The following is a 54,398-nucleotide window of genomic DNA, read 5'->3' as shown; positions in this document are numbered from 1 at the left end:
CGACCCAAAGCCAGTGTACTCATCCCATAGCCAAGACGTTGTCCTGTGAACCTTGGTCAACAACTGGGGAAATCACCAGCCTTGGCGTACGGATCCTGTGTGGTCTGCCTGAGAAGATTCAGCTTGGTGTTGGTGCTGAATTGAGTCTGAGGGCCAAGGACGGTGAACTTGTTGCGAAGCCAGCGCTGGCCCCTCGCCTTGGTTTGGATGATCTTTTGGCGGGAGTGACAGACAGCAACCTTCATTCTTTTGTTGACACAGGATCTGCTGTTGGCATGGGGATCTTCTAGTGTCACCTGCTGATGTCCCTGATCGAGAGGTCCTTGCATTGCTGACATTCACACCACTGACTGGTGGTGAGCAGGCTGGACGTCGTTCGGCCTTGGTACTCTCACCAAGATCTTGAAACGGAAGGGTCGGCTTTTCGCGGACAGGTGATGGCCAGCGTTCGCTGTGTGCCTGATCCATCCTCATGAACCTTGGTTGTCGGCAGTGCCATGTCCGTGTTGATGGGTGGTGGCTGAGTGTCTCAGTCAACTTGCTGGGTGACAGCGGATTCCATGGTCCTCAGTTGTTAACGAGAGCGGATAATCAGATCATCACGCTCCCTTCCCATAAATGACGCCGCTCCAGACTCACTTCCCGTCGGATTCCGTGATGTCGATGCGACCGCTCCCGAAAGGATCATTCGCTGTCTCGACTGTCTTCAGTCGATGGCAGCAGGGCGGGCGTCCAAGGCGCGCGCACTTGATCTTCTGGGGCTCGAACCGGGAGCTTCCGCCCTCGAGGTGGCCAGCGGGCTCGGCGACGATGTGGTGCGGATGAAGGCGCGAGGCGTGCGGGCCGTGGGCGTCGACCGCAGCCGGACGCTCATCGCTGAGGCGCAGTCGCGGCACACCGGGAGCGGCTGCGAGTTCAACCTGATTGACACGGGACACCAGCACGACTGGCTCCGGACGTTTCAGAACCCGTGGATCGGCCTCGAGCTGTCGGGCCTCCTGGCCGACGCAGGGCTGGTCGACATTCGCCAGGACGCCGTGTGGCTGCCCACCCACGGGTTCGCCGAGTCGGATCTCCTGTTCGAAATCGATGCCAATTCCAGGCATCTCTCCGCCGAACTCCCTCAGGCCCTATCCTGGCTCGAGGCCTACCGCCGGGCCGGGGCGAGGCCTATGCGGGCGTTCTGATGCCGATCTGCTGGGGCCGCAAGCACTGACCGGATCCCCGTGGAATACAGCAGCTACGGCAGAAAGCCCACCATCGTGGAGAGCAGGTTGGTGACGGCATCACCCTGCAGAGGAGACGATCCTCCGGCCTGCCCCGGTGTTGGGATGTCGTTCGGCATGGCGGGGGGCGCTGGCCGCCACAGGTCTGGCAGGCTGGTGGGACGCGGATGCTTCTCCCATGGCTTCTGGTCTTGGCGTGTCGAAGCTGGTGCCCCTGGCGATCGTGCTGTGCCTGCCGCTCGCTGCCGCTGGCCAGCCTGAGCCCCAGACCCAGGGGCAGCCTCTGACGGCGCTGCTGGAGCATGGCAAGGTACGCCTGCTCTACGTGTATGACGGCATCCGGCATGTGGAGGTGCCCCTGGCCGATGGCCGGGCGGTGATCGGCCTGAGCTGCGAACGCAACAGCTGGACGCTGTTCAAGGTGGAGCGCGCCGGTCAGGAGGTGTACAGCTTCGGTTCCGACCCGGCCTGGGGTTACCTGCCCGCCGGGCCGATCAGCAGCAGCCGCTTCTGCCGCGATCCTGTGCGCACTGCGGAATGAGCCACTGGCATGACTCTTTCATCCAGGACAGATTGTCGCCATGAGCAGTGATCTTTCGCTTCGCGCGCTTGAACGCAAGGACCTGCGCTTTGTTCATCGCCTGAACAATAATCGACAAATCATGTCCTACTGGTTCGAAGAGCCCTATGAATCTTTTGATGAACTTGAAGAGCTCTACAGCAGGCATATTCACGACAACGCTGAGCGTCGATTCATCGCTGAAGACAGCCAGCAGCAGCCTGTCGGACTGGTTGAGCTCATCGAGATCGATTACATCCACCGCCGGGCTGAATTCCAGATCATCATTGACCCTGTTCATCAAGGGAAGGGCTTTGCCAGGGATCTCATCGGCAGAGCGCTGGACTATGCTTTCAGCATCATGAATCTTCATAAGATCTATCTTGTGGTTGCCATCGAGAATCAAAGAGCGATTCATCTCTATGAAAGCTGTGGCTTTGCCGAAGAAGGTTATTTCGTCAAGGAGTTCTTCAGTGGTGGCCGCTACCAGGATGTGAGGAGAATGTATATCCTACAGGAGAGTTATTTTGAGAGGCTTCGGCAACGCAGTCTGATGCAGCCACAGGGAGAATGTCCGCGGCATTCACTCGAACCTATTCCTTGAGCCGTTTCAGGTTTCTGCTCTCCGGCGGCCATGCCACGGGTTGCGTCGCCATCCCATGGGTGCTTCCCCATGGCTGAACTCCTGCCCCGCCCCCCGGCCTAACATCCTGCGAAGGCTCCCCGCCAGCGGCGATCATGCCTACTCAACCCATGTATTCCCCTTATCCCTCGGAGGCGGCCAATACGATATACAACCTGCTGTTCTGCGACGACGCATCAGCCTTTCTGGCACGTTCAGGGGAGGAACCAGCACCGTGGCAGGCAGAACTGGCGCAGGATCCGCCAGATCTCCGGGCGCTTCGCATCCTGGCGGCGGATGAACGCCAGGAGGGGAGGGTCCGGTACCTGGCTTATCAGGCATTGCGCCATCTCGGTGAGTCAGTTCCTCCCCGGCAACTGCTCGGCGTGATCATTGAAGTCCCTCTCGCTGGAGGCCTGGATGCGCTTGCCGCTTATTCCAATGGAGGCGTTCGCTACGTCAATCAGAGCGGCAGGATCGCCGTGGTCGACGCCGTTCCATCGATGACGCACCTGGTTCAGGACCTCTTCGCGATGTCCCAGCCTGTCGTCGACGCCATCGGTCCCTGGAAGGAGGCAAGGCTGGCGCCACCGAAACGCGACAACATCCGCCTTACTTTCCTTGTCTCCGATGGTCTGTATTTTGGCGAAGCTCCGATGACCGTCATGCAGCGAGAGCCGATGGCCGCACCCATCATTCAGCGGGCGACAGAACTCCTGCAGGCCGTTGTCGCCATAGGGGCGAGCTGACGCCTGACTCCGGGCCGGCCTCTCACTCCACCCGGCTCACTCCACCCGGAACGTCACACCCATCACGGCGGTGATGTCCTTCTCGATCGTGCTGGTGTCGTAGGAGCCATAGCTGCTCATCTCGGTGGAGTTGGGCACGGTGATCTGGAACGAGCCGGTGTCGGCCTGGGTTATCACGCCGATGCGGGAGCCGGCCTGACGCGCGATCTCGCGGGCGCGATGCCGGGCATCACGGGTGGCTTTGGCGAGCATGTCCACCCGCTTTTCGGGGAGCTTGGTGTAGGTGTAGGCAGGATCGTTGATGGTGAGCGGCACTCCCTGGCCCACGAGCTCACCGATCTGCCGGGCCACCGCGGCCACCTTCTCCACCTCGGGGCTGCTGATGCGGATCTGCTGGCGGGTGGTGAAGGTGGTGAATTGCAGCTCACCGGTGCGGGAGTCGCGCACGTCTGCCTTTTCGGACTTGATCGGGTTGAGGCTGATGGCATCGGCGGCGATGCCCTGCTGCCGCAGGAAGGCGAGGGTGCGCTGCACCTCCGGCTGCAGCTCCTGATAGGAGGCCTGCAGGGTCGGCGCGCTCCGGGCCACCTCCACGGTCCAGTCCACGAAATCGCTGGTGATGCGCTCGGTGCTGGAACCGGTCACGGTGATGGTGTCGTTGCCGCGGCGGATACCCTTCACGAGCACACTGCTGGCCACCACCAGACCCGTGGCCAGCACCGCCATGGCGAACACCAGCGGTGGCGTGCGGCGCAGGGTGTTGACAAGCGGGGAGAGTCGACCCATGGCCCTGGGGTTGGCTGAGCTTGTTGTGCAGTCTGAAGCCCCGAAGGATCGCGTCTTCGCGTTTCTTGCAGCCGCCTGCGTTCAGCAGGCAGTTCGTTGACGAGCACGTCACTCTTGTGGACAAGGAGCTGGCGCATTTGATGGCGCTCATGGAGTTGACGTGAAGTGTCCTTTCCACTCACTCCAGCCGAGCCTCTTCTCGACGCGGCTGAGTTCAGGCGTCAGATGATGGGAGCATGGGTTTTCTCTCAATCCAACTTCCTTGACATACGCAGCCATGTCAAAAGTCATCCAAGCTGGTTTCGCGTATTGCCTCATCGTTCTGGGCGCCGGGTTCCTGCTCGGCCTGCTCAGGGTCCCCCTCGTTGTCCCGCGCATCGGTGAACGATGGGCGGAACTTGCGGAGATGCCGATCATGGCTGTGGTCATCTACTTGGCAGCCGGGCACATTCTTCGCCGCTTTCCTGCAATCTGCTCACCGATCCGCTCGCTGATCACTGGCGGCCTGGCCCTGGTCCTTGTCATTGCGGCGGAGTTGACCCTCGCCATGATGCTTCAGGAACGGTCCATCGCGCAGTACATCAGCAGCCGAGATCAAGTCTCAGGCTCGGTCTACATGGTCATGCTGTTCGTCTTCGCCGCCATGCCAAGGCTTCGCCTTTCCAGGCATCAGGCCTTCGCCAGCCAGGAGCATGTGGCCTGATCCTTTCTGCCGATGAACCATCGTGAACCTCCCCGGTCCCAGTTGGCCATGGCCGTGGGCATCGCCGCTGTTGTCGCACCAGCGCTGCACTTGACCACGGACGTCTTGGAGTGGTTCCACGGCGGCTTCTCGACAGCCCAGCTCTGGCTCAACTACGTCGCCTTCCTGCCGATGCCCTGGTTGCTTCTCGGTCTCTACGCCGTGTATGAACCGCGGCAAAACCTGCTGGGCCTCATCGGTGCAGGTCTCTATGGAGTTGCTTTCACTTACTTTGCCCACACAACTCTGTATGCCCTCGCTGAGGGAATTCCCACCTACGAGGCCTTGTGGTCTCGTTTGGGCACCCTGTACACGGTCCACGGTGCCGTCATGGTGATCGGAGGCTTCCTGTTCGTCTGGTCGGCACTGCTTGCGGGCTGGCGGCCCCGGTGGCCCCTGCTGCTCTTTGCATCGGGTCTCTCCCTGAATCTGCTTCTGGCGCTCATTCCCTCGCCAGACATCCTTCAGACGATCGGTAGTGCGCTCCGAAACAGTGGGCTTATGGCCATGGGTTATGCAGTCTTGTTCCAGCGGCGGCCAGGCACTGCCTGACCCTTCCATCCAGACGACGTGACCCGGCTGGTCCGGTGCCGTAACCATCGTCTCAGGGCTCCCACCGGACCCCCGGTAACCTGCTTCTTCGCCCGGGCATCGCCCATGGCTGCATTCAGGCCCCTCCCCGCCCTGGCCCTGGCGGGCGGCCTTGTTCTGGCCCTGATCACGGCGCGGCACATCTGGAACTCACCCGCCTGGCGGCTGGAGCGGCTGCAGCAGAAGGTGGCCCCGAAGGGCGGCCGCGTGTTCCAGACCACCCTCAGCGGCGAGGAGCTGGCGTTTCTGCTGCAGGATTGCAAGCTCTACAAGCTTGAGGTCACCCGCCGCAGTCTCCGCCGGGAGCTTGTGCTCAAGCCCGACTTCTATCCCTTTGCTTTCTGCTTCGAGCAGAGCATCGAGCGCAAGGGAGACAGGCTGGAGGTGTTCCTGCTGATGCAGGCCCTGGGTGCCGGCGGCGGCAACCAGGGTGGAGGAACGTACCGCAGCACCGATGGCCGCAAGTGGCAGTGACATGACATCCCTCTTGCTCGACATTGTCGTGATCTTCACGATGTCGGCCGTGGCGGTGGTGGTCTGTCACCGCTTCAGCATTCCCAGCTCGATCGGTCTGCTGCTGGCGGGTGTGCTCGCCGGGCCGGATCTGTTCAAGCTGGTGCAGAACGTGCACGAGATCGAACTACTGGCCGAGATCGGCGTGGTGCTGCTGCTGTTCGTGATCGGGCTGGAGATTTCCCTGGCGGATGTGGCGCGTCTGCGACGTCACTTTCTGATCGGTGGATCCTTGCAGTTCTTTGGAACAGCAGCCCTGGTGGGGGCGATCTGCACCGGGCTAGGGCTCTCCCAGGGACAGGGGATGTATGTGGGCTTCGTGGTGGCGCTCTCCAGCACCGCCATCGTGCTGCGCATGCTGCAGGAGCGCGCCGAACTGGAAACACCGCATGGGCGCACCACCCTGGCGATCCTGATCTATCAGGATGTGGGCGTTGTTCCCGTGATGCTGATGGCCCCCCTGCTCGCGGGGGTGGGAGCGGCATCGGGAGTAGGGGCGATCGCGGCCCTGCTGGGGAGGATTGCCCTGGTGGCCATCGTGGCCTGGCTGGCCTGGCGCTGGATCGTGCCCTGGCTGCTCGAGCGCATCACCCGCACCCGCAGTTCGGAAGCCTTTCTGCTCGGTGTGTTCAGTCTCTGCGTGGGCATCGCGATGATGACTCAGTCGCTGGGATTGTCGCTGGCACTGGGTGCCTTTCTGGCGGGTTTCATTCTCTCGGAGTCGGAGTATTCCCATCAGGCGGTGGCGGTGATGCTGCCCTTCCGTGATGTGTTGATGAGCCTGTTCTTCGTGTCGATCGGCATGCTGCTCGACATCCAGTTCATGCTCGCCCACCCGCTCGATCTGCTGCTCCTCACCCTGGGGGTGGTGCTAATCAAACCCCTGGTGGCCGCCGCCTCGGCCCTGGTGGTTGGCCTGCCCCTGGGCGGCTCGGTGCTCACCGGCCTGGCGCTCGCCCAGGTGGGTGAATTCTCCCTGGTGGCCACCAAGGCGGGCGTGAGCACCGGCTTGCTCGGGCCCGACATCTTTCAGACCGTGCTCGATGTGGCCGTGCTCAGCATGATGCTCACCCCAGCGCTGGTGGCCGGTGGTCCCAGGCTGGCCGCCTGGGTGGCCAGCACCCCTCTGCGGCGGCTCGAGCGCCGTCGCCTGGTGCCAGTCAGCTCAGGCAGGACCGATGGCCTCAGCGGCCACATCCTGATCGTCGGCTTCGGCGTCACCGGCGCCAACCTGGCCCGCACGGCCCGGCGCTGCGACATCCCCTATGCCGTACTGGATGTGAATGCCGCGATCGTGCGCGACGCCCTCAGCGCTGGCGAGCCGATTCACTACGGCGATGCCAGCCAGGAGCCGATCCTGCGTCTGGTGCATGCCGATCAGGCCCGCGCCATCGTGGTGGTGATCGATGATCCAGCCGGTGCCCGGCGCATCGTGGAACTGGCGCGCCGCTTTGCTCCCGATGCCTTCATCCTCGTGCGCAGCCGCTACCTGCGCGAGGTGGAAACCCTGCTGGCCCTGGGAGCCGATGAGGTGATCGCCGATGAACTGGAGGTGTCGATCGAGGTGTTCTCCCGCGTGCTGGCGCGGATGCTCGTGCCCCGCGACGACATCAAGCGTCTGATCGGTGAAGTGCGCGGCGACTGGCGCCAGATGGCCCGCAGCCTCTCGCCGGAGTCCACGGCCGTGAGCGACCTGCGTGTGGCGGTTCCCCACCTCACCACCCATTCCCTGCGTCTGGGCGAGAAGTCACTGCTGGTGGGCCACACCATTGCCAGCTGCGGCCTTCGGGCGGACCACAACGTCACGATCCTGGCGATCACCCGCGCAGGGGACCCCATCACGCATCCCCACGGCCACACCCTCCTGCTGGCGGGCGACATCCTCTTCGTGATCGGTCCCGAGGCGTGGGATCCAGCCAGCGTGCTCTGAAGACGCGACACACGCGATCAACGCATGGAATGGAGCCCGATCGGATTGCCCTCCGTGTCGAGCACCACGGAGATAAAGCCGAATTCGCCGATCGCCATTTTCGGGCGGCAGACCTGGCCGCCGGCCGGCACCACGCGGCTTTCTTCCACGGCGCAGTCCTCGCAGCTGAAGTACACCATCGTTCCGCCCTTGCCGGGCTCGCAGCCGGCCATGCGCATCAGCGCACCGCCGGCGCCCACCTGCTTGTCGTCCATCGGGAAGCACCAGTAGTCCATCTCCGGGTTCGACATGTCCTGGAACTCCACCTTGAACACGGCTCCGTAGAAGGCCTTGGCACGTTCGATGTCGTGCACGTTCAGCTCGAACCAGGTGACGGGATTGATCGGCATCGCTCGTCTGGCCAGGGGCAGGATCAGCCTAAGCGGCGTTTTGAGACCCTTTGGTCCCAGGTGCTGTCCGCCCTCCAGCTGGGCCGGGCTCACCAGGGCGCTGGCGGACTGTTTGTCAGCATGAACCGGCTTCTGGTGGCACGCGGCATCCGATGAACATCGACGGCAAGGCCTGGCGCACGATCTGGCTGGAGCAGGGTGGCCGCTCGGTGGGGGTGATCGATCAGACCCAGCTGCCCCACCGCTTCAGCACGCGCTCGCTCGCCACGCTCGATCAGGCCGCCGAAGCGATTTCCACCATGGTGGTCCGCGGCGCCCCCCTGATCGGTGTCACCGGCGCCTATGGGCTGATGCTGGCCCTGCAGGCTGATCCAGGTGATGCCTCGCTCGCTGCCGCCTTTGAGCAGCTCAACGCCACCCGCCCCACCGCCATCAACCTGCGCTGGGCGCTGGAGCGGGTGCGCGATCGGGTGGCGCCGCTGCCCCCGGCCGAGCGGGCCGCAGCCGCTGCGCTGGAGGCAGCCGCCATCGCCGACGCCGACGTGGCCATGTGCGAGGCGATCGGGGATCACGGTCTGGCGCTCTTCCAGCAGCTGGCGGCGGTGCGGCCTCCCGAGCGGCAGCAGGAGCCTTTCAGAGTGCTCACCCACTGCAACGCCGGCTGGTTGGCCACCGTCGACTGGGGCACCGCCCTGGCACCGATCTACAAGGCCCACAGGGCCGGCCTGGCCATCCATGTGTGGGTGGATGAAACGCGCCCCCGCAACCAGGGAGCCAACCTCACGGCCTTCGAACTCGGCCGCGAGGGGGTTCCCCACACCGTGATCGTTGACAACGCCGGCGGCCACCTGATGCAGCACGGACTCGTGGATGCGGTGATCGTGGGCACCGACCGCACCACCCGCACGGGGGATGTCTGCAACAAGATCGGCACCTACCTCAAGGCCCTCGCTGCCTTCGATAACGGCGTGCCCTTCTACGTGGCCCTGCCCGCCTCCACCATCGACTGGACCCTCGCCGATGGCGTGGCCGAGATCCCGATCGAGGCCCGCTCCTCCGAGGAGGTGACCCACATCCAGGGGCTGTCCTCAGTTGGATCGTCCGCAGGTGAGCTCGTCACGGTCCAGCTCCCGCCTCAGGGCAGCGAGGGCTTCAACCCCGCCTTCGATGTCACCCCGGCGCGGCTGGTCTCGGCCCTGATCACCGAGCGTGGCGTGGCACCAGCCAGCGAAGCCGGCCTGCTGGGCCTCTACGGGCAGGCTCCGGAGTGCTCAGAGCCATCGCTTGCGGCGGAAGTAGATCACTAGGCTCACGCCAATCAGGGACATCAAGGCCAGAGCGCCCTGGTAGCCCAGGCGCCAGCGCAGTTCCGGCATGTGCTCGAAATTCATGCCATAAACCCCGGCGATGAAAGTGAGCGGGATGAAGATCGAGGAAATGATCGTGAGGGTCTTCATCACCTCATTCATGCGGTTGCTCAGGCTTGAGAGATAGGTGTCGTGCATGCCGCCGAGGATGTCGCGGTAGGTCTCCACCATGTCGATCACCTGGATGGTGTGGTCGTAGAGATCGCGCCAGTACACCTTGGTGCTGGCAGTGAGCACAGGCGACTCACCCTTTTCGATCGCGCTGATCACTTCGCGGCAGGGCCAGGCCGCCTTGCGCAGGGTCAGCACGTCGCGCTTGAGGTAGTGAATGTCCTGGATGTCGTCCGGGCTTGGATCTTCGAGGATCTTGTCGTCGATTTCCTCGATGCGATCACCGATCTGCTCGATCGCCTGGAAGTAGTGGTCCACCACCGCGTCCATCAGCGCGTAGGCGAGGTAGTCGGCCTTCATGTGCCGGATGCGCCCCATCCCTGTTCGCAGCCGCTGACGCAGGGAATTGAAGACATCCCCCTCATCCTCCAGGAAGGAGAGCACCACGTTATCGCCCAGGATCAGGCTCACATGTTCGATGCTGATTGCCGAGTTGCTGCGATCGAACTCCATCATCTTCATCACAATCAGGAGGTAGTGCCCGAACTCCTCCACCTTGGGGCGCTGGGTCGTGTTCACAAGGTCTTCCAGCGTCATCGGGTGCAGGCCGAAGTGTTGGCCGAGACTTTCGATCAAGGCCACATCGTGGATGCCGTTGACGTTGATCCAGGTCACGCTGTTGTCAGCGAGGGCCAGCTGGAAGCACTGGTCCACCTCCACGTCCTGGGCTTCACTCACCTGCTCGACGTTGTAATCGATGATGTCGACCCGCGAGCGCGCGCACTTGCGCTCGCCCACGAACACCATGGTTCCCGGCGACAGCCCGGCCTTGGTGCTGCTGCCAACCGTGCGTGCCTCGCGGCGCCGCCTGGACCTGCTGGATCGCCCCATCGCCGCGGTTGCTGCTGCAGGCCTCAATCAATCTGATGCTGGCATGGTTGAGCCGCTGCGCCCTTCCCTAGCCTCCTGGCCATTCGCCGCCACTCCGCCTGATGCCGAGTCAGAACCGCTGGTCGCAGGCTGAGGCCGAGGCCGCCGTGGCCCGCTACAGCGCCGAGGGCGTCAGCGCAGACCTGGCCCTGCGCACCTACAGCGCCCGCCTGCTTGGCGCCGACCCAGATCTGGTGCTGCATGGTGGTGGCAACACCTCGGTGAAAACCACGGTCACCGGACTGCTGGGGGAGACCATCCCGGTGCTGTGTGTCAAGGGCAGCGGCTGGGACCTGGCCACCATCGAGCCCCCGGGCCACCCGGCCGTGCGCCTGGAGCCCCTGCAGGGCCTGCGGGTTCTCGAGCGCCTCAGCGACGAGGACATGGTGGCCGCCCAGCGCCGCAACCTGATCGATCCCGCCGCCCCCAACCCTTCGGTGGAGGCCCTCCTCCACGCGTTCCTGCCCCACAAGTTCGTCGATCACACCCACTCGATCGCCCTGCTGGCCCTGGCCGATCAGCCTGATGCCGCAGCCCTCTGCCGAGAGGTCTACGGCGATCGCGTTGCCCTCGTTCCCTATGTGATGCCCGGCTTCGCCCTGGCCCTGGCGGCGGCTGAGGCTTACGAGGCGGCCGAGCAGCGGGCCAGGGCCGCCGGGGTGGAGCTGGAGGGCATGGTGCTGCTGCAGCATGGGCTCTTCTCCTTCGGCGCCACGGCGGAGCAGAGCTACGGGCGGATGCTGGCCCTGGTGGGGGAGGCCGAGGCGCGCCTGGCCCGGGTGAGCGCCCAGGCCCAGCCGATAGCCATGCCGAAGCCCCCCATTCCCGCGGCGGCTGTGCTGCCGGTGCTGCGCGGCTTGCTCAGCCGGGCCGCCGAGGCCAATGCTGCTCCCCTTCGCTGGTTGCTTGATCTCCGCGCTTCAGAACCCGCCCTGGCGGTGGTCAACGATCAGCGCCTGCATGGGTGGGCCAGCCGCGGCGTGGCCACCCCCGACCATGTGATCCGCACCAAGGCCCAGCCCCTGGTGCTGCCGGCCGCCTGCGACGATCTGGCCGGCTGGACGGCGGCCGCGGCCTCGGCGCTCGACGCATTCATCGCTGACTACAAGTCGTATGTGGCCCGCCAGAACCAGCGGGTCGGCGGCGGCCGCACGCCGCTGGATCCGCTGCCGCGGGTGCTGGCGCTGCCGGGTCTGGGCCTGGTGGGCCTGGGCCGCTCCGCCCAGGAGGCCGCCGTCACCGCCGACATCGCCGAAGCCTGGGCCCGCACCCTGCTGGCGGCGGAGGCGCTCGGCCGCTTCCAGCCCGTCGGCGAGGACGACACCTTCGACATGGAGTACTGGAGCCTGGAGCAGGCCAAGCTCGGCAAGGCCAGGGAGCTTCCTCTGGCCCGCCGGGTGGTGCTGGTGACCGGGGGCGCCGGCGCCATCGGCGGGGCCACCGCCCGCGCCTTCGCCCAGCGCGGCGCCGATGTGGCGGTGCTGGATCGCCAGGGGGAGCAGGCGCAGGCGGTGGCCGCCGCCTGCGGGCGCCGCGCCCTTGGTCTGGCCTGTGATCTCACCGATCCCCAGGCGGTGCGTCAGGCACTGGCGGCGGTCGCGGCCCACTTCGGTGGCCTCGACATCGTGGTCAGCAATGCCGGTGCCGCCTGGAGTGGTGCCATCGCCGAGCTCAGCGACGCCGACCTGCGCGCCAGCTTCGAGCTCAACCTCTTCGCCCACCAGAGCGTCGCCCAGGCGGCGATGGCCATCTTCCGGGCCCAGGGTATGGGTGGTCAGCTGCTCTTCAATGTCAGCAAGCAGGCGCTCAACCCCGGTCCCGGCTTCGGCGCCTACGGCATCGCCAAGGCGGCCCTGCTGGCCCTGATGCGCCAGTACGCCCTTGAGGGTGGCAGCGAAGGGGTGCGTGCCAATGCCATCAATGCCGATCGCATCCGCTCCGGCCTGCTGGATGAGGTCATGATCCAGCAGCGATCCGCTGCCCGGGGCGTCAGCGAGGAGGCCTACATGGCCGGAAACCTGCTGGGCGAAGAGGTGCGGGCCAGCGATGTGGCCGAGGCCTTCGTGGCCCTGGCCCTGCTGGAGCGGACCACAGGCGCGGTGCTCACCGTCGATGGGGGCAACGTGGCGGCGATGGTGCGCTGAGATGATGCGGTCAAAGCCTCAGCTGACGCTTCGGGAGCTGGCAATCAGGCCCAGGCCCAGGCCAACCCAGATCAGCACCAGGACAAGGCAGAGTCCGGTCCAGGCCGGCAGCCCCCAGCTGCTCACCGCCAGCGGCGCCACCACGGTGATCAACCCGCCGGCCACGAACGGTTGCAGCAGGAGTTGCTTGATCGAAAACGGTTGCAAGGCCTCGCTCTGATCGAGTGGATCAGCCATGCGCAGCAGCAGCAAGCCGCTGGCCGCCACGCCGGTGGCCTGGCCGAATTCGAGGATCCCCCGCTCGAACCAGGCCGAGGGCAGGATCCGCGGACCCAGCAGCAGCACGACCCCCAGATTCCAGGCCAGGCCTGCCACGGCCAGGGCCGTCAGCGACTTCCAGTCGTGGGCCAGCAGGGACAGATCCAGGCAGGCAGTGGCCGCCGCGATCAGCAGATCAGCCGACACCGTTGCCAGGCGGTTCTGCACCTGGGTCGAGACCCAGTGGTCCTTGCCGAATTGCTCCAGCAGCCAGCGCACCAGCAGCGATCCCACCAGGGCCAGGGGGAACACCGGAAACACATCGACCACCAGCGCCAGTCCACCGCCCACGTGGTCGGCCACCAGGCGCAAGCCGGCCAGAGCCACCACGCCGATCGCCACGGCGATCCCCGTCAGGGCCAGGTTCAGGGCCAGGGCCGGAAATCTAAGCTCCGGCGGTGGTGGCAGCGGCAACATGGCCTGGGCTGGAGCGGCCTCCCCCTGATCGGAGCTTGCACCGGGTTCTGCTTCGGGGGGGGGCGTCACTCCTGAGGCGATCGTTGAGCCCCCCATCAACCAGCCCCGGCTGCGGGCCAGCAGCACCACCAGCCCCCCCACCACCGTGGAGATGAGCAATCCCACTGTGGCCATGGCCAGACCCAGGGCCTCGCCGCCTTCGAAACCCAGGCTGGCGTAACTGGCGCCCATCGCGGCAGCCGAGCCGTGCCCCCCCTCGTAGGCCACTTCGATCAGGCAGGCCATGAGGGGATGGACTCCCAGCCATGGCTGCAGCACCAGCAGCACCACCAGTCCTCCCACCATGTACTGGCCGAAGGCAAGAGTGAGGGCCAGCAGCACCTGGGCTGACAGCGGCCGCCAGAGCCCCGCCAGCCTGGGTAGGGGTTTGGCCAGCAACAGCGTGGCGAACACCAGGGTGAGCAGCACCATCGGCAGCTGCTCCCAGATTCCGATCACTGGTTGGCTGAGCAGGGGCACCAGCCCAGCCGGTGCCACCAGCAGGCCCAGCACTCCGGCCAGGAGCGCTTCGGGGATGCCCCAGTGGCGCAGCCCCAGCACGTGGCCCAGGCTGCGGCCCACCACCAGCACCAGGCCCAGCGCCACCAGCGCCACGGCGGGAGTCTCGACAGCCTCCACCAGGATCCTGATGCTTGCGGGTAGATAGGGCATCAGAGGGCGAGGTGTTTCCGGAAGAAGGCTTCCGTGGACTCCAACACCTCAATCTGCACGGCGCCGCTGCGGAATCCATGCCCTTCAGCGGCAAATCGATGCAGCTCCACCGGAATCCTGTTGGCGGCGAGCGCCGCGACGATCCGCTCGGTCTGCTCCGGGGGCACAACCTGGTCCTGGAGTCCCTGAAAGAAGATCACCGGGCAGCGGATCCGATCGGCATGGCGCAGGGGCGAGCGAGCCTCATAGGTGGACCGCTCCGCCGGCCACGGTCCCACCAGACCATCCAGGTAGCGGGCCTCGAAGCGGTGGCTGCTGCTGGCCAGGCCGGCGAGGTCGGCCACTGCGTAGCGGCAGGCACCCACACGGAACCCATCGCTGAAGCAGAGGGCGGCCAGCACTGTGAATCCGCCGGCGCTCCCCCCCTCGATCGCGATCCGCTCTGAGCTGGCACGGCCCGCCGCCACCAGGGCGCGGGCCGCCGCCGCGCAGTCGGCCACATCCACCACGCCCCAGAGCCCATCGAGCCGTTCGCGATAGGCCCGCCCGAAACCCGTGGAGCCGCCGTAGTTCACATCCACCACGCCCCAGCCCCGGCTGGTCCAGTACTGGATCGCGGGGTTGAGGCCGGTGTGGGCCATGCCCGTGGGTCCGCTGTGACCCTTCACCAGCAGTGGCGCGTCGGCGTGGTCCCCCCCCTGGGGCGGGTGATACCAGGCATGGGTGGGGCGGCCGCCGTAGCCCTCGAACCAGAGCGCCTCCGCCGGGCTGCCGCTAACCGCTGCCTGGCCCCGCGCGGCGGGCACAGCCGTCAGCTCGGCGGCCGGCTGGTGCCGCCAGCGGTTGCTTTTCAGATCAAGGCTGAGCAGGCCAGCCTCGGTGCTGCCGTTGGCGGCCACCGCCACCAGCTGGCCGTTATCGGCCCAGAGCGCCTCGAGATCATCGAAGGGACAGGGGATCGGCTCCCAGCGCGCCAGGGGCCCATCCTTCGAGCCACCTGGGCCTGGGTCGTTGAGCAGCACGCGGCCCAGCTGCCAGCGGCCCTGCACGCAGGCGGCAGCCACCAGCTGCTGGCCATCACAGACGGTGGTGCGCATCCCGTACACCCACTGCGGCATGGCGAACTCCGCCTCCATCGGCAACAGCCGCTGCCATGGACCCGAGCCAGCGGCCTCCAGCCGCTCGAGGTTCCACCAGCCATGCCGGTCGTTTGCCACCACCAGATCCCCGTTCGGCAGCCACAGGGGCTGGAAGACCGAACAGGCCTCCGGCTGCCCAGATGCGCCTGAGCCGGCGACCAGGCGAGCAGGGCCCAGTCCTCCCCCGGGCTCCACGTCCGCCAGCCACAACTGGCTGCGGTCCCAGGGCATGTGCGGCTGCTGCCACTCCACCCAGGCCAGCTGGGCGCCATCGGGGCTGAGCGCGGCATAGCCGCAGAAGTCGAGGGCCTGGCGCAGCAGCTGCGGTTCACCCCCCTCCAGCGGCACGGCCACCAGCTGATCGAGCCCACCGGCCTCCATCACTCCGATCCAGCGCCTCCGCCGTCCATCGATCAGCCCATCGGCGAAGGCCCGCTGCCCCGGCTCGGTGAGCCGCCTGGGCTCCCTTCCCGGCTGGCCGCTCTCCAGCCGCCAGAGGCAGCGATCGTGATCGTTTACCACCACCACCAGCTCTCCAGTGCCAGCTCCGGCGGTCCCTCGGTCCACGGCCACCACCCCGCCGCCGTACTCATGGACGCGGCTGCGCAGGTTCCACTCGCCGGGGGTGAGCTCGATGGCCGCCGCTTCCGGCGAGGGCCTCAGCATCAAGGTGGTTCGCCCCTGCTCGGCGGGGCGTTGCTCCAGCCAGAACAGCCGGTCTCGGTGCAGCTGGGGCTCCTTGATCCGGGGTGTGCGACCCACCACAGCCATTGCCGGCAGGGGGCGACCCGGGTTGGCGTCTGAACCCTGGCTTGAACCGTGCCCCACCAGCGGCTCCTACAATCACCCCATAGTTTCAGGTGACGCTTTGGCCAGCAGCTTCGCCAAGATGGCCCGTCAGGCGGAGCAGACCAGCCGCACGGTCCAGGTTCCCAAGCAGGTGCTGGATGCACCACCGCTGACGATCCACAAGCTCGGTGATCAGGTGTTGCGCCAGCCCGCAAAGCGCATCAGCAAGGTGGATGAAGCGGTGCGTGAACTGGCCCGCGACATGCTGCGCAGCATGTACAGCGCCCACGGCATCGGCCTGGCCGCTCCCCAGGTGGGCGTTCACAAGCAACTTCTGGTGATCGACCTCGATCCGGAGAATGCGGCCACGCCGCCGATGGTGCTGGTGAACCCGGAAATCAACTCCACCAGCGCTGCGCTCAATACCTACGAGGAGGGCTGTCTGAGCATCCCCGGCGTGTACCTCTCTGTGGTGCGCCCGAGCGAGGCGGAGGTGAGTTATCGCGATGAGCAGGGCCGTCCTCGTCGCATCAAGGCCGATGGCCTGCTTGCCCGCTGCATCCTGCACGAGATGGACCACCTCAAAGGTGTGCTTTTCGTCGATCTGGTCAGCGATGAGCTCAGCCTCAACGAGGAGCTCAAGGATCACGGGTTCCGCCGTGATGATGTCCACTCCCAGCGCTGATCCCCCATGCCGATGCAACCCCTCGCCGGGGTCTTTCTCGGACTGGCCTGCCTGCTTGGCATCGCCGCCACCGGTTCCGTCTTCGAGCTCTCCTACGGCGACCCCGACCTGGGTGTCCTCACCACCAGGCTGATCCTGGCGGCCTGTCTGCCGGGCACGGTGATCAGCCTGCTGGTCGCAATTCGTCTCAACAAGGCCAGCTGACCCCCCCTGGCGTCGCTGGATCTCACTTCTACGATCGGGCTCACCTTGTCTCGTCCACCGATGCGCGTCGCGCCATTGCCGCTCCTCCTGCGATCGCTCAGCTCGCTGGTGCCGTCCCTGCCGGTGTTGCTGGGCCTCGCGGCTGTTGGACCCGTTGCGGCCCAGGGGGCTCTCTTCAGTGCCCGTGATCTGGATCAGTCGAAGTTCGTGCTGGTGGCGGCACCGATCGGTGATGGTGTGCGCGCCCAGCTGAACATCTACGAGCAGGTGAGCGATCGCCGCCCCTGTTTTTCCACCAGCGGCTCGTCCCCGGCCCGGGTGGAGCCCCTGCTGGGCAGCTTTGATTTCACCGGAATCTGCTCCCGCTACATGGATGCCAACGGCTACTCCCTGCGGGTGGGCGGCAGCGATCTGGCCACCGTGTACAGGCTGAGCGTGGTGCGGCAGGGCAGCGACAACATCCTGCTGGCGGCACCGGGCCGCAACCAGGCGGGTCCCGAGGTGGTGGTGGCCCGCACCCAGGGTCACAGCGATGGGTTTCTGCAGTTCGTTCCCGAACCGGGCTGGAAGCTCATGCGCCGCCACTACGGCAACCGCGCCCTCGGCCACGTCTACATCTACCGGGACACCTGGCCCGGCCAGGAGACCTCCTTACCCGAGGCTCAGGCCCCAGCCTTCACCACTCCCTCCAGTCAGGCTCCCGCAACCATTCCGCCTGTCGTTGGTGCTTCAGCAACCAATCCTCCTGCTCCCGTCGCGCCTGGGGCCCCTGTTACCCCGGTTGCCCCTTCACCGATGCCCATCCCCAGCATCAAGGCCCAGCCGTGATTGGGACCCGCTGAGCCGATTGCTACATTGACGTTCAACTTGCCCCACTGCGTGGTTCATGACCCAGGTCACCGTCGGCGAAAACGAAGGCATCGAATCGGCCCTGCGCCGCTTCAAGCGGCAGGTGTCCAAAGCCGGCATCTTCGCCGATCTAAAGCGCCTGCGTCACCATGAGACACCCACCGAGAAGTACAAGCGCAAGGCCCAGCAGCGCCGTCGTCGTCGCTGATCACCTTCCAACTGTGCTCGGCAAGAGCTGATCAGCCCCGGAAGCTGATCAGCTCCGAACCTTCCTCTGACCGTGTGCTCTCATTTGCACTCGGCTTCAGCCCCTCCAGCCGTTTTCAACGACGAGTCGTTGCCGATCTGGTCGAACGATCGGTACGACAGCGCTTCCCCTAGGTGCTGAGCGCTCACTGCCTGGGTGTCCTCCAGATCCGCCAAGGTGAGGGCCACCCGCAGCAGGCGTTCTCCAGCCCGTGCACTCAGACCCCGACGGGTGATCGCCTGTTGCCAGAGCTGCAGGGACCCTTCACTGAGCTGCACCACGCTCCTGAGGCACCTGCCAGTCAATTGGCCATTGGCCCTGCCGTCAGGATTGCGACGGAGCATCCTTTGTCGTGCTTTCAGTACCCGCGCTGCCACCTCGGCCGAGTTCTCGGGCCGCTTCCCCCTCCCGGCCGCCCGCTCTGCTCCCAAGCCGTAGCTGCTTGCCAGGGCGCCGGGCTCCAGCCTGCCCATCACCACCTGCAGATCGAGGCGATCGAGCAGAGGGCCTGAGAGCCGTGACCAGTAGCGCCGCTGCTGAGCCTCGCCGCAGACACAGGTCCGCTCAGGATCGCCGAACCAGCCGCAGGGACAGGGGTTGGTGGCTGCCACCAGGGTTGCGCGGCAGGGGAAGCGGCTCTGCTGCCTTGAGCGGCTGATCCACACCTCTCCCTCCTCCAGGGGTTGGCGCAGCTGCTCAAGCACCTCGCGGCGAAACTCCGCCAGTTCATCGAGGAAGAGCACGCCGTGGTGGGCCAGCGACAGCTCCCCCGGTCTTGGCGTGGCGCCGCCGCCCACCAGGGCAGTGGCCGTGCAGCTGTGGTGGGGCGCGCGGAAGGGCCTTGAGCCCATCAGGGCGCCACCCTCAGGCAGCAGCCCTGCCACCGAATAGAGCTGGGTGAGCTCCAGAGCCTCCTGGCGTGGCAGGGGCGGCAGCAGACCCGCCAGGCGTCGAGCCAGCATCGTTTTGCCGCTGCCCGGTGGACCCACCAGCAACAGGTGGTGGCCACCGGCCGCGGCGATCTCCAGGGCCCGCCGGCCGTGGGCCTGACCGATCACCTCGGCGAGGTCGGGTAGGCCTGCCCCCGGCTGGGCCAGGGCGGGCACCGGGACCGGAATGCCCCGTGGATCCGCCAGCCAGCCCATCAGCTGCGCCAGATCATTCGCCGGCCACACCGCCAGCTCCGTCACCAGCGCCGCCTCGCCGCCATTGGCCTGGGGCACGACCAGGGCCCGAGCTCCGCCACGCCTGGCGGCCAGGGCCAGGGCCATCACCCCTCGCACGGGCCGCAGGCTGCCGTCGAGGCCCAGCTCTCCGGCGCTCCAGATCCCCTTCATTCGCTCGGGCGGAAGCTGGCCCGAAGCCAGCAGCAGCCCCAGGGCGATCGGCAGATCGAAAGCCGGCCCCTCCTTGCGCAGATCCGCCGGGGCCAGGCTCACGATCACCCGGGTGAGGGGCACGCGAAAGCCGCTGTTGCGCAGGGCGGCTCGCACCCGCTCGCGGGCGTCGCGCACAGTCGCTTCCGCCAGACCAACGATCTGGAGCCCGGGGAGACCTGGGGCGATGTCCACCTCCACCGCAACCTCTCGGCCTTCCAGTCCCTGGAGGGCGGCGCTGCTGCAGCGTGCCAACATCGGCATTGGGGCATCGGATACCCAGTGAGTGCCCTGCCTGTCTCATCCCCATTCGTTGCCGGGTTCCGGCGGAGTCGCCATGGCCGAGAGCGAGACGATCTTTGCGCGCATCCTGCGCGGTGAAATCCCCTGTGATCAGGTTCATGCCGATGAGCTGTGCCTGGCCTTCCGCGACATCCAGCCCCAGGCACCGGTGCATGTGCTCGTGATTCCGCGCGAGCCCCTGGTGAACCTCGCCGACGCCGAGCCTCGCCATCAGGCTCTGCTGGGCCATCTGTTGCTGGTGGCGGCTCAGGTGGCGAAGCAGGAGGGTCTTGTCGGCTGGCGCATGGTCATCAACAACGGAGCTGAGGCCGGACAGACGGTCTTTCACCTGCATGTGCACGTGATCGGTGGCCGGCCCCTGCTCTGGCCCCCCGGCTGACGCCCGCCAGCGGCGACAATGAGCGGACTCGTAAATATTCATGCGACCCCTCAAGGCCCTTCGCGAGCAGTTGGCCAAGCTGCAGCGCCTGGCCCAGCCCTACTTCCTGCCTCTTGACGAAGGCGGCGGTGGCAGCGGCCAGTTCCTGCTTCTGGTGGTGGCCCTGCTGGCGGTGGTGGTGGGTTTCACCCTGCTGCTGCTCACCGGTGTGGTCGCCGCGGCCGGCGCCTGGATACCCGAACTGCGCAACCGCTTCCTGCCTGGGGTGCCCGAGCAGGTGGCCGCGGTCTGGAGCGGGCCGATCGGCATCGCGGTGATGGTTCTGTTTGCCGCTGGGATTGCCGCCTTCATCAGCCTGCGGGCCAAGCTGCGCCAGGGGCGCTGGCTGCCCTGGTTGCTGCTCGGTGTGATCGCCTTGCTGATCCTGGTGATCAACGGCATCAACGTGGGCATCAGCTTCATCGCCAGGAACATCGAAAACGCCTTGGTGGGCTACAAGGAGGAGGAGTTCTGGAAGATCGTCGCGATCTACGCCTTCTGCCTGGTGCTGGCCCTGCCGATACGCGCCATCCAGAGCTATCTGATTCCCAAGCTGGGTTTGCTGTGGCGGGAGTGGCTCAGCGGCCGCATGCTGGGCCGCTACCTCACCAACCGGGCCTACTACGTTCTCAACCCCAACGATGAAAGCGTTGAGGAGATCGATAATCCAGACCAGCGGATCTCCCAGGACGCGGCCAGCTTCACCGCCACCAGCCTGAGCGTGACGGTGGAGATCATTTCCGCCTTGCTCACCTTCTTCAGCTTCATCATCGTTCTCTGGAGCATCAACCAGACTCTGGCACTGTGGCTGCTGGGCTATTCGGTGGGTGGCACGGCCCTGATCGTATTCGCCAGCCGCAAGCTGGTGAACCTGAACTATCAGCAGCTGAAACTGGAGGCGGATTTCCGCTACGGTCTGGTTCACATCCGTGACAATGCCGAATCGATCGCCTTCTACCAGGGCGAGCGCCAGGAGCAGAAGGAGGGCGAACGCCGCCTTGACGGGGTTATTGTCAACTACAACAGGCTGATCATCTGGGAGGCGCTGATCAGCGTCATCCAGCGCTCCTACGACTACTTCTCCCGCTTTCTTCCCTGGTTGGTGATTGCGCCCATCTACTTCGCCAAGGAGGTCGACTTCGGTGTCTTCGGCCAGGCCAGCATCGCCTTCTCACAGGTGCTGTTCTCGGTCAGCTACATCGTCAACAACATCGATCGGCTGGCCGCCTTCTCCGCCTCCATCAGCCGCCTCGAAGGCTTCCAGGGCAAGGTGGAGGCGATCAGTGCCGAGATGGCCGAGTTCGTGGCCGCCGAGCAGGCCTCCGCTGGTGGTGCCATTGGCGCCGGGGCCGGTGCAGTGCGGCCCGAGTCGATCCTTGTGAGCCATGTGGATCTGGTGCCGCCCCGCACCAACCGTCTGCTGGTGAGAGATCTCAGCTTGGAGGTGACTGCCAACCAGCGGCTGCTGGTGGTAGGGCCTTCGGGCTGCGGCAAGACCTCCTTCCTCCGGTTGGTGAGTGGGCTCTGGCCTCCGGCCGCGGGCCATGTGCAGCGCCCTCCGGTGGGCGAGCTGATGTTCATTCCCCAGAAGCCCTACATGCTGCTGGGCAGCCTCAGGGAGCAGCTCTGCTACCCCCAGCCCGCCGATCGCTTCAGCGACGAACAGCTGCGCCATGTGCTTGAGGAGGTGCGCCTGCCCGAACTGGTGGGGCGCTACCCCGATCTGGATATCAAGCAGGACTGGCCCCGTTTGCTTTCTCTCGGCGAGCAGCAGCGCCTCGCCTTTGCCCGGCTGCTGCTCAACTCCCCCCGCTTCGTGGTCCTCGACGAAGCCACCAGCGCCCTTGACGTGGCCACCGAGAAGGCCCTCTACGAGCTGCTTGTGGAGCGGGAGATCGCTTTCGTAAGTGTGGGTCACAGGCCCACTCTGGTGGCCTTTCACGACACCGTTCTCGAGCTCGACGGCCAGGGCGGCTGGCGGCTGCTGCCAACCGACGGCTATGACTTTGGCCGCAACCGTGAGACCTGAATGTCTTCCCCAGTCCCTGCCAGTGAACCTGAGGCCATCCCCACCACCAGTGCCACCACGCCTGACGTCCCGGCGTTCGGCTGGAGTGGATACGCGGAGCGGGTGAACGGGCGCTTCGCGATGCTCGGCTTTGCTGCCGTGCTGCTGATTGAGGCCCTCAGCGGCGACACCTTCCTGCACTGGGCGGGCCTGGTGCCCTGATCTTCAGGGCAGCTCAATCAGGTCCACCTGCCAGAGGCCGCCGCGGCTGACCTGAACGGCCAGCACGCGGCCATCAGCGCTGAGCTGCACCTGTCTGGGCACCCCTGGCGGCTCCAGCGGCAGCGGCTGGAGACTTTCCCTGCTGCGTCGATAGAGTGCCAGTTCGGTGCGGCCGTCGCGCTGGCGGATCAGGGCCATGCGCTCCCCTGCGGCATCGACACTTACGTTCAGGGGCTGGGCATCTGGGCGGTTCAGGCCCGGCAGGGATATTGGCCGGTTCTGATCCAGGTTGACCAGCTCAATCCGCTCGCGCCCGTCGCGGCCTTTGATGAGGGCCAGCCAGCGACCGCTCAGGGAAGGATCGCGGTTGCCGCCATTCTGCTCCAGCTTTTGGTTGATGGCGGGCAGGGGCCGCATGGGATTGAACGCACAGGCTCCGAGCAGGCCGAGTGCCATGAGGGACAGGCCCAGCTGCGCCAGCCTTACCTGGGCGATATCAGATGTCACGGTCATGGCGCCCCAGGGGTGTCACGGCGCCGCCAAAGCTGGAGTGCGCAGCACCTCCCCAGCCGGCGGGTCGATCTCAAGGACCCCGCCCAGATCGAACAGCTCCACTTGCCAGCGGCCAGCGGCCACCAGTTGAAGGGCCAGGCGCTGGCCGTCGGGCGCCAGGCTCAGCTTCACCGGCTCCAGTCCGCCCGGCAGGGGCAAAGGCACAAGCCGATTGGTCAGGCGGTCTTCAATCACCGCCAGGCGCCGGTCACCCCGCTGCACGATCAGGGCCAGATAGCGGCCCCTCCAGCTGAGGGAAGGGGAGCTGTGCGGCTGCCAGCGACTGAGGTGGCGCAGAGGCAGCACCCGCCCACTGATGCGCTCCTGCAGCAGCACTGTCGATCGGCCTTGGCGTTCGATCACGCTGGCCAGGAGGCGACCGTCACCGCTCAGGGCTGGATCCTGACGGCTGAGGTTCGATTGCCAGCCAGGCGATGGAGCCGGACGGGAACGGCCGGACCAGGGCAGTGAGCAAGAACCCAGAAAAGTTGCCAGGGCTGCTGACACGATCGCCGCCAGGAAGGCGGTCCTGGGCAGTGTGATCAGCTGTCGAATCGGGAGCTGTTGTCCCGAGGGCGGCTGCTGGAGGGGGCGGGCCGCAGGGGGGTGTAGTCGGCGTCGCTCACGGGGGTGGCGGGGCTGGATGCAGGGCCGGCGCCAGTTGCGGAGCTTGAGATCGGGCTGTTGTTGGCTGCGGTGCTGGGGCGGCTGCGGATCGGTGTGCCCTGGGGAACACCAGGGGGGGTGCCGAGGGACGGTTCCGTGGCACCCGCAGGACCAGGTCGGCGGCTGGAGCGGGGCATGGACTCGGAGCTGGGCATCGGACGGCTGCCGCGGCGGGGCTCTAATCCGCTGTCGCGCTCGCGCCGGCGGGAGCCGAAGGCCGCTCCCGAGGCTGCGGCACTGGACGCCGCAACGCTCCGACTGCCGTAGGACTCCGGTTCACGGCGGGGGCTGGGCTCGGCTGCATCCCAGTTGCTGTCGGTTGGGGGGCGACGGCTGGCGGCCCGCTCGGGAATGGCAGGCCTGGCCGCCTCACGACGGGGCCGGTAGAAACTGGCATCGTCTTCCGCTTCTTCGTTGAGGGGGGAGCGGATTCGTCGACGCAGGGGCTGGGGTTCCTCAAAGCGGTCTGCGTCGTCATCCCAGCCGGCGCGGCCGCCCATCCTGGGCTTGGCAGGCAAGGGTTCGTCGTCGTCGAAATAGGAGGAGCGCCTGGCCTGCTCAGTGGTGACGCCCCGCAGACGAACGCTTTCGTAAGCGAAAAAGACCGTGGTACCTGCCAGCAGGAACTGGCCGAACTGAAGGATCGGATCGAGCCGCCAGCCCTGGAAGAAGAGAATCCCGCCGCACAACAGACCGATGGCGGCGAAGAAGACGTCGTAGTCACGGGCAAGGGCTGGCTTGAAGCTCCTCATGAAATAGAGGAACGCACCACCGACGGCCAATACGATGCCGACGATGCTGGCCCAGTTCAGGCTGGCATTGACCACGTCTGAAACCTCAGGCGAACGACTTGTTCCGTCCGCCAGGGGTGAACGGTTGATCCCAGTTTAGGGACCTTGACCCGCGATACCAGCCTCAGCTCAGAGCTTGCGATCAACCTGGTCGTTCTGGCTGATCAGAACCAAGGCGATGCTGATCGGAATCACCACGATCATCGCTCCGTAGACGAGGCTGCTCAGGAAGTTGGAGAGGGAGGGGGTCATGGCGCCATGAGATCCGGTTGGGATCTTAGGCAGCAGCGCTCACTTCCTACGATGGACCGGCCCCTGCTTACCGCTTTGTGACGGCCGTTTCCGTGCTGGCCTCTGGCCTGCCGCTGCTGCATGCCGTGTTGGCCCTGGCCCTGGCGGCCTGGACCCTGCTGTTCCTGTTCCGCATCGTGCTCACCTGGTATCCGCAGGTTGACCTGAATCGGGGAGCGATGCAGTTGATCGGCTGGCCGACGGAGGGGCTGCTGCGCTTCAGCCGGCGGTTGATCCCCGCCATCGGCGGTGTCGACGTGACCCCGGTGATCTGGGTGGGGTTGATCAGCCTGCTGCGGGAACTGGTTGTGGGTCAGCAGGGACTGCTCACCCAGGTGCTGCGCCACAGCCAGTCCCTGGCCTGAGCCTGGCGTTTCGTGACCGAATCGAGCTCGTGGATCAGCTGGGCGGCAGCATCTCCTGCTCCACGAACTTCGTGTGCACATCGCCGCGCTGGAACTCGGGCCGATCCAGCAGGGCCAGATGGAACTCGATCGTGGTGGGGATGCCCGTGATCGCACATTCACTCAGGGCCCGGCGCATGCGCTTGATGGCCGCCTCTCGATCGACCCCCCAGACAATCAGCTTGCCGATCAGCGAGTCGTAGAAGGGGGGGATTTCGTAGCCCGTGTACACGTGGCTATCGACCCGCACGCCTGGCCCCCCCGGTGGCAACCAGCCGGTGATGCGCCCCGGGGCCGGCCTGAAATTCTGTTGGGGATCCTCGGCATTGATGCGGCATTCGATCGCATGGCCCCGCAGCTGCACGTCCTCCTGGCGCATGCTCAGGGGCTCACCTCCGGCGATGCGCAGCTGCTCGGCAATCAGATCGAAACCGGTGACCATCTCGGTGACGGGATGCTCCACCTGGATGCGGGTGTTCATCTCCATGAAATAGAAGCTGCCGCTGCGATCGACCAGAAACTCAACGGTGCCGGCGCCTTCGTAGGTGATGCTCCGGGCCGCAGCCACAGCTGCCTCGCCCATGCGCCGACGCAGTTCCGGATCCAGGGCTGGGCTTGGGGCTTCCTCAAGCAGCTTCTGGTGGCGCCGCTGGATCGAGCAGTCGCGCTCGCCCAGGTGAACCACGTTGCCGTGGCGATCGGCCAGGATCTGCACCTCGACATGGCGGGGCCGCTCGATGAACTTCTCCATGTAGAGCCCCGGGTTGCCGAAGGCCGCTTCCGCTTCACCCTGAGCAGCCTTGAACAGGCCCTCGAGCTGCTCGGGCTCCTGCACCAGGCGCATGCCACGGCCGCCGCCGCCGGCCGTGGCCTTGATCATCACGGGGAAACCCATGCGTGCCGCCAGAACGGAGGCCTCCTGGCTGTCCTCCAGCAGACCTTCGCTACCGGGGATGGTGGGAACCCCCACCCGCTGCATGGTGGTCTTGGCGGTGGATTTGTCCCCCATGGCCCGGATCGCCTCTGGGGAGGGACCGACGAAGGTGAGGCCATGGGCCGCGCAGATCTCCGCGAAGCGGTCGTTCTCGGCCAGGAAGCCGTAACCGGGGTGGATCGCATCGGCGCCCCGGGAGATCGCCGCGGCAATGATGTTGGGGATATTGAGATAGCTCTTGCTGCTGGGAGCTTCCCCCACGCAGACCGCTTCATCGGCCAGCTGCACGTGCAGGGCGTTGCGGTCGACGGTGCTGTAGACCGCCACCGTGTTGATGCCCATTTCGCGGCAGCTCCGCAAAATGCGGAGAGAGATTTCGCCACGGTTGGCGATCAGCAGCTTGCCGATGGGCATCCGTGGTTGGTCCAGGCCGCTGCGGACTGTATCAGCGCTGACCCTTGCCGCCTCAGTGGGGCGGAGTCCGGAACGGGTGATGGGTATATTGACGAGCCGGAGGGAGTGCAGACTCCTGACGGCCACGCGGATGTGGTGGAATTGGTAGACACGCACGTTTGAGGGGCGTGTGGCTTCGGCCTTGCGAGTTCAAGTCTCGCCATCCGCATTTTTCTTTTCCACAATTTGAGAGAGCCGCCCCCGAGCCTCCCGCCCACCACAGCGATCGTGCTGGTGTGCAACGGACCGGGCGAGCTCACAACCTGGGTTCGGCCCCTGGCCCAGCGCCTGCACAGGCAGCTGGCGCTTCAGCCCGTTGTTCCTGGAGCGGCCTGCTCCCTGGAGCTGGTGCTCGTGCCCTGTCCCAACGCCACCGGATCCGAGGCTCGGGTGGCGCGCGACCTTGGTTTCTTCTCCCGCATCGTGCCCGCCCGCCGGTTCTGGGGACTGCTGCTCAGCCCCCGCCGCCATGGGCCCTGGCCGGCCCATGGGGTGGTGGTGTTCCTGGGGGGTGATCAGTTCTGGACCGTGCTGCTTTCGGCTCGCCTGGGTTACCGCCACCTCACCTACGCCGAATGGGTGGCCCGGTGGCCGCGCTGGAACGACCGCATCGCCGCGATGGGTCCCCAGGCCGCTGCCCGGTTGCCTCCCCGCTGGCGTCAGCGCTGCACCGTGGTGGGTGATCTGATGGCTGATCTCTCCGAGGAGGCGCGGGCGGTGGCCCCCCTGCCCGAAGGGGAATGGGTGGCCCTGCTGCCCGGCTCGAAACGGGCCAAGTTGCAGGTGGGTGTTCCCTTCCTGCTCGACACAGCCGATCGCCTTGCCCGCCTGCGGCCGGGGTGTCGGTTCCTGCTGCCGGTGGCGCCCACCACCAGCGTGACCGATCTGCTGGCCTACGGAGACACTGGTAACCCGATTCAGCGTTATTACGGCGGCCAGCCGCCGCGGCTGCTGGTGCCGGAGCCGGATTCCGGCCAACGCTGGCTGATCAGCGGTGCCGGCACGCCCATCCTGCTGTTCGAGCAGCACCCGGCCCACGCCGCCCTCAGCCAGTGCGCTCTGGCGCTCACCACCGTTGGTGCGAACACCGCCGAGCTGGGGGCCCTCGGGGTGCCGATGATCGTTCTGGTGCCCACCCAGCATCTGCAGGTGATGCAGGCCTGGGACGGCTGGCTCGGTCTGGTGGCGCGCCTGCCCCTGTTGCGCTGGTTGCTGGGCCTGGCGCTGACGGCCTGGCGCATGCGCCAGCGGGGCTTTCTGGCCTGGCCGAACATCTCGGCTGGCCGTGCCGTGGTGCCTGAGCGGGTCGGGGCGATCACGCCGGCGGAGATCGCCGCCGAGGCCAACGAGTGGCTGGCCCATCCCGAGCGGCTGCGGGGTCAGCGCGACGATCTGCGCAGTCTGCGGGGTCAGCCCGGGGCTGTGGCGGCCCTGGCGGCGATGGTGCAGGAGCTTCTGCCCGCTGCCTAAATTGACATCAACGGAACCTTGCGCACCATGAACAGCCCTGACACGGTCGCCGCCTCGCCATCCCCCTCAGATCCCGACTGGCGCGAGCGCCTCACTCCGGAGCAGTACCAGGTGGCACGCTGCGGAGGGACCGAGCGGGCCTTCACCGGCGCCTACTGGAACACCAAGCAGGAGGGCCGCTACGACTGCATCTGCTGCGGGTCTCCCCTGTTCGGCTCCAATGCAAAGTTTGATTCCGGCACTGGCTGGCCCAGCTTCTGGGACGGGCTCGATCCCGCGGCGATCACCACGATCGAGGACCGCAGCCACGGCATGGTGCGAACGGAAATTCGCTGTGCCAAGTGTGAGGCTCACCTGGGTCACCTCTTCCACGACGGTCCCGGTCCCACGGGCCTGCGCTACTGCGTCAACTCGGCTTCTCTGAACTTCAAGCCGGCCCTGTAAGGATTGACCGGCCGATCCTGGACTCACCAGGGATCGCTGAACCGCTCCTCATTCGTGCGCGGCCGGGCTGCTGGGGGATCCAGCACCTCCGCTTCCGGGTCCTGCCTTTCCCGGTAGGGCTCGGGCTCCACATCAAGGGGCTGGCGTTCGTCTTCCCTGGGACGCAATGACGCCTGGCGGGGCTGCTGGGGCAAGGGGCTGCGGCGGCGCGGCTCGTCGTCGTACTCGTCCTCGTCGAGGTAGCGACGCTGGCGCAGGGGTTCCTGCCGGCGGCGTTCCAGCTCCACATATTCCAGTTCCTCCTGTTCCTCCACCTGCACGGCGCGGCTGGAGGCGGGCTGGATTCGGCGTTGCTCCTGCACGCTGGGCTGTCCGGAGGCCAGCTGGTTCTCCACCGGCACCATGGTCTGGCGGAAGCGATCCCGCTCCTCCTGCTCCCAGCTGGGGCCACCGATGCCCAGTTTCTCGAGCAGGCCGCTGCCCAGTTGCTTGAGTTTCTCTTCGGCGCCCTCGTAGACAATGATCCGATCAGGGCCGCTGCTGACGATCTCCTCGACGTTCAGTTCCCAGGTGCTCAGTACCCCTTCGCCGAGCAGGGGAACACCGAGGGCTCCCAGCACCAGGGTGGTGAGCTCGCCGGTCTCGATGTCGAAGCTGAAGCCGAGCACCCGGCCCAGTTGTTCGCCCGATTCGCTGATGACCTGGCAGTTGATCACCTTGCTGTAGCGGTCGGGGTTGAACCCCTCGGCCAGGGAATCGGCGGAGTCCACCAGCACCACATCGCCCACCTGGCGTATCCGGTCCAGTGGCATCCAGCGGGGCAGGCCCGGCAGGAAGCGGGTGAGGGGGTTGTCGCGCAGGCCGAGTGCCACGACCTCACGCCGGTCGATGTCGACCACCACTTCGCCCACCACCCCCAGCCGGCGGCCGGTGTCGCGGGTGATCACCTGAGTCCCCATCAGCTCGGAGCGCAGCCAGAGCCTGTCGCTGGGGGCGCCGCCGGAAGGGTCGGCGGACGGAGGGAAAGAAGAGGTCAAAGGCCAGTTCCCGGGCGGGTGTCGGCAAGGTGGGTGCTCAGGTCATTGTGGCCCACGGCACCCGTTCAGGCGGCGGTGGGCATCCCGACCACCTGGGTGTGGGCGCCGCGGGCCTGGGTCACCCCCACCGTGCGGGTGGCCGCGGCGATCATCGGCCGGCGGTGGCTGACCACCAGGAACTGGGCCTGGTCGGCCTGGCTGGCGATCAGGGCGGCCAGCCTCTCCACATTGACCCCATCGAGAAAGCTGTCGACTTCATCGAGGGCATAGAAGGGAGAGGGGCGGAAGCGCTGCAGGGCAAACAGGAAGCTCAAGGCTGTGAGCGATTTTTCCCCGCCCGACATCGAAGCCAGGCGGCGCACGGTCTTGCCCTTGGGGTGGGCCACCAGGGTGAGACCGCCCTCAAGGGGCTGGGCCTCGTTCTCCAGCTGCAGGTGTCCCTCGCCTTCGGAGAGCCCGGCGAAGATTGTGCGGAAATGGCCATCCACGGCGTGGAAGGCCTCCAGGAAAGCCTCCTGGCGCAGGGTGGCAACGGTTTCGATGCGCAGCAGCAGCTCCTCCCGTTCGCTGGAGAGCACCTCCAGCCGACCGGCCAGGTCGGCCAGGCGCTGCTCCAGCTGCTCCAGTTCCTCCAGGGCCAGCATGTTCACCGGCTCGAGGGCTTCCATGCGCTGCTGCAGCCGCTGCAACTCCTGCTTCAGCGCCTCCAGGCCTGCTGAGCGCAGCTCCTCGGAGATCTCGGGGAGAGGATCGGGCAGGGCCCGTTCCATTGCCTCCAGCCGCAGGGCCAGCGCCCGCTCCTGCTCGCTGAGCGACAGGCGCTCCTCCCCCAGCCGCTGCAGCTCCCACTGCCGCTGCTGGACGGCCTGCCGCTGCTGGCCCAGCTGGGATTCGGCGGCATCGCGAGCCCGGCGCCGTTCGCCGAAGCGTTCCTGCAACTGCTGCTGTTGCACCTCCAGTTCCGCCCGCCGCTTCTGGCCCTGGCATTCCTGCTCGCGGCGCAGGCGGTGTTCCTCGGCCAGGTTGACCACGGCCTGCTGCAGCCGCGCTTCCTCCAGCTTGAGAGCTTCGAGTTGATCCCCGAGACGGGTGAGGCTCAAGCTGCGTTCCCGCTGGGCCAGCAGGAGTCCGTCCCGCTGCTCGCGGGCGGCGGCCAGCCGTTGATCGGCCGTCTCCAGGTCGTGCTGCAGGCCCTGCCAGCGGGCACTGTCTCCCGACTCCTGGGCCTGGGCTTCGGCCACTTCCAGTCCGGCCAGCTCCAGCAGCAAGGGGGCCAGCTCGCGCTCCAGCTGCTGGCTGCGCTGACGGCCGCTCTCCAGGCTGGTCTGGTGATGGCTGCACCGTTGCTGGAGCTGCTCAAGCCGTTGCAGCTGGGGCCCCAGGGCGCGCTCTGCCGCCGCCCGCTCCGCCGCCAGAGCGGCCCGGCGCTGCTGGCCCTCCTGCAGCGCCGGGCGCAGCTGCTCCAGCTGGCGGGCCAGGTCGGCCTCGCGGCGACGGCAGGCCACCAGGCTCTCCCCCAGTTCCAGCAGGCGCTGCCTGTGGGGCTCCGCCTCGTCCTGCTCCCCCGCTCGCCCGAAGCTGAGCTGGCCGGAGCGTTGCTGAAGGCTGCCGCCGGTCATGGCCCCGCTGCGCTCAAGCAGTTCCCCCTCCAGGGTCACGGCCCGGCAGCGGCCGAGCTCGCGGCGGGCGCTGGCCAGGTCTTCGAATACCAGGGTGTCGCCGAAGACGTGGCGGAAGACCTCCGTGTAGACGGGCTCGAAGCGGAGCAGATCGACTGCGCGCCCCAACAGTCCGCCACCGCCGGAGCGCCCACCGCCTCCGCCCCGCTCCAGGGCGGCGCTGCCGCTGCCGCCACTGCTGCTGCCACTGCCGCCGCCGCGGATCTTGTTGAGTGGCAGAAAGGTGAGTCGACCGGCCCGGCGGCTTTTGAGCAGCTCGATCGCCTCTGAAGCGATGCGGTCGTCGTCGACCACCACCTGGGCCAGGCGGCCGCCGGCGGCCACCTCCAGGGCCAGCCGGAAGCGCTCCTCCACCTCGGCGAGCTGGGCCACTGGACCATGCAGCCCGCTGAGGCCGGCCTCCAGCAGCAGGCGCAGGGCGCCGGTGCCACGGGTTTCCTGGAGAGTGTCGCGGCGGCTTTCGATCCGGGCAATCTCCCGCTCCAACTGGGTCTGCTCCTGCTCCAGTCGGGTGCGGGTGCGTTGCTGCAGCGCGAGGGCTTCGGCCAGGTCCTGGGCCTGGCGCTGTTGCTGGTCCACCAGGTCCTGGACGGCTTCGGCTTCGCTCAACAGCTCCTGCAGGCGCCGCTGCTGGTCGTGGTCGGCGCTGTCGCCGCTGGCCAGCTCCGCCTCCAGTTCCATCAGGCGTTCCTCGGCCTGGCGCAGCCTCTCGGTGAGCTGCTGCTGTTCCGCCAGCAGGGGAGCCACCGCCTGCTGCAGCTCCTGCCGCCGCTGGCTGCGGCGCTTCTGCTCCTCCAGCCAGGTGCCGGAGCGGCCCGCCACCTCCCCCAGCCGCCGGCGGGAGAGCTCCACGGCACCTTCGGCGCTCAGGCAGGCCTGAGCAGCTGAATCCAGGGCGGCGGCGTGCTGCTCATCGGCGCTGAGCTCCAGCCGCTGACGCTGCAGTTCCTGGCGCTGGCGCTGCAGGTCCTGGCGCTGGCCCTGCAGCGCCTCAGCCTGCTGCTGCTGTCGCTCCGCCTGGCGCTGCAGCTCGCGGGCGCTGGTCTCCAGGCCGGCGAGCTCCGCCTGCACCACCAGCAGGCTGTCTTCTCCGAGAGCCTTGACTTCGGCCTGGAGCAGGGCGAGCTCACTGCTGGCCTGCTCCATGGCTGCCTGGGCAGTGGCCATGGCCGTGCGGTCGCTCTGCTCCTGGGCCTCGAGGGCCTGCTGACGCCGGCGCAGGGCCTCCAGCTGGGCGCCAGCCTGCTCATGGGCGAGCACCTGCTCCTGCAGGCGGCCGAGCTGCTGGCGCAGGCGCAGCTCCTGGTAGGTGCGGGCCTTGGCGCAGTCGCGCTCCAGCCGCTGGCGGCTCCCCAGCAGCTCCTGCTCGACGATCCGGCAGCGTTCCTGGCGCTCCTGCACCTCATCGAGCTTGGCGCGGGTCTGCTCGATGCGGGAATCGAACAGGGCAACCCCGGCCAGTTCATCGATCAGGCCGCGGCGGTCGCGGGCACTCATCGACACGATCCGGGTCACATCCCCCTGCATCACCACGTTGCTGCCCTCGGGATCCACCCGCAGCCGGCGCAGCTGGGTCTGCAGCTGCTGCAGGTTGCAGGGGACCCCGTCGGAGCTGAAGCTGCTGCTGTAGGTCCCGCCGGGGGCAAGCCGCAGCCGCCGGCTCACTGTCCATTCCTTCTGCCCAGTCTGGATCCAGGGCCCCTCCGCCGGGGCCTCCAGCCCCGCTTCAGCTGGGTCGGGCTGCCAGTCGCTGAGGTCGAAGCGCACACTCACCACCGTTTCGGCAGCTTTGCCCTGGCGGACCGTGGCGCTGTTGATCAGGTCGGGAAGTCGTTCGGCGCGCATGCCGCGGCTGCTGGCCAGGCCCAGGCAGAACAGAACGGCATCAAGGATGTTGCTCTTGCCAGAGCCGTTCGGACCGGTGATCACCGTGAAGGCTGGCTCCAGCCGGATCGCCATCGCTCCACCGAACGATTTGAACTGGGCGAGTTCGACCTGATTGATGTAAACCAACAGGCCCGCGTGCAGTGCTGAGCAGCTGAAACCTAGCGGAGCTGCTGACGATCTCAAGCCCCTACCTATCGTTGGAGCAAGAGTCCCCTACGGATCGTCACGTCATGGAACCTGAAACCCCCACCATCAATCGGGATCGCTTCCGGGAGCGCTTCGACGCCCTGCTGCCCACCATCCAGCGTGAATGGCCACAGGTGGCCCGCGAAACTCTGGAGGCCACCCGCGGCAGCCTTGATGAGGTGGTGTCGGTGATCGCCGAGCAGACCGGCCGGACCGCCCACGGTGTGCAGGAGCAACTGCTCGACCTGGTCCATGTGGCCGGTGACCGCACCCGCGACCTGGTGGATCGCATCGGCCCGCTTGAGGAGCAGCTTGAGAATCTTCTGGACGAACTCAACGCCAGCCTCAGGCCCCGGATCGAGAAGCCCGTGCGCGAGCGCCCCCTGCTGGCGGTCGGTGTCGCGGCGGCGGTGGGCCTGATCGTCGGGCTGCTGCTGGCTCCGGGCCGGCGTTCCTCATGAGTTCGGCCGACGACGAGCGCCGGGGGCGGCGCTCCGCCGGCGCCGGTGTGGGCCGAGTGGCAGCGGGTCGCGTCACGGCCCTGGTGACGTCTGTGATGGACCTGCATGTGCGCATCGCCCTGCAGGAGGTGGACCAGGAGAAGCGACGGCTGATCAGCGGAGGCGTTCTGCTGGCGGCCGGCGGCACGCTGATGCTGCTGGCCTCGGTTGCCGGCCATGTCGCCCTGGTGTTGTGGCTGCACCAGAGCTTTGGCTGGGGGTGGCTGCAGGCGGTGCTGCTGCTGTTGGTGGGGGATCTCGTGCTGGCGGGTGTGCTGCTGCGTATCGGCGGGCAGCTGATCAAGGGCCCCTACCTGCCCCAGACCACCGCCGGTCTCAGCAAGACCACCCGGGCCCTGCTGGGCCGCTGAGAGTGTCGAGGTCCACGAAGCGATACCCCTGCTGCTTCAACTCCGGCACCACCTGGCGCAGCGTGGCGAGGGTCTGCCTGCTGAGCTCGGGCGTGTCGTGCAGCACCAGGATCCCGCCGGGGTGGGCGTTGGCGAGGATGAACCAGCGCAGAAACCAGGCCGGCGGTTGAAAGGTGTCCCAGGGAAAGATCGATCCCAGCACCAGGCGGTAGTGCAGCGCCGCCGCCCAGGCCAGCAGTGGTGGATGGAACCAGCCACCGCCAGGACGCAGCCAGTGCAGTGCGGGCATCAGCGGCGCGGCGCAGCGGCGGATGCGGCGCTCGGTGCCGTCGCACTGGCGCAGGAACTCTCGCCTCGGCAAAAGGGCCGAGCGCGAATCCACCCAGAGATGGTTCCCCAGCTGGTGTCCCTCGGCCACCGCCCGCCGCGCGAACTGGGGATTTCGGCGCAGGTTGGATCCGATCAGAAAGAAGGTGGCCGGCACCCCCAGCTCCCCCAGCAGATCCAGCAGGGCGTCGGAGCCCACGCCGCTCGGTCCGTCATCGATCGTGAGCGCCAGCAGTCGCTGCCGGGTTTGAACGCGGAACAGCACGCCCGGGCTCAACGGTGCGATCACGTGGCGGATCACCAGCGTTGGCCACAGCACGATCAACGCGGCCAGCCCCAGCAGGGAGAGGATCGCTGCCCCGGTGACGATCAGGGAGCTCAACGCAGTTCGTACTTCAGCCAGCGGCAGTCGATGCCGCCGTTGCTAACCGGGACCCTGCGGCTGGCCTTCATGCGCAACGCGCCAGTGAGTTCGGGGTTCCCGCTCAGCAGCCAGAGGGTCCAGCCGGAACAGCGTTCCTTGGCCATTCGCCCCAGATCGGAGTAAAGCGCCTCCAACTCCACCCCATCGCCGAGCCGCTCGCCGTAGGGGGGATTGCACACCAGCAGCCCCGGGGCACCGCTGGGCGGCTCGAAGCTGCGGAAATCGCCCAGGCGCAGGTCCAGCCAGGGCCCCACGCCGGCTGCATCAGCATTGGTCCGGGCCTGCTCCAGCACAGCTGCTTCCGCCTCCATGCCCACGATCGGGGCCAGCGGGTGACCATCGGCCAGCCCGTCGCGGGCCAGGGCTGTGGCGGCTTCCACCTCCTGCTGCCAGAGAATCGGATTGAAATCCGGCCAACGCTGCAGAGCGAAACTCCTGGCCCGTCCCGGCCGGTTCGCCCCGCCGCCCTCCAGGCCTGCAGAGCGGCCCAGGGCCATGCAGGCCGCCTCGATCAGCAGGGTGCCTGAGCCGCAGAGGGGGTCGGCGAGGGGCACACGGCCATCCCAGCCAGTGAGGGCGATCAGCCCAGCGGCCAGGTTTTCCTTGAGCGGGGCCAGACCCATGGCGGCCCTGTAGCCGCGGCGGTGCAGGCTGGCGCCACCTCCATCGAGGCTGAGCACCGCTTCTGCCGCCCCCCCCCAGGGACCGCCGCCTCCTCTGGAGGTGCCCCCTCTGGGGGTGCCAAGGTGCAGGTGGAGCACAAGGTCGGGGTCGTCCAGGTCGATGGATGATCGCTGCCCCCAGTGCTGCCTCTGCAGATCCACCAGGGCGTTCTTGACCTGCAGGGCGCTGAAGTGGCTGTGGCTGAGCCCTGGTGCGCTGCCGCTGGCTTCCACCTTGAAGCTGCGCTCCGGGGGCAGCCATTGATCCCAGTCGGCCGCCCGCTGCACGCCGGCGTGGAGATCCTCGCGGCCTCGGCAGGGAAAGCGGGCCAGCTCGCGCAGGAACCGGAAAGGCAGCCGTGCCTGCAGATGCAGGCGGTAGAAGCTGGCCAGGTCCGTACGGCAGGCCACGGCACGCCGCAGCGGCTGCACCGCTTCAGCGCCGAGGGCCGCCAGCTCGATGGCGCTCGCCTCCTCCAGACCAGGCGGCACCACGGCGACCACATCGAAAGGCAGATCGGGGCGTGGGGTCTCCATCGCTCCATGGTGGCCTTCGGCCTCGGTTCGGGGATTCCCACCTGCCCGGCGGTGGGCGCTCAGCAGCCGCAGGTGCCACAATGCATTTGTCCGTCTTCGGGCGGACTAGGTGGCTCACACCGGTTCTTCGGACAGCGGTTCGATTCCGCTCAGCTCCACTTCACGGGGCTGCAATGGTTTCGACGGGGTATGAGGAGGGTGACTGAAGCCTGCTCGGTAAGAGCAAATCCGTAACAGCGAACAACATCGTTGCTTTCTCCCGTCAGCCCGCCCCTGTGGCCGCCTGACTCCTTAGGGAGATGGGGTAAGTCAGCCTTATCACCCAATTGACTCACGGGGGCTGGAAGGCCCCCATTTTATTGGCGATGGCCAGGGTCAGTGGGGCAGAAGTTCGATGGCCACCGGCAGCTCGAAGTTGACGACCTCCGCATAGCGGCACAGAAGGCCCAGGCAGAGCTCATGCTTTCTTCCGCTCTCCAATCGTGAAATGGCCGCGCGGGTAGTTCCCATGCGATGGGACGGTTGTTCTTGCCAGAGGCAGAGGTGGTGTCGGGCACTCATCAGCTGGTCGAACAAGACGAACGGGTGAATAAACCATGCCTTGAGTTCCGCCGGCCACTGTTGAACACGATCGATTCGCTGGAGCGCTTTGCCGCCGAGATGGTGCAGCTCTCGGCGGAAAACCTGCGCAAGGAGAAGAGGGCAAGATTCAGTTGATCAGGGTCGCTTGCCCTCGCCCCCAGCGATCAGAACTTCCGCAATTCCCGGCGGGGATCGCGCTGGGTGCCCTTCTGCCCGTGAAATACCTGCACCGCCAGCCCCACTCCCAGGAGCAGTAGGGCCAGTATTGGCCAGGGATTGCAGCGGCGTGAAGCCATCGAGCCAGGTGCGGGAGATCATGCTGCCGGAGCGCGGCCCGCCACCCCTCAACCCTCGGGGTTCTGGGGGTTGATGATCCGGGCCAGCGTCCGCTCCAGGGGCGCCAGGCTGATGTTCTCGCAGGAGGAGAAATCGCCATGGCCGAAGGGATTGTCCAGATCCCAGATCATCAGCAGGATGAACACCATCAGAAAGGCGATCGCACCGAAATAGAAGAAGATCTCCGCCCAGCCCTCCATGTGGGTCAGCACCAGGCCGGCGCACAACACGGTGGTGCTGGTGGCTGATAACCAGTACACCGTGGGGACGAAGGGAATCGAACGGATCGTCTCCATGCGCAGCAGCTGGCTCCGAAGCGAAGCCAGCTGCTGAAGCAACCGTGTCATGAAGGGTGACTCACAGTTGTCGCGGAGCTGAGCCAGGTCGGCATTGAGCCGATCAATCAGCTCGAACAGCTCGTTGGAGCAGGTGGTGCCATGGAACCAGCTCAGGAAGCCTGGCCCGAGCTGAGCCAGGGTCGCCAGGGCCGCTGACGGGTCGGCTTCTGGCCGTGCCCAGCGCAGCGCCTCTAACTCCGCAACCAGGCTCAACAGGGTCTGGGCGAGCTGGGCGGGACACTTCTCACTTTCCTTGTAGTCGGTGAGCACGCCGTTGAACAGGAAGCCGATCAGAAAGACATTGGAGGTGATCAATCCGGCGAACAGGGGTGTGGCCGCGAGCACCTCCCAGCCCTGGGCCATGGCCAGCACCTTGAGTGCTACCAGGGGCACCAGAACCAGGACCAGCTTCAGCAGCATGCCCAAGCGGCGCATCACCATCGCGATCGGCCCCCTTGATCCTTCATGGTGTCGCGCACTGGTCTACTCAAGGGAGTACCGGCCCACATCAGATGGGCATTGGCCCACCAATCTCAGAACATCTGCCAGGGCCAGCTTGGACGGGGTGAGCGGAAGGGTTGCCCGGATGGTCGCAGGTGCTCCTTGGCTTTTGATCAGAATCACAGGAAGGTGTTGGCGGAGGAATGGGTGAAAGCTCTCAGGACATCAGCGAAGACACTTGATGGCATGGGCCCAGTCATGACGCAGGAATTAAGGGCGGCAACTGAGCCTGCATGGCCGATCATCGAATGTCTCAACTTTGACGAGGTCTTCGGCATTTGCAGGAGTACTGAGAGTTTGGTTGTTTGCTGCCCTGCTGCAATTTTCAATGGGAGTTGTTGCAGCCATCAACACCGGGCCGGCACGCACGGTTCGCAGGCGCAACCAGAAACTGCCAGCCGATGCGTTCGCGATGAACAGGTTTCATTCATCGCGAACATTTTTCTTTATTTCACCAAAATGCAGCATTTTGTTGGCGGGGCGCTCCAGCGGCCTAGGCTGAGCTTGACTCCGCTCACAGTGTTCCACTGAGGCCAGGGTCATCATGCCCTCAAGGAGTCAATCGAGAATAATGTCAAGAAGATTTTTGAGAGTGTTCAACCAGTCTGGCCGTGGCCTCCGTGCTGGAGCCTGTGCAGGTTTACTTGCTATTGCTGCAGGGGCGGTTGGCCTCCCCGGGGCGAGCGCGGCAGAGCCTGAAGCCCTGGCGTTGCTCAAGGGGATGACCACCTACATGGCGGCTCAGCAGGCCATGTCATTCCGTTACGACGCCGATCTTGATGTCGTTACCACGGAACAGCAACGACTCACGTTGGCCAGCTCTGGAACGGTGTCGCTGACTCGCCCCGGTCGCATCCGTTCCACCCGTTCCACCGGTTTCGCCGACATCGAAACGGTCTTCGATGGCTCGACTTTCACCCTGCTGGGCAAAAGGGCCAACGTCTACATGCAGGTTCCGTTCAAAGGCACGATCGAAACCCTGGTGGATGAGCTCAAGGACAAGTACCGCAGGCCTCTCCCCGCCGCTGATTTGCTGCTGCCGAAGGCCTACGCCGAACTCACCGAGGGCGTCACGGATGTCAAGGATCTAGGCAGCGGCGTGGTTGGTGGTGTGGAGTGTGATCACCTTGCGTTCCGCAAAAAGGATGTAGATTTCCAGATCTGGATTGCCCAGGGACAGCGCCCCTATCCCTGCCGCTACATGATCACCTCTACGGCGGTGCCTGGCTCACCTCAGTACAGGGTTCAGATCAGCAACTTTCAGACGGGATCGGCGGCTATCGGCCAAAACTTCACTTTTGTGCCACCCCAGGGGGCCAGGGCCATCAGCAAGGATGAGTTGAAGACGATCAAGTCCATGGGCGAACTGCCCAGTCACTTCGTTCAAGGAGGAACTCCATGACGACCACCCGCAAGACTGCTGCTCTGCTTGCTGCCCTGGCCCTGGCTGGCTCAGGCCCGCTGCTGACCCTCCCAGGTCAACTCCTGAATGCCCTGGTGCCGTCGGCGCAGGCCCGCGTAGGCCGTCCGCTCACGCCCGTCAGCGTGGCCGGAGTGGGCCGCCGCACCGTGCGTCGCTGTGCCGTTGGCGTCTACGACTGCTGAAACCATCGGCCCGCCATGAGCTGCCCTGAGCTGCCCCACCTTCCTGATTGGTCTGCCCTGCCGGCAGACCTCAGGGAGCAGGTGGAGCAGTGCAATCCTGAAACCCAGTGGTTCTGGAAGGGGCTGGAGGACAGCGATGGTTTTGAGCGGTTATTGATCACCATCCGCCATGCTCTCACTGAATCAGGCTGAGCCGCAGCCGCTCACCAGCTGGAAGAGCCTCCACTTTGACGACATACTTGGCGGCAGGGCAGCGACATCGCTTCCGCACACAACGGTCTGATCAGGCTTCAGGCCGCCATCCCCCCAACCCCATGACCAGCGCGGCCACGCAAGAAAAGCTGCAGAGGCTTCAATCCGTCGGTATTTTCTCGGCCACACCGGCTGAGGTTTTGCTCCAGCTGGCTGAAGCGCTGGAGGAAGTGCATCTCGCAGCCGGTGAGCAGCTTTTTGCCAAGGGGGATCTCGGCACCTCCATGTATGTGATTGTGGCCGGCAAAGTTCGCATCCACATCGGTGACCAGACCGTGGTGGAACTCGACGATGGTGAAATCGTGGGAGAGCTGGCTGCCCTCGATCCGGAACCTCGTTCGGCTTCCGTGAGCGCGATCGATCCCACCACGCTCTATCGCATCGAGCAGACCACCTTGCAGGCCCTGATGGCCGATCACCCCGAGATTGTTCAGGCCGTGATCAAGGAGCTGGCCCAGCGGCTGCGCGACACCACCGCTCCTTACGGCTACAGCTGATCGTTTCAGCGGCTGCTGGAGCTGCCCCCGGCCTTGGTCTTGAAGCCACTCCAGATAGCCAGTTCCTCGATGGTCAACGTGCCTTCACGGCGCTCGCCACCAAGATCCCAGGTGGGAAAAGCGCGGATCTTTGCCGCCTGGCAGCGTTCACGCCCAGCCTGATCCTTGTCGCACTCCACGTAGGGCAAGCGCCGACCCGCTTCAGTGCCGAACTTATTCTTTTGGTTAAAGCAGGCGGGACACCACCAGGCGCCATAGAAGATCGCTCCTCGGGTGCGCAGGTGCTCCACCAGCGCGTTCTGCTCAGTCGTGGAGGGGCTCACGGCTTCTCCCAGGCTGCCGCTGCTGCTGCCCGATGGACTGCCACCACGGGCGAGGGCCAGGTTGCGGCTGCTGCCGACTGCGCCCACCAACGCCAGACTCAGGCTTATCAGCACCAAGGGGAGCAGCCGAATGGGCTGGCGGGATCCCGGGGTGGCATCAGGCATGGAGAAATACCAGTCTCAGGTGCCCCGAGATTAGGGCTGCGTTCGGGCTTCCGCCCTTTCAGGGGACACCTGTTCGAGCCTTTGGCTGGGACACTGGAACTCATGCGACGACGCGCGCACCGATGGGCTTGCCTCGATGAATGCCAACGGCTACCGCGACTACTTCAAGGTGCTGGGCGTCGAGCGCAGTGCTGATGCCGATGCCGTCAAGCGCTCGTTTCGCAAGCTGGCCCGCCAGTACCACCCGGATGTGAACCCCGGTGATGCCACGGCCGAGGCCAAGTTCAAGGAGATCAGTGAGGCCTATGAGGTGCTCTCCGACCCTGACAAGCGTCGGCGTTACGAGCAGTTCGGCCAGTACTGGAGCCAGGCCGGTGCAGCTGCCGGCGCCGCCCCGGGCTTCGATGTGGATTTCGGCCGCTACGGCAACTTCGACGAATTCATAAACGACCTGCTCGGCCGCTTCGGCGGGGCCCAGGGAAATACCGGTTTCGGGGCAGGCCCCGGTGGTTTCGGGTTCTCGGGCGGTTTCCCCGGAGGCTTCGCCAGCGGTTTCGGCGGGCCAGCGACAGGTAGAAGCGGCGTCCTCAATCTGGATGCGGAAGCCACCATCAGCCTCAGCTTCGCTGAAGCCTTCCGTGGCTGCGAGCGCACCTTGGCCGTCAACGAAGAGCGGGTGCAGGTACGTGTTCCGGCCGGGGTGCGGAGCGGCAGCCGCCTGCGGCTCAAGGGCAAGGGCAACCTGCAGCCCGGCACCGGCCGCCGCGGCGATCTCTACCTCAATCTTCAGCTCCAGGACCACCCGATCTGGCGCCTGGATGGCGATCAGCTGCGCGCCGATCTGCCTCTCAGCCTCGATGAGCTGGCTCTTGGTGGTGAGGTGAGGGTGGCCACCCCCGATGGGGAAGCCACCGTGCAGGTACCCCCCGGTGTGGCCCTGGGCCGCAGCCTGCGCCTCAAAGGCAAGGGCTGGCCAATCAAGGATGGGCGGGGTGATCTCCTGCTCAGCCTCACCCTCAAGCTGCCGGAGCGCTTCAGCGACACAGAGCTGCAGCTGCTGGAGAAGCTGCGTGAGGCCCGCAGCCTTGATCCTCGCCGTGAGTGGATGCGGGCGGCTCAGCTTTGATCGCTATCCATGAATCACAGGATTGAATAGAAAGGAATCATCTGACTGTGGTGATTACCTGCGCCCTATTGGTTGCCGCTGCAAATGGCTTTCGGCAGCAGAATTGTTGTCGAATTTGATGTCCGAAATGGCGCGGAAGCCTGGGCTTTACGATGTTTTCAGGTGATTCGACTGCATGGAGCTGACCTACCGTCCACGGCGCCTCCGCCGCACACCCGCTTTGCGGGCCATGGTGCGCGAGTTCCAGCTCAGCCCCGCCGATTTCATCTACCCCCTGTTCGTGCATGAGGGGGCCAGCAACGAGCCGATCGCGGCCATGCCCGGTGCCCAGCGTTGGAGCCTGGACGGGCTGGTGGAGGAGGTGGGCCGTGCCTGGGATCTAGGCATCCGCTGCGTGGTGCTCTTTCCCAAGGTCGCCGACGGCCTGAAGACCGAGGACGGCGCTGAATGCTTCAACGAGGGTGGTCTGATCCCCCGGGCGATCCGGCGGCTCAAGCAGGACCAACCCGGCATGGCGATCATGACCGACGTTGCCCTTGACCCTTACTCCTGCGACGGCCATGACGGCATCGTCAGCTCTGAAGGCGTGGTGCTCAACGACGACACCGTCGCGATCCTCTGCCGTCAGGCGGTTGCACAGGCCAGGGCAGGAGCTGATCTGATCGGCCCCAGCGACATGATGGATGGCCGTGTCGGCGCCATCCGCGAAGCCCTTGATGAGGAGGGTTTCGAGCACGTGGGGATCATCAGTTACACCGCCAAGTACGCCTCCGCGTATTACGGCCCCTTCCGTGAGGCCCTGGATTCCGCCCCGCGCACCGACTCCAGCAAGCCCATTCCAAAGGACAAGAGCACTTACCAGATGGATCCGGCCAATGGTCGGGAGTCGCTTACCGAAGCCCTGCTTGACGAACAGGAGGGGGCCGACATTCTGATGGTGAAGCCCGGCCTGGCCTACCTCGACATCATCCACCGCCTGCGCGGTGAAACCGAACTGCCGATCGCCGCCTACAACGTCAGTGGTGAATATTCCATGGTCAAGGCGGCCGCCGAGCGGGGCTGGATCGACGAGCGGGCTGTGGTGCTGGAAACCCTCCTCTGCTTCAAACGGGCTGGGGCAGATCTGATCCTCACGTATCACGCCTGCGAGGCAGCCCGCTGGTTGCGGGAAGGCTGAGCACGGCAGCGGGCAGAGACGACGGACCAGCCCCGTCGGGCCCACCGGCCGATCAGAATGGCGCCAGCGACAGGGATGGGCCATGGCTGTACAGCGACTGGGCCATGTGGCCGTGCAGGTGCAGGACATGGCCCGGGCCAAGGCCTTTTACGAGGCGCTCGGTCTGCGTGTCACCTGGGATGCCGACGACTGGGCCTATCTCCAGTCGCCCGAATCCGGCGATGGCATCGCCCTGCTCGCCCCCAGCTACCGCCAGGCTGGACCACACTTCGCGTTCCACTTCGAGGACCGCGCCGGGGTGGATCAGGTCCATGCCCAGCTGGAGGCCTCAGGGCACCGGGTCGGGCCCATTCATGACCATCGCGACGGCACCGCCTCCTTTTATCTGCAGGATTCCGAGGGCAACTGGCTGGAGATGCTTTACGAGCCACCCGCCGGTATCGCCTCCAACACCGGCCAACCGGTGATGCCACTCCAGGCGCGAAGGCAGGCCGCGCCAGGGCAGGAGCCGGTTTGAGCCCCTCCGCCACGGCGGCGATTGCCGCCGAAACCCTGGAGCTGCTCGAGTGGGAGCGTCTGGGGCAGCACCTGGCCAGCTTCGCGAGCACCAGCGCCGGCGCTGCCCACTGCCGGGCTCTGCTCCTCGCTGATGATCGCGCCGAGAGTCTGCGCCTGCTCAAGGAAACCAGCGAGCTGCTGGAACTCGATGGCCTGATCGAGGGCGGGCTCAGCTTCCAGGGTGCCGCCGATCTCAGCGGCACCCTGCGCCACTGCGCCAAGGGAGGCACGGCCGGAGGCGAAGACCTGCTGGCGGTGGCCTCCACCCAAGCGGTGGCCCGACGCCTGCGCCGACAGATCGAGGCTCCCGAGCTTCGCCCCGTCTGCGGCCGGCTGATGCGCGATCTGCGCACACTGCCGGAGTTGGAGCAGCGCCTGCGCTTCTGCCTGGAGGAGGGCGGCCGGGTGGCGGACCGCGCCAGCCCCGAGCTGGCCGGCGTGCGCCAGCAGCTGGCTGGCCTGCGTCAGCAGCGTCGGGATCGCCTCCAGGAGTTGATGCGCCGCCAGGGGGGGCTGCTGCAGGACAGCGTTATCTCCGAGCGCAATGGCCGCCCGGTACTGGCAGTGAAGGTGACAGCCGCCTCCCAGTTGCCGGGGCTGGTGCATGACAGTTCCGCCTCGGGCAGCACGGTGTTCATCGAGCCGAAGGCTGTGATCACTCTCGGCAACCAGATCCGGGAGCTGGAAGGACGGGAGCGCCAGGAGGAATGGCGGGTGCTCTCCAGCCTCAGTGCCCTGGTGGCCGAAGAGGTGCCAGCCCTTGAGGAGCTGCACCGGGTGCTGGTGGCCCTCGACGTCGCCCTTGCCAGAGCCCGCTACGGCCGATGGCTGGGTGCCGTGCGCCCGGAACTCTCCGCCGACCCTCAGGCGCCGGTTCTGCTGCGTGATCTGCGCCACCCGCTGCTGCTCTGGCAGGAGCACCGCGGCGGGGAGGCCAGGGTGGTGCCCGTCACGGTGTCCGTGAGCGCGGAGTTGCGGGTGGTGGCGATCACCGGCCCCAACACCGGCGGCAAGACCGTGACCCTCAAGAGTGTGGGCCTTGCTGCCCTGATGGCGCGGGCCGGGCTGTTCCTGCCCTGCTCCGGCACTCCTCAACTGCCCTGGTGCTCCCTGGTGCTGGCCGACATCGGTGACGAGCAGTCGTTGCAGCAGAACCTCTCCACCTTCAGCGGCCACGTCCGTCGCATCGCCCGCATCCTCGAAGCTCTGGATGCCCCCCCGTCGTCGCCTGGAGCCACTCTGGTGCTTCTGGATGAGGTGGGGGCCGGCACCGATCCCACCGAAGGCACAGCCCTGGCTATCGCCCTGCTGCGCCACCTGGCGGAGCGGGCCCGACTCACCATCGCCACCACCCACTTCGGTGAACTCAAGGCGCTCAAGTACGCCGACAGTCGCTTCGAGAACGCCTCAGTGGCCTTTGACAGCGACACCCTCTCCCCCACGTATCACCTGCAATGGGGCATCCCCGGCCGTAGCAACGCCCTGGCGATTGCCAAGCGGCTGGGGCTGGATTCGGAGGTGATCGCCGAGGCCAACAGCCTGCTCGCACCCAGGGGCGAGGGGGAGTTGAACCAGGTGATCCGTGGCCTCGAAGATCAGCGCCGCCGCCAGCAGGAGGCGGCAGAGGAGGCTGCGGCCCTGCTGGCGCGCACCGAACTGCTGCATGAGGAGTTGCTGCAGCGCTGGCAGCAGCAGCAGGAGCAGTCTGTGGAACTGCAGGAGCAGCGGCGTCAGGCACTGGAGCACTCGATCCGCGACGGGCAGCAGGAGGTACGCCGGATCATCCGGCGCCTGCGCCAGGGCGGTGGCGATGGCGAGCGAGCACGCCAGGCGGGCATGCGGCTCAAGCAGCTCCAGCTGGAGCACACCCCCCAGCCCCAGCGCCGGGCCACCAGCGGCTGGCGGCCGGTGGTGGGGGAGCGCATTCGCCTGCTTTCCCTGGGCAAGGCGGCCCAGGTGCTGGCGATCAGCGCCGATGGCCGCGAACTGAGCGTGCGCTGCGGCGTGCTGCGGCTGCAGGTGGATCTCTCCGGCATCGAGAGCCTGCAGGGGGAGAAGCCCGCACCGCCAGAGCCGGCTCAGCCTGTGATCGAGGTGCGCGCCAGCGGGCGCCACCTGGGCGGCTCAGGCCCCCAGGTGCGCGGCGAACGCAACACCGTCGATGTGCGCGGGATGCGGGTGCATGAGGCGGAAGCCGCTGTGGAGGAGCAACTGCGCAACGCCAATGGCCCGCTCTGGGTGATCCATGGCATCGGTACAGGCAAGCTCAAACGCGGACTGCGCCAGTGGCTGGCCACCGTGCCCTGGGTGGAGCGGGTCAGTGATGCCGAGCGTGGCGATGGCGGCCAGGGCTGCAGCGTGATCTGGCCGAAATGAGGCGTCGCCTCAACCCAATTCCGGCAACACCACCTCCATCTCGTCCTGGTGTCCCTTAGCGCCGCCCTTTACAAGTGTGGGCTCGGGCCTGGGCAGGGCCTCGCCGTTGGCCTCAAAGAAGCGCCATCCCTGCGGATCGATCTCCAGGTGGATCCTCTGACCTGCCTTCAGGCGCTGGTCCGGGTCCGTGCGCACCTGAATCAGATGGCTGCCATCGATCAGGCGGCAGCTGATCAGCAGTTCGTTACCAAGGGCCTCGAGATGGGTGACTTCCGCCGCCAGGTTGCGGTTGGTGGCGGGCGCCAGCTTGAAGTGCTCCGCCCGCAGCCCGGCCGTGAGACTGCCGCCCCCTCCGCTAGCGGCACGGGCTTCAAGGGCCAGGGCCATCTCCCCTTCCACCAGAAACCGACGACCGGCGAGCTGTACCTGATCGGCTCCGACCTGCTCCACAGGCAGCAGGTTCATGGGCGGGCTGCCGATGAACTGGGCCACGAACAGGTTGGCGGGATGCTGGTAGAGCTCCATCGGCGTTCCCAGTTGCTGGAGCCGTCCCTGGTTCAGTACGGCGATGCGGTGGCCCATGGTCATCGCCTCCACCTGGTCATGGGTGACGTAGAGGGTGGTGATGCCCAGTTCACGCTGCAGCGCCACGATCTGGGCCCTGGTTCCGGTGCGCAGCTTGGCGTCGAGGTTGCTGAGCGGTTCATCCATCAGGAACACCTTCGGCTGGCGGGCGATGGCCCGGCCCAGGGCCACCCGCTGCTTCTGGCCGCCGGAGAGCTCCTTGGGCAGACGCTCAAGCAGCGGGGTGAGCTCCAGTTGTTCGGCCACGGCCTTGATCCGCTCCTCAATCCGCCGCTCCCGCTCGGAAGGGACCCGAAGCCCGGCGGGCAGGCGCCGCGTGAACTTGTGAAGTCCGTCCTGCAGCTGCTGGACGGTGTTTCTGGGTCGGCTGCGCCGCAGCCCGAAGCCGATGTTGTCGGCCACGCTCAGGTGGGGGTAGAGGGCGTAGCTCTGAAACACCATCGCCACATCGCGCTGGGCCGGCCGTAAGCCGCTCACGGCGCGCTCTCCCACCCGGATCTCACCGCTGCTGGGAGTTTCCAGGCCCGCCAGGATGCGCAGCAGGGTGCTCTTGCCACAGCCCGAGGGACCCACCAGCACCAGGAATTCGCCGTCGTTCACGGTCAGATCCAGCTGCCGCAGCACCTCCACCGGCGCACTCCCCCGGCGGGGAGGGAAGGTCTTGCTGACCTTCTGGAAGCGCACCTCAGCCAAGATCAGCCCTCCGACCGGCCGATCCTAGGGTTGGTGATCCATCTGGCCCAGTTCCTGCGGTCTTCCCTTGCAGTTCATTGATCAAGCCCGCATCGCGGTCCAGGGCGGCCGTGGCGGAGATGGCATCGTCGCCTTCCGACGTGAAAAGTATGTGCCCGCCGGTGGCCCATCCGGCGGTGACGGGGGCAATGGCGGCACCGTGTGGCTCGAGGCCGATCCGAACCTGCAGACCCTGCTGGACTTCAAATACAAACGGTTGTTCGAAGCCCCGGAAGGTCGCCGCGGAGGACCAAACAGACGAAGTGGTGCCAGCGGCGACGACCTGGTGATCCGGGTTCCCTGCGGCACCGAGGTGCGTCTGCAGGAGAGCGAGCAGTTGCTCGGTGACCTCACCGAACCCGGCGACCGGCTGCGGGTGGCGGCCGGGGGCCGCGGCGGCCTGGGCAATGCCCACTACCTCAGCAACCGCAACCGGGCGCCGGAGAAATGCACCGAAGGCAAGGACGGAGAGGAGCGCCAGCTCCAACTGGAGCTCAAGCTGCTGGCGGAAGTGGGCATCATCGGCCTGCCCAATGCCGGTAAGAGCACCTTGATCAGTGTGCTCTCAGCCGCCAAGCCCAAGATCGCTGACTACCCCTTCACCACCCTGGTGCCCAACCTGGGGGTTGTGCGCCGCCCGAGTGGCGATGGCACCGTCTTCGCCGACATCCCCGGCCTGATCGCCGGCGCTGCCCAGGGAGCCGGTCTGGGCCACGACTTCCTGCGCCACATCGAGCGCACCCGCCTGCTGGTGCATCTGGTGGATGCCTCCAGCACCGATGTCACCAGCGACCTGGCGGTGGTGGAGCAGGAACTGGTGGCTTACGGCCATGGCCTCGATCAGCGCCCCAGGATCCTGGCCCTCAACAAATGTGAGCTGCTGCTGCCCGATCAGCTTGAGGCAGCCCGCGCCGCCCTGGCTGCTCTCTGGGGAGGCGAGGTGCTGCTGATCTCGGCAGCCACCAACTGGGGCCTTGATGGACTGCTTGCTGAGGTCTGGAAAGAGCTGGGTATCCAGTGAACGCCAGAAGAGCACGGGGTTCCATCAAAAAACCCCCGTTCAGGGGGTTGATGGCCGCATGGCGACAGGTCTGGCGACCTGGTGGAAAAGAAGTCTGATCAGTCGTCGTAGACCCGGCATTCGGGAGCTTCGGGGTTGAGGTCGCAATAGACCTCAAGGGAATTGGGATCGTGATCGTCTTCGGGGTGATGCGATTTGTATTCCTCGAGCGACTTGAGCTCGTCTTCAAGGTGGCGAACTTTCGCCACGTTGCCGACGGCCTTCGCCGTTTCGATTTCGATCTGATCCTTGCGGATGTGCTCGTCGATGGAAGTCATAGGAAGGCCGGCCTTCGGCTACCGGGGCTTATCGAGTCCACCATACGGGGCGCCTCCCGGGCTCTGGGGGCAATGTGATCCAGAGCTGATCAAGCGCCCAGCTCACTGAGCTCCAGCCAGCGCTCCTCACCGCGCTCGATGCGCTCCAGCAACGCGGCCAGGTCGTGGGTGAGGCTCTCGAGACGGGAGTAGTCGCCGCCTGCTCCGCCTGACAGCTCCTGCTCCAGCTGCGTCCGCTGCTCTTCCCACTCCGGCAGCGACCGTTCCAGCTCTTCCAGTTCCCGGCTTTGCTTGAAGCTGCGCCGCCTGGGCGCTGGGGTCACCGACCCTTTGAGCGCCACTGCCGAGGATCTTGATGGAGCAGCCGCCATCGGCTTGCCCGCTCCGGCCCCTGCTGCCGTCCGCTCCAGGTAGGCGCTGTAGTTGCCCTCATGACGCCTGAGCTCACCGGCTTCGAAGCAGAACAACCGGTCCACGGTGCGATCGAGGAAGTAGCGGTCGTGGGAGACCACCACCACACAGCCGCGGAAATCCTCCAGGAAGTCTTCGAGCACCGTGAGGGTGTGCACGTCGAGGTCGTTGGTGGGCTCATCGAGCAGCAACACATTGGGGGCGCTGATCAGCAGCCGGCAGAGGTATAGCCGCCGCCGTTCGCCGCCGGAGAGGCGCCCGATCGGGCTGTGCTGCTGTGCGGGAGGGAACAGGAACCGCTCCAGTAGCTGGGAGGCGCTGACGGCCACCCCGCCCACCTCGATGCGGCTGGCCTCCTCCTGCACGTAGTCGATCAGTTTGCGCTCCAGCCCCCGGCCGCTGGAAAGTCCCTCGGCCTGCTGATCGAAGTAGGCCAGCCGCACCGTGCTGCCCAGCTCCAGACGTCCCTGCTGGGGTTGGCGGCGGCCGGCGATCAGATCGAGCAGGGTGGATTTCCCCGAACCGTTGGCCCCGATGATTCCCACCCGGTCTTCGGGACTGAAGTCGTAGCTGAAATCGCGCAGCAGGGGGCGGCCAGTGTCTGGCGCCCCGTCGGTAGGGACGGGGCCCGGTTCGGCCCACACGCTGAGATGCTCAGCCGTGATCGCCTTCTTGCCGAGACGGCGATGGGCGCTGACCAGGCTGAGCTGCCCCTTGCTCTGGCGCTTCGGGGCCTCCTGCATCGCCTCGATCCGCTGGATCCGGGCCTTCTGCTTGGTGCTGCGGGCCTGGGGACCGCGGCGCAGCCACTCAAGCTCCCGCCGCAGGGCGCCCTTGAACTTCGTGGCGCTGGCGGCTTCGATGACCTCTTCTTCGGACTTGGTCTGCAGGTAGGTGGCGTAGTTACCGGGATAGCTTCGGGCCACGCCCCGGTCCACCTCGACGATGCGGCGGGCAACCCGGTCGAGCACGTAGCGGTCGTGGGTGATCAGCACCAGGGCACCGGGGAAGCGCTCCAGCTGCCCCTGCAGCCATTCGATGCACAGGGCGTCGAGGTGGTTGGTGGGTTCATCGAGCAGAAGCACATCGGGCTCAGCCACCAGGGCCGCCGCCAGGGCCAGCCGCTTGCGGAATCCGCCGGAGAGCTCCCCCACCCGCCGCTGCACGTCGCTGATGCCCAGGCGCTCGAGCACCTCCCTGCACTGCTGCTCCAGGCTCCAGGCGTTGGCCTGGTCCATGCGTGCCTGCAGATCGCTGAGCTCCCCAAGCAGGGCCTGATTGCCGGGGTCCTTCGCCAGGTCCTGGCTCACTTCGGTGAAGCGGCGCAGCAGCGCCATTTTCTCGCCGCTGTCCTCGAACACCTGTTCCAGCACGGTGCGCTCGGGATCAAGATCCGGCTCCTGGGCCACCATCACCACCTTCAGCCGTCCGGAGCAGCGCCGCTCCCCTTCCCCCGGCGGCTCCAGGCCTGCCAGCAACCTAAGCAGGGTCGATTTGCCGGCGCCATTGGGGCCGATCAGCCCCAGACGGTCGCCCTCCTGCAGATGCAGGTTGAGGTTTTCAAAGAGGGTGCGAAGGCCGAAGTCCTTGCTGACCCCCACCAGGCTGATCAGGGTCACGCTCGCGAGGGAGGCCTCTGGCTCTCCAGATAAGCAAAGACGCTCTTATCACCCACATCCGCGGCGGCCTGCATCGGGAATTTGCGCAGGGTCAGGATCAGCAGCAGCGCCGCTTCGATGGACAACAGGGTGAAGGTGGAGCGGTCATCGAGCAGGCCCACCAGGCGGCCCAGCAGCGCCACCGGCAGCAACAGGGTCACCCCGATCGCTTCGGGCCGCTGGAAGCAGAAGAATTCCTTGAAGCCCACCCCCGCCAGGGCCGCGAAGAACGGCCCCACAGCCCAGATCCAGCGGGAGTCTGCCGCCAGGGTTTCGAGCATGGCGTCCTGTCCCGAGAGCAGGGCCAGGGCCACCCCGCCGGCACAGCCCAGCAACCAGAACAGCTGCAGGGCGCGGTGCAGCGGCCGCAGGTAGATGTGAATCCAGCGCAGGGCCAGCCCCAGCCCAACGGCCATCAGCACCAGCCACGGCCAGAGCCCCTGGCTGCCCCAGAGCGCCCACTGCAGCAGCAGCCCCGCCTGGGCCAGTGCCAACCCCAGCAGGGCCAGGCGGTAGCCAAGCACCTCGCGCCGGTCGAGGGACGTGATCGTGAACGGTCCATAGACGCCCTCGAACACTGGATCGTCTGGGCTGCCCTCGTTCTGGGATTGATCGGTCATGGCTGGGGTCGCGAGGGAGCTGGGCCTGCCACCAGTGTGGCCAGATCCGCCCCTGCCGGAACGATCCCTGATGGGTGTAGGGGAAAGAGGGCCCCGAAGTAGTCGCGGCGCCATGACTTGTCAAAGCAGGTGGCCGCCACCCCGGGGAGGGCGTGGAGTCGGGCGCGCCAGCTCATCAGGGCAGGGAAGCTCCAGAGGGGGCGACGGCTGCAGCCGAACAGGGGGGCATAGACCAGCTCCAGGCGGATCAGGGTGGGAAAGAGCACCACATCCGCCAGGGTGAGCCGCTCACCGCACAGCCAGGGACCTCCATGCTCCAGGGCTGTCTCCGCCGCCTCCAGGCTGGCGAACAGTTCAGCTTCGGCCCGGTCGTAGGCGGCCTGGGTGCGTGCGAAACCGCAGCGGTAGACCCCATCGTTCACCGTCCCCTGCAGCCGCTGCCGCCAGTGGCTGATCGCCTCTGCCTGCTCCTCTGGCAGCAGATCCGGAGCCCCCTCTGGGGCGGGCCAGCGGTTGAGCAGTTCGATCAGCCGGGCGCTTTCGTTCACAAGGATCCGGCGGCCGGGGCGGTCGTAGAGGGCGGGCACCGTGGCACGGGCTTTCGGGTCACCGCCACTGCGTCTGTAGAGCTCCACCAGGGCGTCGGCCCCCTCGTAGGGGGTGTCGAAGCGCCAGCGGCCTGCCTTGGGATCGGGTTCCACCACCACCAGCTCCAGGCTGTCGGCGAGCTGGCGCAGGCTCCACACCAGCCAGGCCCGGTGGGCCCAGGGGCAGCTGCGCCCCACGATCAGCCCATGGACGCCAGCTGTGGCGGCTGTGGCCGGCAGTTCCGGGGTTGCGGCGAAGGCGCTCTCAGGGCGCCGGTAGTTCCCGGCGGCGTCGGCTGGGCCCAGGCCCTTCATCAGCTGGCGCCACTGGCAGCGCCAGGCTGAACGCACGCTGGCGACCAGAAGGGGGGGGACGGCCATGGCAGTGTTCAGCGCTGCCTCCGACTCTGACCCGCAGCGGCCTCAAGCTGCGCCAGGCTGGGGAAACTATGTTCCGCAGGAGGCGTTGCAATGGGCGCGGCACAGGTTCTGGTGGTGGCCGGCACCCATGGCAATGAGCGCAACGCCCCCTGGCTGCTGGAGCACTGGCTGGCTCACCCCGGCGCTCTCGATAGCTCTGGCCTAGGGCTGCAGCTGGTGATCGGCAATCCAGCAGCTTTCGCGGCAGGACGTCGCTACCTCGATCGCGACCTGAACCGCTCATTCACCAGCGCCCTGCTCGAGGCCCCTGGCCCAGCTGACCGGGAAGTGCGGCGGGCCCGTGAGCTGCTGGCCCTGCACGGGCCGGCCGGAACCCAGCCCTGTGCCCTTGTGCTTGATCTGCACAGCACCACAGCCGCCATGGGCAATTCCCTTGTCTTGTATGGGCGGCGACCAGCGGATCTGGCTCTGGCGGCGGGCATCCAGGCGCTGCTTGGCCTGCCGATCTATCTGCATGAGGACGATGCCAACCAGCAGGGGTTTCTGCTGGAACGCTGGCCCTGTGGCCTGGTGATCGAGGTGGGTCCGGTACCGCAGGGGGTTGTCAACTCCGCTATCTGCCACCAGACCCAGCTGGCCCTGGAGGCGGCCCTGATGGTCCTGGCCTCAGCCAGGCGGGGTGATCTGGTCCTGCCCCGGGGCCTCACGGTGCACCTCCACCTGGGCAGCCTTGATCTGCCGCGACACCCCGATGGCCGCCCGGCCGCTTGCCTGCATCCGCTGCGACAGCACCGCGACTGGCAAGCGATCCGCCCCGGCGATCCCCTCTTCGTCACAGCAGGCGGTGAAACCATTGGTTATGAGTCCACCGATCCCGGCCCGCTCTGGCCGGTATTCATCAACGAAGCGGCCTACGGCGAAAAGGGTATTGCCCTCAGCCTCACCAGACGAGAACGCTGGCCATGCGAGTCAGCCTGGGCAGATGGGCTGCAGCAGCTAGCTAAACAGCTGATCGCAGCACCTGGTTGAGCGGCCAGCGCTCAGATGGGAGGCCTGCCTGGGTCAGGCTCAGCCGTTGGTGTCTGCTGGGGGCTCTGCCCCCCAGGCCGGGGGGCACCGTTGTAGATCAGCTTCACAACGGAGCGTCCATCGGCTGAGACTTCGATTTCGCTTTCGGCCGTTGGAGCCAGCCCGAGAATCTGCCAGCCCGGAGGCCCCCCCAGGAAGCGGAAGATGTAGCCATTGGTGTCGCCCCTGACCAGGCAGGCGCCACCACCACGGTTGTACATGCAGGCGTCCGGCCTGTAGACGGTAAGGCCACCATTGAGTCGCTCGGCGTACATGCGGGCCACATTGGTGGCCCGCTGGCGGGTGAAGGGGAAGAGCTCGTAGCTGTCCTGGGCCACGGATGGTCTGGCCGCCAGGAGTGCGAGGCAGGCCGTAAGAGCAAGAAATGGGCGCATGCCATCCACGATGGATCAGGTGTGCTCGGCTCAGGGGCGGGCCGTGTTCAGATCAGCCACAGGCCCAGGTCCCCTGCTCCTTGGTGCAGGGAAGATCGGTCGAGCTGCCATCGGCCCAGTAGATCCGCAGGCGGTCGTCCTGGCTGTCCATCCGGAAGGTCAGCGACTTGACCACACCTGCAGGGGGCTTGCCGGAGGGGTCAGCGGGATCGGGGCGCGCCGGACTCGCCAGTCGCTGTTCGATCTGCTGGAGCCGTTGCTCCAGTTGCTCCAGGCGTTGACTCTCCTTGGAGGGAGTCCCGGGACAGCCGGCCAGGCCCAGAGCCAGCAGAGCCAGGCCTGCGGCGAAGAGGGGCCTCGAGGCACGTGAACGCAAGGGCATCTCCGCAGGGGTTCAAGAGGAGGTTTCTGAACCTCCTAGCAAGACCGTCAGGCGTTGACCAGACGCTCGCTCCAGTAGATGACGGCTCCGAGGCTTTCCAGATGAAGGCGGCGCCGGCGCACCTGGTTCACGGGCAGGGTTTCGGTGGAGCGGTTACCGCCCAGATCCCAGCAGATCAGGACCATGGGATCACCTCGATGAAAAGTGCTGAAGAAAACCTTAAGCCTGTTTGGTGTGCGTCGGTACGGATTTCTCGAGGAATGTCGTGAGGGCGACACATTGCCTGGTCAGTCCGGGTGCCACTCAAAACCGCGAGCCGCCAGCCCACCGAAGCCGGAAGCAAACCTTAAGCGCTTCACACATCCCGCAATGGTCTGTTACATTGCAGCAGGCGACAGGCTTTCGGGCCCACCGGACAGGAATTCCTGATCCGTTTTGTCGTTCT

Annotated in this window: 59 protein-coding genes and 1 tRNA gene; 34 read left to right on the top strand and 26 right to left on the bottom strand. The window is 66.4% G+C overall.

Going from position 1 to position 54,398, the window contains the following annotated elements:
* Nucleotides 1-713 precede the first annotated feature (713 nt).
* From KBY77_RS09600 to KBY77_RS09585, 4 genes are all read left to right on the top strand, one after another.
* Nucleotides 714-1,187: a hypothetical protein gene (locus KBY77_RS09600; protein ID WP_255103692.1), complete on the top strand. Its 474-nt coding sequence runs from the start codon at nt 714-716 to the stop codon at nt 1,185-1,187.
* Between the two features lie 217 nt (nt 1,188-1,404).
* Nucleotides 1,405-1,767: a hypothetical protein gene (locus KBY77_RS09595; RefSeq protein WP_255103690.1), complete on the top strand. Its 363-nt coding sequence runs from the start codon at nt 1,405-1,407 to the stop codon at nt 1,765-1,767.
* A gap of 40 nt (nt 1,768-1,807) precedes the next feature.
* On the top strand, nt 1,808-2,389 hold the full coding sequence (gene speG, locus KBY77_RS09590) for a spermidine N1-acetyltransferase (RefSeq protein ID WP_255103687.1): 582 nt from the start codon (nt 1,808-1,810) through the stop codon (nt 2,387-2,389).
* 149 nt (nt 2,390-2,538) lie between these two features.
* Nucleotides 2,539-3,156, top strand: a complete 618-nt coding sequence (locus KBY77_RS09585) for a hypothetical protein (RefSeq protein WP_255103685.1) — start codon at nt 2,539-2,541, stop codon at nt 3,154-3,156.
* 36 nt (nt 3,157-3,192) lie between these two features.
* Here KBY77_RS09585 and KBY77_RS09580 read toward each other — a convergent pair whose 3' ends face one another.
* Entirely contained in the window at nt 3,193-3,942 is a 750-nt protein-coding gene (locus KBY77_RS09580; RefSeq protein WP_255103675.1) for an SIMPL domain-containing protein, read from the bottom strand.
* Nucleotides 3,943-4,219: 277 nt separating this feature from the next.
* Here KBY77_RS09580 and KBY77_RS09575 point away from each other — a divergent pair, with 277 nt between their 5' ends.
* The 4 genes from KBY77_RS09575 (at nt 4,220) to KBY77_RS09560 (ending at nt 7,718) form a co-directional block, all read left to right on the top strand.
* Nucleotides 4,220-4,645, top strand: coding sequence for a hypothetical protein (locus tag KBY77_RS09575; protein ID WP_255103673.1), 426 nt, complete (start codon nt 4,220-4,222; stop codon nt 4,643-4,645).
* A 90-nt stretch (nt 4,646-4,735) separates the two neighbouring features.
* Nucleotides 4,736-5,236: a hypothetical protein gene (locus tag KBY77_RS09570; protein WP_255103670.1), complete on the top strand. Its 501-nt coding sequence runs from the start codon at nt 4,736-4,738 to the stop codon at nt 5,234-5,236.
* Between the two features lie 105 nt (nt 5,237-5,341).
* Complete coding sequence (locus tag KBY77_RS09565; RefSeq protein WP_255103668.1) at nt 5,342-5,749, top strand: hypothetical protein; 408 nt, start codon at nt 5,342-5,344, stop codon at nt 5,747-5,749.
* Between the two features lies 1 nt (nt 5,750).
* On the top strand, nt 5,751-7,718 hold the full coding sequence (locus tag KBY77_RS09560; protein WP_255103664.1) for a monovalent cation:proton antiporter family protein: 1,968 nt from the start codon (nt 5,751-5,753) through the stop codon (nt 7,716-7,718).
* Between the two features lie 17 nt (nt 7,719-7,735).
* On the opposite strand, the gene KBY77_RS09555 is transcribed toward KBY77_RS09560, so the two are convergent.
* Nucleotides 7,736-8,107 carry a VOC family protein gene (locus KBY77_RS09555; RefSeq protein WP_255103661.1) on the bottom strand — a complete coding sequence of 124 codons (372 nt, stop codon included), beginning with the start codon at nt 8,105-8,107 and terminating at the stop codon, nt 7,736-7,738.
* A gap of 152 nt (nt 8,108-8,259) precedes the next feature.
* Here KBY77_RS09555 and mtnA point away from each other — a divergent pair, with 152 nt between their 5' ends.
* Nucleotides 8,260-9,414 carry an S-methyl-5-thioribose-1-phosphate isomerase gene (gene mtnA / locus KBY77_RS09550; protein WP_255103659.1) on the top strand — a complete coding sequence of 385 codons (1,155 nt, stop codon included), beginning with the start codon at nt 8,260-8,262 and terminating at the stop codon, nt 9,412-9,414.
* On the opposite strand, the gene corA is transcribed toward mtnA, so the two are convergent.
* A complete protein-coding gene (gene corA / locus KBY77_RS09545; RefSeq protein ID WP_255103657.1) occupies nt 9,379-10,476 on the bottom strand; it encodes a magnesium/cobalt transporter CorA in 1,098 nt (365 codons plus the stop codon). The genes mtnA and corA overlap by 36 nt on opposite strands.
* A gap of 101 nt (nt 10,477-10,577) precedes the next feature.
* Between corA and KBY77_RS09540 the strand changes: the two genes are divergently transcribed.
* The gene (locus KBY77_RS09540) at nt 10,578-12,659 is read left to right on the top strand and encodes a bifunctional aldolase/short-chain dehydrogenase (RefSeq protein ID WP_255103654.1); all 2,082 of its coding nucleotides are present in this window, start codon (nt 10,578-10,580) and stop codon (nt 12,657-12,659) included.
* An 18-nt stretch (nt 12,660-12,677) separates the two neighbouring features.
* Here the strand turns inward: KBY77_RS09540 and KBY77_RS09535 are convergent, their stop codons facing one another.
* On the bottom strand, nt 12,678-14,072 hold the full coding sequence (locus KBY77_RS09535) for a sodium:solute symporter (RefSeq protein WP_315856584.1): 1,395 nt from the start codon (nt 14,070-14,072) through the stop codon (nt 12,678-12,680).
* A gap of 32 nt (nt 14,073-14,104) precedes the next feature.
* Nucleotides 14,105-16,015 carry a prolyl oligopeptidase family serine peptidase gene (locus KBY77_RS09530; protein ID WP_255103846.1) on the bottom strand — a complete coding sequence of 637 codons (1,911 nt, stop codon included), beginning with the start codon at nt 16,013-16,015 and terminating at the stop codon, nt 14,105-14,107.
* A 97-nt stretch (nt 16,016-16,112) separates the two neighbouring features.
* Between KBY77_RS09530 and def the strand changes: the two genes are divergently transcribed.
* The 4 genes from def to rpsU are packed head-to-tail and all read left to right on the top strand — an operon-like array spanning nt 16,113 to nt 17,979.
* Nucleotides 16,113-16,718 carry a peptide deformylase gene (gene def, locus KBY77_RS09525; RefSeq protein ID WP_255103641.1) on the top strand — a complete coding sequence of 202 codons (606 nt, stop codon included), beginning with the start codon at nt 16,113-16,115 and terminating at the stop codon, nt 16,716-16,718.
* A gap of 6 nt (nt 16,719-16,724) precedes the next feature.
* On the top strand, nt 16,725-16,922 hold the full coding sequence (locus tag KBY77_RS09520) for a hypothetical protein (RefSeq protein ID WP_094556336.1): 198 nt from the start codon (nt 16,725-16,727) through the stop codon (nt 16,920-16,922).
* Nucleotides 16,923-16,982: 60 nt separating this feature from the next.
* Nucleotides 16,983-17,750, top strand: a complete 768-nt coding sequence (locus tag KBY77_RS09515) for a DUF3747 domain-containing protein (protein WP_255103639.1) — start codon at nt 16,983-16,985, stop codon at nt 17,748-17,750.
* Between the two features lie 58 nt (nt 17,751-17,808).
* Nucleotides 17,809-17,979, top strand: a complete 171-nt coding sequence (rpsU, locus tag KBY77_RS09510; protein ID WP_006172073.1) for a 30S ribosomal protein S21 — start codon at nt 17,809-17,811, stop codon at nt 17,977-17,979.
* 80 nt (nt 17,980-18,059) lie between these two features.
* On the opposite strand, the gene KBY77_RS09505 is transcribed toward rpsU, so the two are convergent.
* A complete protein-coding gene (locus KBY77_RS09505) occupies nt 18,060-19,652 on the bottom strand; it encodes a YifB family Mg chelatase-like AAA ATPase (RefSeq protein ID WP_255103844.1) in 1,593 nt (530 codons plus the stop codon).
* Between the two features lie 79 nt (nt 19,653-19,731).
* Between KBY77_RS09505 and KBY77_RS09500 the strand changes: the two genes are divergently transcribed.
* Genes KBY77_RS09500 through KBY77_RS09490 form a run of 3 tightly spaced genes read left to right on the top strand, consistent with a single transcriptional unit; the run spans nt 19,732 to nt 22,345 of the window.
* Complete coding sequence (locus tag KBY77_RS09500) at nt 19,732-20,076, top strand: histidine triad nucleotide-binding protein (RefSeq protein ID WP_255103637.1); 345 nt, start codon at nt 19,732-19,734, stop codon at nt 20,074-20,076.
* A 40-nt stretch (nt 20,077-20,116) separates the two neighbouring features.
* Nucleotides 20,117-22,144 carry an ABC transporter ATP-binding protein/permease gene (locus tag KBY77_RS09495; protein WP_255103635.1) on the top strand — a complete coding sequence of 676 codons (2,028 nt, stop codon included), beginning with the start codon at nt 20,117-20,119 and terminating at the stop codon, nt 22,142-22,144.
* Nucleotides 22,145-22,345 carry a chlorophyll a/b-binding protein gene (locus KBY77_RS09490; RefSeq protein ID WP_255103633.1) on the top strand — a complete coding sequence of 67 codons (201 nt, stop codon included), beginning with the start codon at nt 22,145-22,147 and terminating at the stop codon, nt 22,343-22,345.
* Between the two features lie 3 nt (nt 22,346-22,348).
* Here KBY77_RS09490 and KBY77_RS09485 read toward each other — a convergent pair whose 3' ends face one another.
* From KBY77_RS09485 to psbX, 4 genes are all read right to left on the bottom strand, one after another.
* Nucleotides 22,349-22,858: a hypothetical protein gene (locus tag KBY77_RS09485; protein WP_255103631.1), complete on the bottom strand. Its 510-nt coding sequence runs from the start codon at nt 22,856-22,858 to the stop codon at nt 22,349-22,351.
* Nucleotides 22,859-22,873: 15 nt separating this feature from the next.
* Nucleotides 22,874-23,260 (bottom strand): Tol biopolymer transporter periplasmic protein, encoded by a 387-nt coding sequence (locus tag KBY77_RS09480; protein ID WP_315856474.1) that lies wholly within the window; start codon nt 23,258-23,260, stop codon nt 22,874-22,876.
* A gap of 179 nt (nt 23,261-23,439) precedes the next feature.
* Nucleotides 23,440-24,390, bottom strand: coding sequence for a Ycf66 family protein (locus KBY77_RS09475; RefSeq protein ID WP_255103629.1), 951 nt, complete (start codon nt 24,388-24,390; stop codon nt 23,440-23,442).
* Between the two features lie 93 nt (nt 24,391-24,483).
* Nucleotides 24,484-24,606: a photosystem II reaction center X protein gene (gene psbX, locus KBY77_RS09470; RefSeq protein ID WP_006172065.1), complete on the bottom strand. Its 123-nt coding sequence runs from the start codon at nt 24,604-24,606 to the stop codon at nt 24,484-24,486.
* Between the two features lie 77 nt (nt 24,607-24,683).
* On the opposite strand from psbX, the gene KBY77_RS09465 reads away from it, so the two are divergent.
* Nucleotides 24,684-25,010 (top strand): YggT family protein, encoded by a 327-nt coding sequence (locus KBY77_RS09465; RefSeq protein ID WP_255103627.1) that lies wholly within the window; start codon nt 24,684-24,686, stop codon nt 25,008-25,010.
* 34 nt (nt 25,011-25,044) lie between these two features.
* Here KBY77_RS09465 and accC read toward each other — a convergent pair whose 3' ends face one another.
* On the bottom strand, nt 25,045-26,397 hold the full coding sequence (accC, locus tag KBY77_RS09460) for an acetyl-CoA carboxylase biotin carboxylase subunit (RefSeq protein ID WP_255103625.1): 1,353 nt from the start codon (nt 26,395-26,397) through the stop codon (nt 25,045-25,047).
* 126 nt (nt 26,398-26,523) lie between these two features.
* Here accC and KBY77_RS09455 point away from each other — a divergent pair.
* From KBY77_RS09455 to msrB, 3 genes are all read left to right on the top strand, one after another.
* Nucleotides 26,524-26,605: transfer RNA gene (locus KBY77_RS09455), tRNA-Leu, on the top strand.
* A 17-nt stretch (nt 26,606-26,622) separates the two neighbouring features.
* A complete protein-coding gene (locus KBY77_RS09450) occupies nt 26,623-27,906 on the top strand; it encodes a glycosyl transferase (protein WP_255103622.1) in 1,284 nt (427 codons plus the stop codon).
* Nucleotides 27,907-27,933: 27 nt separating this feature from the next.
* Nucleotides 27,934-28,350, top strand: coding sequence for a peptide-methionine (R)-S-oxide reductase MsrB (gene msrB / locus KBY77_RS09445; RefSeq protein ID WP_255103620.1), 417 nt, complete (start codon nt 27,934-27,936; stop codon nt 28,348-28,350).
* A gap of 23 nt (nt 28,351-28,373) precedes the next feature.
* Here msrB and KBY77_RS09440 read toward each other — a convergent pair whose 3' ends face one another.
* Nucleotides 28,374-29,387 (bottom strand): PRC-barrel domain-containing protein, encoded by a 1,014-nt coding sequence (locus KBY77_RS09440; protein WP_255103618.1) that lies wholly within the window; start codon nt 29,385-29,387, stop codon nt 28,374-28,376.
* A gap of 65 nt (nt 29,388-29,452) precedes the next feature.
* Nucleotides 29,453-33,079: a chromosome segregation protein SMC gene (gene smc, locus KBY77_RS09435; RefSeq protein WP_255103616.1), complete on the bottom strand. Its 3,627-nt coding sequence runs from the start codon at nt 33,077-33,079 to the stop codon at nt 29,453-29,455.
* Nucleotides 33,080-33,183: 104 nt separating this feature from the next.
* On the opposite strand from smc, the gene KBY77_RS09430 reads away from it, so the two are divergent.
* Complete coding sequence (locus tag KBY77_RS09430; RefSeq protein WP_255103614.1) at nt 33,184-33,600, top strand: YqjD family protein; 417 nt, start codon at nt 33,184-33,186, stop codon at nt 33,598-33,600.
* Nucleotides 33,597-34,010 (top strand): phage holin family protein, encoded by a 414-nt coding sequence (locus tag KBY77_RS09425; protein ID WP_255094204.1) that lies wholly within the window; start codon nt 33,597-33,599, stop codon nt 34,008-34,010. The genes KBY77_RS09430 and KBY77_RS09425 overlap by 4 nt, the downstream gene beginning before the upstream one ends.
* On the opposite strand, the gene KBY77_RS09420 is transcribed toward KBY77_RS09425, so the two are convergent.
* The 4 genes from KBY77_RS09420 to KBY77_RS09400 all read right to left on the bottom strand — a co-directional run bounded on the left by KBY77_RS09420 (nt 33,976) and on the right by KBY77_RS09400 (nt 37,651).
* On the bottom strand, nt 33,976-34,719 hold the full coding sequence (locus KBY77_RS09420; protein WP_255103612.1) for a polysaccharide deacetylase family protein: 744 nt from the start codon (nt 34,717-34,719) through the stop codon (nt 33,976-33,978). The two genes, KBY77_RS09425 and KBY77_RS09420, sit on opposite strands and share 35 nt — an antisense overlap.
* Nucleotides 34,716-35,960 (bottom strand): class I SAM-dependent RNA methyltransferase, encoded by a 1,245-nt coding sequence (locus KBY77_RS09415; RefSeq protein ID WP_255103609.1) that lies wholly within the window; start codon nt 35,958-35,960, stop codon nt 34,716-34,718. Before KBY77_RS09415 ends, KBY77_RS09420 begins: the two co-directional genes overlap by 4 nt.
* Before the next feature lie 746 nt (nt 35,961-36,706).
* Nucleotides 36,707-36,838 carry a hypothetical protein gene (locus KBY77_RS09405; protein ID WP_255103607.1) on the bottom strand — a complete coding sequence of 44 codons (132 nt, stop codon included), beginning with the start codon at nt 36,836-36,838 and terminating at the stop codon, nt 36,707-36,709.
* Between the two features lie 48 nt (nt 36,839-36,886).
* Entirely contained in the window at nt 36,887-37,651 is a 765-nt protein-coding gene (locus KBY77_RS09400; protein ID WP_255103605.1) for a hypothetical protein, read from the bottom strand.
* 367 nt (nt 37,652-38,018) lie between these two features.
* Here KBY77_RS09400 and KBY77_RS09395 point away from each other — a divergent pair, with 367 nt between their 5' ends.
* The 5 genes from KBY77_RS09395 (at nt 38,019) to KBY77_RS09375 (ending at nt 40,071) form a co-directional block, all read left to right on the top strand.
* Complete coding sequence (locus KBY77_RS09395; RefSeq protein WP_255103602.1) at nt 38,019-38,219, top strand: hypothetical protein; 201 nt, start codon at nt 38,019-38,021, stop codon at nt 38,217-38,219.
* Between the two features lie 69 nt (nt 38,220-38,288).
* Nucleotides 38,289-39,119, top strand: a complete 831-nt coding sequence (locus tag KBY77_RS09390; RefSeq protein ID WP_255103601.1) for a DUF2092 domain-containing protein — start codon at nt 38,289-38,291, stop codon at nt 39,117-39,119.
* Nucleotides 39,116-39,322 carry a hypothetical protein gene (locus tag KBY77_RS09385; protein ID WP_255103599.1) on the top strand — a complete coding sequence of 69 codons (207 nt, stop codon included), beginning with the start codon at nt 39,116-39,118 and terminating at the stop codon, nt 39,320-39,322. Before KBY77_RS09390 ends, KBY77_RS09385 begins: the two co-directional genes overlap by 4 nt.
* Nucleotides 39,323-39,337: 15 nt before the next feature.
* Nucleotides 39,338-39,514, top strand: coding sequence for a hypothetical protein (locus KBY77_RS09380; RefSeq protein ID WP_255103586.1), 177 nt, complete (start codon nt 39,338-39,340; stop codon nt 39,512-39,514).
* A gap of 122 nt (nt 39,515-39,636) precedes the next feature.
* On the top strand, nt 39,637-40,071 hold the full coding sequence (locus KBY77_RS09375; RefSeq protein ID WP_255103584.1) for a cyclic nucleotide-binding domain-containing protein: 435 nt from the start codon (nt 39,637-39,639) through the stop codon (nt 40,069-40,071).
* Between the two features lie 5 nt (nt 40,072-40,076).
* On the opposite strand, the gene KBY77_RS09370 is transcribed toward KBY77_RS09375, so the two are convergent.
* Nucleotides 40,077-40,559 carry a hypothetical protein gene (locus KBY77_RS09370; RefSeq protein ID WP_255103583.1) on the bottom strand — a complete coding sequence of 161 codons (483 nt, stop codon included), beginning with the start codon at nt 40,557-40,559 and terminating at the stop codon, nt 40,077-40,079.
* Nucleotides 40,560-40,695: 136 nt separating this feature from the next.
* On the opposite strand from KBY77_RS09370, the gene KBY77_RS09365 reads away from it, so the two are divergent.
* The 4 genes from KBY77_RS09365 (at nt 40,696) to KBY77_RS09350 (ending at nt 45,796) form a co-directional block, all read left to right on the top strand.
* The gene (locus tag KBY77_RS09365) at nt 40,696-41,685 is read left to right on the top strand and encodes a DnaJ C-terminal domain-containing protein (protein WP_255103581.1); all 990 of its coding nucleotides are present in this window, start codon (nt 40,696-40,698) and stop codon (nt 41,683-41,685) included.
* A 175-nt stretch (nt 41,686-41,860) separates the two neighbouring features.
* Nucleotides 41,861-42,862 carry a porphobilinogen synthase gene (hemB, locus tag KBY77_RS09360; protein WP_255103579.1) on the top strand — a complete coding sequence of 334 codons (1,002 nt, stop codon included), beginning with the start codon at nt 41,861-41,863 and terminating at the stop codon, nt 42,860-42,862.
* 82 nt (nt 42,863-42,944) lie between these two features.
* Entirely contained in the window at nt 42,945-43,379 is a 435-nt protein-coding gene (locus KBY77_RS09355; protein WP_255103576.1) for a VOC family protein, read from the top strand.
* A complete protein-coding gene (locus KBY77_RS09350; RefSeq protein WP_255103574.1) occupies nt 43,376-45,796 on the top strand; it encodes an endonuclease MutS2 in 2,421 nt (806 codons plus the stop codon). Before KBY77_RS09355 ends, KBY77_RS09350 begins: the two co-directional genes overlap by 4 nt.
* Nucleotides 45,797-45,805: 9 nt before the next feature.
* On the opposite strand, the gene KBY77_RS09345 is transcribed toward KBY77_RS09350, so the two are convergent.
* Nucleotides 45,806-47,074: an ABC transporter ATP-binding protein gene (locus KBY77_RS09345; RefSeq protein WP_255103572.1), complete on the bottom strand. Its 1,269-nt coding sequence runs from the start codon at nt 47,072-47,074 to the stop codon at nt 45,806-45,808.
* Between the two features lie 67 nt (nt 47,075-47,141).
* Between KBY77_RS09345 and cgtA the strand changes: the two genes are divergently transcribed.
* Complete coding sequence (cgtA, locus tag KBY77_RS09340; protein ID WP_255103569.1) at nt 47,142-48,134, top strand: Obg family GTPase CgtA; 993 nt, start codon at nt 47,142-47,144, stop codon at nt 48,132-48,134.
* Nucleotides 48,135-48,232: 98 nt separating this feature from the next.
* Here the strand turns inward: cgtA and KBY77_RS09335 are convergent, their stop codons facing one another.
* The 4 genes from KBY77_RS09335 to KBY77_RS09320 all read right to left on the bottom strand — a co-directional run bounded on the left by KBY77_RS09335 (nt 48,233) and on the right by KBY77_RS09320 (nt 52,108).
* Nucleotides 48,233-48,451 (bottom strand): Calvin cycle protein CP12, encoded by a 219-nt coding sequence (locus KBY77_RS09335; RefSeq protein ID WP_255094172.1) that lies wholly within the window; start codon nt 48,449-48,451, stop codon nt 48,233-48,235.
* A gap of 89 nt (nt 48,452-48,540) precedes the next feature.
* Nucleotides 48,541-50,481, bottom strand: coding sequence for an ABC-F family ATP-binding cassette domain-containing protein (locus KBY77_RS09330; RefSeq protein ID WP_255103567.1), 1,941 nt, complete (start codon nt 50,479-50,481; stop codon nt 48,541-48,543).
* Nucleotides 50,478-51,140, bottom strand: coding sequence for a DUF2301 domain-containing membrane protein (locus KBY77_RS09325; RefSeq protein WP_255103557.1), 663 nt, complete (start codon nt 51,138-51,140; stop codon nt 50,478-50,480). The genes KBY77_RS09330 and KBY77_RS09325 overlap by 4 nt, the downstream gene beginning before the upstream one ends.
* Nucleotides 51,137-52,108 carry a glutathione S-transferase C-terminal domain-containing protein gene (locus tag KBY77_RS09320; RefSeq protein ID WP_255103555.1) on the bottom strand — a complete coding sequence of 324 codons (972 nt, stop codon included), beginning with the start codon at nt 52,106-52,108 and terminating at the stop codon, nt 51,137-51,139. The genes KBY77_RS09325 and KBY77_RS09320 overlap by 4 nt, the downstream gene beginning before the upstream one ends.
* A 90-nt stretch (nt 52,109-52,198) precedes the next feature.
* On the opposite strand from KBY77_RS09320, the gene KBY77_RS09315 reads away from it, so the two are divergent.
* On the top strand, nt 52,199-53,137 hold the full coding sequence (locus tag KBY77_RS09315; RefSeq protein WP_255103552.1) for an aspartoacylase: 939 nt from the start codon (nt 52,199-52,201) through the stop codon (nt 53,135-53,137).
* A gap of 11 nt (nt 53,138-53,148) precedes the next feature.
* On the opposite strand, the gene KBY77_RS09310 is transcribed toward KBY77_RS09315, so the two are convergent.
* From KBY77_RS09310 to KBY77_RS09300, 3 genes are read right to left on the bottom strand one after another with little or no spacing between them, the layout of a single operon-like run.
* Nucleotides 53,149-53,571 (bottom strand): hypothetical protein, encoded by a 423-nt coding sequence (locus KBY77_RS09310; RefSeq protein WP_255103550.1) that lies wholly within the window; start codon nt 53,569-53,571, stop codon nt 53,149-53,151.
* 52 nt (nt 53,572-53,623) lie between these two features.
* Entirely contained in the window at nt 53,624-53,953 is a 330-nt protein-coding gene (locus KBY77_RS09305) for a carbohydrate porin (RefSeq protein ID WP_255103547.1), read from the bottom strand.
* A 47-nt stretch (nt 53,954-54,000) separates the two neighbouring features.
* The gene (locus KBY77_RS09300; RefSeq protein WP_255094163.1) at nt 54,001-54,138 is read right to left on the bottom strand and encodes a hypothetical protein; all 138 of its coding nucleotides are present in this window, start codon (nt 54,136-54,138) and stop codon (nt 54,001-54,003) included.
* Nucleotides 54,139-54,398: the final 260 nt, after the last annotated feature.

It is taken from the genome of Synechococcus sp. Cruz-7E5 (genome assembly GCF_024345995.1).
GTDB lineage: Bacteria > Cyanobacteriota > Cyanobacteriia > PCC-6307 > Cyanobiaceae > Regnicoccus_A.
This window is presented reverse-complemented; position numbering and strand designations above follow the sequence as displayed.

Coding starts and splice junctions, on each gene's coding strand:
- KBY77_RS09595 (WP_255103690.1), top strand. CDS start 1,405: ATGGCTTCTGGTCTTGGCGTGTCGAAGCTGGTGCCCCTGGCGATCGTG.
- hemB (WP_255103579.1), top strand. CDS start 41,861: ATGGAGCTGACCTACCGTCCACGGCGCCTCCGCCGCACACCCGCTTTG.
- KBY77_RS09320 (WP_255103555.1), bottom strand. CDS start 52,108: ATGGCCGTCCCCCCCCTTCTGGTCGCCAGCGTGCGTTCAGCCTGGCGC.
- KBY77_RS09425 (WP_255094204.1), top strand. CDS start 33,597: ATGAGTTCGGCCGACGACGAGCGCCGGGGGCGGCGCTCCGCCGGCGCC.
- speG (WP_255103687.1), top strand. CDS start 1,808: ATGAGCAGTGATCTTTCGCTTCGCGCGCTTGAACGCAAGGACCTGCGC.
- KBY77_RS09600 (WP_255103692.1), top strand. CDS start 714: ATGGCAGCAGGGCGGGCGTCCAAGGCGCGCGCACTTGATCTTCTGGGG.
- KBY77_RS09370 (WP_255103583.1), bottom strand. CDS start 40,559: ATGCCTGATGCCACCCCGGGATCCCGCCAGCCCATTCGGCTGCTCCCC.
- KBY77_RS09375 (WP_255103584.1), top strand. CDS start 39,637: ATGACCAGCGCGGCCACGCAAGAAAAGCTGCAGAGGCTTCAATCCGTC.
- KBY77_RS09365 (WP_255103581.1), top strand. CDS start 40,696: ATGAATGCCAACGGCTACCGCGACTACTTCAAGGTGCTGGGCGTCGAG.
- KBY77_RS09520 (WP_094556336.1), top strand. CDS start 16,725: ATGCCGATGCAACCCCTCGCCGGGGTCTTTCTCGGACTGGCCTGCCTG.
- KBY77_RS09530 (WP_255103846.1), bottom strand. CDS start 16,015: ATGGCTGTGGTGGGTCGCACACCCCGGATCAAGGAGCCCCAGCTGCAC.
- KBY77_RS09540 (WP_255103654.1), top strand. CDS start 10,578: ATGCCGAGTCAGAACCGCTGGTCGCAGGCTGAGGCCGAGGCCGCCGTG.
- KBY77_RS09305 (WP_255103547.1), bottom strand. CDS start 53,953: ATGCCCTTGCGTTCACGTGCCTCGAGGCCCCTCTTCGCCGCAGGCCTG.
- KBY77_RS09400 (WP_255103605.1), bottom strand. CDS start 37,651: ATGCGCCGCTTGGGCATGCTGCTGAAGCTGGTCCTGGTTCTGGTGCCC.
- KBY77_RS09335 (WP_255094172.1), bottom strand. CDS start 48,451: ATGACTTCCATCGACGAGCACATCCGCAAGGATCAGATCGAAATCGAA.
- corA (WP_255103657.1), bottom strand. CDS start 10,476: ATGGGGCGATCCAGCAGGTCCAGGCGGCGCCGCGAGGCACGCACGGTT.
- KBY77_RS09385 (WP_255103599.1), top strand. CDS start 39,116: ATGACGACCACCCGCAAGACTGCTGCTCTGCTTGCTGCCCTGGCCCTG.
- KBY77_RS09430 (WP_255103614.1), top strand. CDS start 33,184: ATGGAACCTGAAACCCCCACCATCAATCGGGATCGCTTCCGGGAGCGC.
- rpsU (WP_006172073.1), top strand. CDS start 17,809: ATGACCCAGGTCACCGTCGGCGAAAACGAAGGCATCGAATCGGCCCTG.
- KBY77_RS09490 (WP_255103633.1), top strand. CDS start 22,145: ATGTCTTCCCCAGTCCCTGCCAGTGAACCTGAGGCCATCCCCACCACC.
- KBY77_RS09560 (WP_255103664.1), top strand. CDS start 5,751: ATGACATCCCTCTTGCTCGACATTGTCGTGATCTTCACGATGTCGGCC.
- KBY77_RS09565 (WP_255103668.1), top strand. CDS start 5,342: ATGGCTGCATTCAGGCCCCTCCCCGCCCTGGCCCTGGCGGGCGGCCTT.
- KBY77_RS09300 (WP_255094163.1), bottom strand. CDS start 54,138: ATGGTCCTGATCTGCTGGGATCTGGGCGGTAACCGCTCCACCGAAACC.
- KBY77_RS09575 (WP_255103673.1), top strand. CDS start 4,220: ATGTCAAAAGTCATCCAAGCTGGTTTCGCGTATTGCCTCATCGTTCTG.
- accC (WP_255103625.1), bottom strand. CDS start 26,397: ATGCCCATCGGCAAGCTGCTGATCGCCAACCGTGGCGAAATCTCTCTC.
- KBY77_RS09310 (WP_255103550.1), bottom strand. CDS start 53,571: ATGCGCCCATTTCTTGCTCTTACGGCCTGCCTCGCACTCCTGGCGGCC.
- KBY77_RS09325 (WP_255103557.1), bottom strand. CDS start 51,140: ATGACCGATCAATCCCAGAACGAGGGCAGCCCAGACGATCCAGTGTTC.
- KBY77_RS09580 (WP_255103675.1), bottom strand. CDS start 3,942: ATGGGTCGACTCTCCCCGCTTGTCAACACCCTGCGCCGCACGCCACCG.
- KBY77_RS09390 (WP_255103601.1), top strand. CDS start 38,289: ATGTCAAGAAGATTTTTGAGAGTGTTCAACCAGTCTGGCCGTGGCCTC.
- KBY77_RS09415 (WP_255103609.1), bottom strand. CDS start 35,960: ATGGAGACCCCACGCCCCGATCTGCCTTTCGATGTGGTCGCCGTGGTG.
- KBY77_RS09485 (WP_255103631.1), bottom strand. CDS start 22,858: ATGACCGTGACATCTGATATCGCCCAGGTAAGGCTGGCGCAGCTGGGC.
- KBY77_RS09380 (WP_255103586.1), top strand. CDS start 39,338: ATGAGCTGCCCTGAGCTGCCCCACCTTCCTGATTGGTCTGCCCTGCCG.
- KBY77_RS09500 (WP_255103637.1), top strand. CDS start 19,732: ATGGCCGAGAGCGAGACGATCTTTGCGCGCATCCTGCGCGGTGAAATC.
- psbX (WP_006172065.1), bottom strand. CDS start 24,606: ATGACCCCCTCCCTCTCCAACTTCCTGAGCAGCCTCGTCTACGGAGCG.
- KBY77_RS09585 (WP_255103685.1), top strand. CDS start 2,539: ATGTATTCCCCTTATCCCTCGGAGGCGGCCAATACGATATACAACCTG.
- mtnA (WP_255103659.1), top strand. CDS start 8,260: ATGAACATCGACGGCAAGGCCTGGCGCACGATCTGGCTGGAGCAGGGT.
- KBY77_RS09555 (WP_255103661.1), bottom strand. CDS start 8,107: ATGCCGATCAATCCCGTCACCTGGTTCGAGCTGAACGTGCACGACATC.
- msrB (WP_255103620.1), top strand. CDS start 27,934: ATGAACAGCCCTGACACGGTCGCCGCCTCGCCATCCCCCTCAGATCCC.
- KBY77_RS09515 (WP_255103639.1), top strand. CDS start 16,983: ATGCGCGTCGCGCCATTGCCGCTCCTCCTGCGATCGCTCAGCTCGCTG.
- KBY77_RS09355 (WP_255103576.1), top strand. CDS start 42,945: ATGGCTGTACAGCGACTGGGCCATGTGGCCGTGCAGGTGCAGGACATG.
- KBY77_RS09495 (WP_255103635.1), top strand. CDS start 20,117: ATGCGACCCCTCAAGGCCCTTCGCGAGCAGTTGGCCAAGCTGCAGCGC.
- KBY77_RS09315 (WP_255103552.1), top strand. CDS start 52,199: ATGGGCGCGGCACAGGTTCTGGTGGTGGCCGGCACCCATGGCAATGAG.
- KBY77_RS09505 (WP_255103844.1), bottom strand. CDS start 19,652: ATGTTGGCACGCTGCAGCAGCGCCGCCCTCCAGGGACTGGAAGGCCGA.
- KBY77_RS09405 (WP_255103607.1), bottom strand. CDS start 36,838: ATGGCTTCACGCCGCTGCAATCCCTGGCCAATACTGGCCCTACTGCTC.